Origin of the sequence: Novimethylophilus kurashikiensis, assembly GCF_003112435.1 — a bacterium.
In the GTDB taxonomy this organism is placed as follows: Bacteria; Pseudomonadota; Gammaproteobacteria; order Burkholderiales; family Methylophilaceae; genus Novimethylophilus; species Novimethylophilus kurashikiensis.
This window is the reverse complement of the sequence record NZ_BDOQ01000018.1, coordinates 1-54,001: the sequence shown is the minus strand read 5'-3', so window position 1 is coordinate 54,001 and position 54,001 is coordinate 1. Positions and strand designations below refer to the sequence as shown.

Genomic DNA, 54,001 nt, shown 5'->3' with positions numbered 1-54,001 from the left:
CCGTGCTCGTCGATCAACAAACCGATCAAGCGTAGTGCTTCCGGGGTCGCCGATACGCGTTCGATCATATTCCACCTCCAACAAAAAGGCCCCCGAAATTCGGGGGCCTTGATCAGCTCAAATTCAAACCTGGATTAGAAGAAGCCCAGCTTCTTGGGGCTGTAGCTCACCAAGAGGTTCTTGGTTTGCTGGTAGTGATCCAGCATCATCTGGTGCGTTTCGCGACCGATACCCGATTCCTTGTACCCGCCGAAGGCAGCGTGTGCAGGATAGGCATGGTAGCAGTTGGTCCAGACTCGGCCGGCCTTGATACCACGACCCATGCGGTAGGCACGGCTACCGTCACGGCTCCAAACACCAGCACCCAGACCGTATACCGTGTCGTTGGCGATGGCCAGCGCTTCAGCTTCATCCTTGAAAGTGGTCACGGCCAAGACCGGGCCGAAGATTTCTTCCTGGAAGATGCGCATCTTGTTGTGGCCCTTGAACAGCGTAGGCTGAATGTAATAGCCGCCGCCCAATTCACCGCCCAGTTGTGCACGGGAACCGCCAGCCAACAATTGCGCGCCTTCCTGCTTGCCGAGGTCGAGGTAGGAACAAATCTTCTCGACTTGAATATCGGAAGCCTGGGCACCGATCATGGTTTCGGTATCCAGCGGGTTACCTTGCTTGATGGCCTCAACACGCGGCAACACGCGCTCCATGAACTTGTCGTAAACGGATTCCTGGATGATGGCACGAGACGGGCAGGTGCAGACCTCGCCCTGGTTGAAGGCAAACAGCACCAGGCCTTCAACGGCCTTATCGAAGAAATCGTCATCGAAAGCGGCGATGTCCTCAAAGAAGACGTTAGGCGACTTGCCGCCCAGTTCCAGCGTTGCGGGAATCAGGCTGTTAGCTGCGGCTTGCGCGATGATGCGACCGGTCGCGGTGGAACCGGTGAAGGCAATCTTGGCAATGCGCGTGCTGGTCGCCAGCGGCATGCCGACTTCACGGCCGTAACCGTTGACGATGTTCAACACGCCCGGGGGCAGCAGGTCGGCGATGAGTTCAGCCAAGACCAGGATGCTGATCGGGGTCGATTCGGCGGGCTTCAACACGACACAGTTACCAGCACCGATGGCGGGTGCCAGCTTCCAGGCAGCCATCAGCAGCGGGAAGTTCCAGGGAATAATCTGGCCCACGACACCGAGCGGCTCGTGGAAGTGATAAGCAACGGTTTGTTCGTCGATCTCACTCAACGTGCCTTCCTGGGCACGCAAGCAACCTGCGAAGTAACGGAAATGGTCGATACTGAGCGGAACATCGGCGTTCAGCGTTTCGCGGATCGGCTTGCCGTTGTCCACGGTTTCGGCATAAGCCAGGAGCTCGAGATTTTCTTCAAGGCGATCTGCGATCTTGAGCAAAATATTTGCGCGTACGCCAACTGGGGTACGGCCCCACTGGTCGGCCGCAGCATGCGCTGCATCCAGCGCGAGTTCGACATCTTCTGCGCTCGAACGCGCAGCCTTGGTGTATACCTTGCCGGTGATCGGGGTGATGACATCGAAGTACTCACCCTTGGTAGGAGCTACCCATTTGCCGCCGATGAAATTGTCATACTTGGGTTTGTACTGAACCTTGGCTCCGGCTTCGCCCGGGAATGCATAAATCATTGATATCTCCTGTCAATCTTATCGGTCTTCAGCATGAGGCTGAGAATATTCCGCCCCGCCTCGACGCTCATGGCGATGATCGCCCTCTCTCCTTAGTTTTCTCCATCCTTTTCCCGTTATGCATGGCAAAAGTTATGGAGTATGATGCATTGCATCAACTGTGCCAGACAGCACAAACTCATGTAACCCGTTGAAACAGATAAGCTTGCGCCAATAAATCTTTATGTCGCACCGTCTCAATCTCAATCCACTGCAACACCATCGTCTCAAAATGAGACGATTCGCTTTCCACTAGCCGCACTTATGGCCCGTTCGCTCGCCTCTAATCGCATTGCCTCTGCCCGGCTCCAGTTGCTGGATGGGACCGTACCGACGGGCGTGCTGCCGGAGCCCATCGAACGCTCCTGGTCGCGCTGCATCAGTACAGGATTGCCGGCAGATATGGCGATGCGTATCGAGCCATTGCCGCATCAGGCGCTTTCGGAAATCTGCGAAAGTAATGCCCGTTTGCTGCATCAGGCGCAGCCGGAGATGGAGAACCTGCACGCACAGATCGCCGGCACGCAAAACATGGTGATCCTCACCGATGCGCAGGGCACCATCCTGCACGCCTTGGGCAATCCGACCTTTGTATCGAAAGCCGAACGCGTCGCATTGCAGCCCGGAGTTTCATGGTGCGAGGAAAACACGGGTACCAATGCCATCGGTACGGCTCTGGTCGAGCAAACGCCGGTCATGGTAATGGGTGAAGAGCATTACTTCGCGCGCAACGCATTCCTTAATTGTTCTGCCGCTCCCATTCTCGATCCCTATGGAAAAATCATCGGCGTACTAGACATCTCTGGAGACCACCGCCAGCCGCAGGCCCATACCCTGGCCCTGGTAAGAATGTCGGCGCAGATGATCGAGAATCGCCTGTTTACAGCGGAATTCCCGCGCGACATCACCTTGCATTTTCACACCCGCCCGGAATTTGTCGGCACCTTGTGGGAAGGCATCGCTGTTTTTTCGCCCGTCGGCAAGCTGCTCGCCATCAATAAGAATGCACAACGGCTGCTCGGACTGAACCTGCATGAACCTCTGACCGGCACCGAATTCGGTAAGCTTTTCGATAGCACTCTGGAAGCCCTGCTCGACCTCCAATACCGCACAGGCTCGCGCTACCAAACCTTGCGAACCAGCCAGGGCAACCCGCTCTATGCCAAGATCGAGGCTGATGTGCCGCCCTCAACGCGCAAGCCGACAGGCAACAACAGCGCAAAAAACAAATTGGCTGAATCCGCGGTATTAGAGGCTCCCCTAGATACGCTGAATACGGGCGATCCGCAATTGACGCGCGCCATTTCCGCCCTCAAGAAAATCGCGGGGCGCGACATCGCTATCCTGATCGAGGGCGAAACTGGCACCGGCAAGGAGCTTCTCGCTAAAGCCATCCATGCTTCCGGCCCGCGCCATAAAGGGCCGTTTGTCGCAATTAACTGCGCATCGATTCCCGAAGGGCTGATCGAGGCGGAACTGTTCGGCTATGAAGATGGCGCCTTTACCGGAGCCAAACGTAGTGGAGCGCGCGGCAAAATCATGCAGGCGCATGGTGGCACACTGTTTCTGGACGAAATCGGCGATATGCCGATGGCCTTGCAGGCCCGTTTGCTGCGGGTGTTGCAGGAACGGGAATTGACCCCCCTGGGTAGCCCCAAGAGCCTGCCAGTAGATATTGCGGTCATCTCCGCCACCAATCACCAATTGAAGTCTTTGGTTGAATCCTCGCGTTTCCGCGAAGATCTGTATTACCGCCTCAACGGTTTGCGCATCGTTTTGCCGCCGCTGCGCGACCGCGATGATCTCTCCGCACTTGCCGAGCAAATCCTGGATGAAGAGAGCCGTACTTCCGTCAAACTGGATCGGGAAACGCTGGCGCTGTTCAAGCGTCACCCTTGGCCCGGCAATATCCGGCAACTGCGCAATGTGTTGAGGACCGCACTCGCGTTCATCGATGACGATGCCGTCGTGTATCCGCACCATTTGCCCGAAGATTTCCTTGATGAACTGCGCACAGCTTCTACATCCGATTTTCCAGATTTGCCCCAACCCAGCCTGCCGACAGCTGAAGGCCAACTCATCCGGCGGGCCATCGCCGAACATCACGGCAACATCACCATTGCCGCCAAGCACTTAGGCATTAGTCGGGCCACGCTTTACCGCAAGGTAAAGCGACTCGGCATCGGTTAAGCTTCTTTATACCCATAATTTAATTATTCCAAGTTGACGCCCCTTAACCGCATGGCTATATTTATTCTGTTGTAGGGGTGGCCTCGCCTTGTTTTCAGGGCATGCAGTATTCGCTGATATCTCTCGATCGAGCATCTTTCCGAATACCCGACCATCAGTCCGAGACTTTATAAAAAATTTGGGATCGACATGACTCAGCAGGACCTAAACCGACAAGCGGTGCAGGACGCGATTTCGCGAATGAAGGACCAACCTGGCGCACTGTTGCCGATATTGCATGGAATACAAGACAGCATCGGCCACATCCCAGAGGATGCCGTCCCCGTGATCGCCGATGCGCTCAATCTCTCACGGGCAGAAGTTCACGGTGTCATCACCTTCTACCACTACTTCCGCCAAACCCCTCCCGGCCGCCATACAGTGCAGATTTGCCAAGCCGAATCCTGCCAGGCGATGGGGAGTGAAAAATTAACGGAACATGCCAAACAACATCTCGGCATCGATTTCCACGAAACAACGGGCGACCAAGAGTTTTCTCTGGAGCCCGTTTTTTGTTTGGGCAACTGTGCCTGCTCGCCGGCCGTCATGATCGACGATAACGTCTACGGCCGTGTCACGCCCGACCGGCTCGAGCAGTTGCTGAACAATGCAAGAAAGGCATCGCAATGAGCACCAAGGTTTATGTCCCGCGCGACTCCAGCGCTTTATCCTTGGGTGCCGACGAGGTGGCGATGGCCATCCTGGTCGAAGCTTCCAAGCGCGGCATCAGCGTCGATATCATCCGTAACGGCTCGCGCGGCTTGTTCTGGCTAGAACCTCTGGTCGAGGTTGAGACCGCGCAAGGCCGCATCGCCTACGGCCCCGTACAACCTCAAGATGTGCCTGGCCTGTTCGATCAAAACTTTTTGACCGGTGGCGAACATGCGCTGCGCCTGGGCCTGATGGAAGAAATCGCCTACCTGAAAAACCAGGAACGCCTGACCTTCGCTCGCGTCGGCATCACCGATCCTGTTTCACTCGACGACTATCTTGCCCATGACGGCTATCGTGGCCTCAGGCGTGCTCTCCAGATGAGCGGCGCCGAAGTCGTCAAGGAAGTCACGGACTCCGGACTGCGCGGTCGCGGCGGCGCAGCGTTCCCCACCGGCATCAAGTGGAATACGGTGCTGAACACCGCTGCTGACCAGAAATACATCGTCTGCAACGCCGACGAAGGCGACTCAGGCACCTATTCCGACCGCATGATCATGGAAGGCGACCCCTTCGTGCTGATCGAAGGCATGACCATTGCCGGCATCGCCGTGGGAGCAACGCAGGGCTATATCTACCTGCGCTCCGAATATCCCCATGCATTGCAAGTACTGAACGAAGCCATTGCTGTTGCACTCACCAAGGGCTATCTCGGCGAAAACATTCTGGGCAGCGGCAAGACCTTCCACCTGGAAGTCCGTCGCGGCGCCGGCGCTTATGTGTGCGGCGAAGAAACGTCCTTGCTAGAAAGCCTGGAAGGCAAGCGCGGTATCGTGCGTTTCAAGCCGCCGCTCCCCGCCATAGAAGGTCTGTTCGGCAAGCCGACGATCATCAACAACGTGATTTCGCTCGCTTCGGTCCCCATCATTCTGGACAAAGGCGGCGCCTTCTATCGCGATTACGGCATGGGCCGTTCCCGCGGTACGCTACCGATCCAGCTCGCAGGAAACTTAAAGCACTGCGGACTGGTCGAAAAAGCATTCGGTGTCACTTTACGGGAGTTGCTATACGACTACGGGGGTGGTTCGGCTTCAGGCCGGCCGATTCGTGCCGTTCAGGTGGGCGGCCCCTTGGGCGCCTATCTTCCGGAATCACAATTCGATACGCCGTTGGACTATGAAGCATTCGCCAATCTCTGGGCAGTGCTCGGCCACGGCGGCATCGTAGCCTTTGACGACACTGTCGACATGGCCCACATGGCCCGTTACGCCATGGAATTCTGCGCCATCGAATCCTGCGGCAAATGTACACCTTGCCGCATCGGCTCCACCCGCGGGGTCGAAGTCGTCGACAAAATCATCGCCGGAACAGACCATGCCGCCAACGTCCAGTTGTTGCGCGATCTTTCCGACACCATGCTCAACGGCTCACTTTGCGCCTTGGGCGGTATGACACCTTATCCGGTGCTGTCGGCACTCAACCACTTCCCGGAAGATTTCGGCCTGAAGAAGAATCAGCAGGCTGCGTAAAGAGGAACAGAATCATGGCATGCAATTGCGGTAGCGGTGGATGTAACTCGATGGATTATGGCACCCCGGCACGGGTGTCTGAAAAGCTGGTCACACTCGACATCGACGGAATCGAAGTCTCCGTCCCGGAAGGCACCTCGCTCTTGCGGGCAGCCGCCGAAGCCGGTGTCGAGATTCCCAAGCTTTGTGCGACCGATAGCCTGGAACCGTTCGGCTCCTGTCGGTTGTGCCTGGTGGAAGTAGAGGGGCGCCGTGGCTACCCGGCCTCCTGCACCACCTTGGCCGACAACGGCATGAAGGTTAAAACCCAGACGCCAAAACTCGCGGATATCCGCCGTGGTGTTATGGAGCTTTACATCTCCGACCACCCGCTGGATTGCCTTACCTGTGCCGCCAACGGCGATTGCGAACTGCAAGACATGGCCGGGGCAGTAGGCTTGCGCGAAGTGCGTTACGGCTACGATGGCGAAAACCATCTCAAGAGCGTCAAGGATGAATCCAATCCTTACTTCACCTACGATCCCTCCAAGTGCATCGTCTGCAACCGTTGCGTCCGCGCCTGCGAGGAAACGCAAGGCACGTTTGCGCTCACTATCGATGGCCGCGGCTTTGAGTCTAGAGTTTCTGCGGGAATGATGGAAGACTTCCTCGATTCGGAATGCGTCTCCTGCGGCGCCTGCGTGCAGGCCTGTCCGACCGCCACCCTAATGGAAAAGTCCATCATCCAGCACGGCCAACCCGAGCATTCCGTCATTACCACCTGCGCTTACTGCGGCGTCGGCTGCTCGTTCAAGGCCGAGATGAAGGGCAACCAAGTCGTGAATATGACGCCCAACAAGGATGGTCATGCCAACCACGGCCACAGCTGCGTGAAGGGCCGCTTCGCCTGGGGTTATGCTACGCACAAGGATCGCATCACCACCCCGATGATCCGCGACAACATCAGCGATCCTTGGAAGGAAGTCAGTTGGGAAGAAGCCGTCGCCTATGCCGCCAAGCGCTTCAAGGAAATCCAGGCCAAGTACGGCAAGGATTCGGTGGGCGGCATTACGTCATCCCGCTGCACTAATGAAGAAACCTATCTGGTGCAAAAACTGGTGCGTGCCGCCTTCGGCAACAACAACGTCGACACCTGTGCTCGCGTCTGCCACTCGCCCACCGGTTACGGCCTGAAGCAAACGCTGGGCGAATCCGCCGGCACGCAGACCTTCGATTCGGTCATGGAAGCCGACGTGATCATGGTGATCGGCGCCAACCCGACCGACGGCCATCCTGTGTTCGGCTCACAGATGAAGCGTCGGCTGCGCGAGGGTGCCAAGCTGATCGTCGTCGATCCGCGCCGCATCGACCTGGTCAAGTCGCCGCACATTAAGGCCGATTACCACCTCAAGCTGCGTCCCGGCACCAACGTGGCTGTCGCCAATGCCTTGGCCCACGTCATCGTAACCGAGGGCCTGGTGAACGAAGCATTCGTGGCCGAGCGTTGCGAACCCAAGGAATTCGAAGCCTGGCGTGAATTCGTTGCCCGCGCCGAAAACTCGCCGGAAGAATTGGAGGCCGCGAGCGGCGTACCAGCCAAGCAGTTGCGTGAAGCCGCGCGTCTCTACGCCACAGGCGGCAATGCCGCCATCTATTACGGCTTGGGCGTGACTGAGCACAGCCAGGGTTCCACCATGGTGCTGGCTATTGCCAACCTTGCCATGGCCACCGGCAACATCGGTCGTCAAGGTGTGGGCGTCAATCCGCTGCGCGGGCAGAACAACGTGCAGGGCTCTTGCGACATGGGCTCCTTCCCGCACGAGTTGCCGGGTTATCGCCACGTGTCAGACAACACCGCACGCACGCTGTTCGAATCGGCCTGGGGTGTATCGTTGAGCAACGAACCCGGCCTGCGCATCCCCAACATGTTCGAAGCGGCGCTGGACGGTACCTATAAGGGTCTCTACGTCGAAGGCGAAGACATCGCGCAATCCGACCCCAACACCCAGCACGTGACCTCCGCGCTCGAAGCCATGGAATGCGTGGTGGTGCAGGACCTGTTCCTCAACGAAACCGCCAAGTTCGCCCACGTATTCTTCCCTGGCTCTTCGTTCCTGGAGAAGAACGGCACGTTCACCAACGCCGAACGCCGTATCTCGCCGGTGCGCAAGGTCATGCCACCGTTGGCCGGCAAGGAAGACTGGGAAGTCACCCAGATGCTGTCGAACGCATTGGGTTACCCGATGAACTACAGCCATCCGTCCGAGATCATGGACGAAATCGCTCGCCTGACCCCGACTTTCCACGGCGTGAGCTACGACAAGATCGATGCGATGGGCAGTGTGCAGTGGCCTTGCAATGAAGATGCGCCGGACGGCACCCCCATCATGCACATAGAGCAGTTCGTGCGCGGCAAGGGCAAGTTCTTCGTCACCCGTTACATTCCGACGGACGAAAAGGTCACGCCGAAATTCCCGCTCATCCTCACCACCGGCCGTATCCTGTCGCACTACAACGTGGGCGCACAAACTCGCCGGACCAACAACTCGGCCTGGCATCCTGAGGACGTGCTGGAGATTCATCCGCACGACGCCGAGGATCGCGGCATTTCGGATGGAGATTGGGTCGGCATCCAGAGCCGCGCAGGCGAAACGGTGCTGCATGCCAAGATCACCGATCGCATGCAGCCGGGCGTGGTGTATACCACATTCCACCATCCGTTCTCTGGCGCTAACGTCATTACCACGGATAACTCCGACTGGGCGACCAATTGCCCGGAATACAAGGTGACCGCGGTTCAGGTGATGAAGGTGACTCAGCCTTCGGAATGGCAGCAGCGCTATCGTGCGTTCAGTGACCAGCAGGAAGACCTGCTCAAGCAACGCGCGACTGCCAAGGCCCAGTAATCGGATGGAAGCTGCGCGGATCATCGCCGCCCCTGAAGATACGCAATTCCCCGTCCAGCGCGCCCGCATGGTGTCGCGCTGGCAAGGCGGGGAAATGCTTCAAGCGATCGATCAAGTCATCGAAGAAGTGCCGGTAGCCATGGTCTACAACGGCATCTCCCACGCCGTGATGCTTGCCAGCCCCACCAGCCTCAAGCCCTTCGGGCTCGGCTTCAGCCTATCCGAAGGTATCGTGCGCAACCGTACCGAATTGTACGACCTGGAAGTCGTCCCCGATTGCCATGGTATTGCCTTGCAAATGACCATCTCCGCCGAACGCTTCGCCGGCCTCAAGGAACGTCGACGCAGCCTCGCTGGCCGCACAGGTTGCGGCTTGTGCGGCACCGAAAGCCTGGATCAAGTGCAGCGCCATCCCAAGGTGACGACGCAGAAGCTGAAAATCAGCCGAGCTGTCTTGCAAAAAGCCCTCGACGCCCTGCCCGGCTTGCAACGACTGCAAGCCGCTACGGGAGCCGTGCATGCGGCCGCGTGGGCCAATCAAGACGGCGAACTGATGTGGGTAGAGGAAGATATCGGGCGACACAATGCGTTGGACAAACTCGTTGGCAAGCTGGCACTCGAAGGTGTTTCGCCCCAGGAAGGCTTCGCACTCATCACCAGCCGTGCAAGCTACGAAATGGCACAGAAAGCCGCAACGGCAGGCATCGAACTGCTCGCAGCTGTCTCCGCCCCAACAGGGTTAGCGATCGACCTTGCCGAGGAATCCGGACTCACGCTGATCGGATTTGCGCGTCATCGCAGCCACGTTGTTTACACCCATCCGCATCGTTTGGATTGAATCGTACGAATTGAATTGTTAAGACTAAAAACCAAGGAATTTCATGGATATCGAAAACCTCGTCAAAATGGCGAACCAGATCGGCCAATTCTTCGAAGCCGAGCCAGACCGCAAGCAAGCCGAGCAAGACATTGCTAGCCACATCAAGCGTTTTTGGGACCCACGCATGCGCAAGGCCATCGTGGCCTACTCGGAAGAAAGCGGCACTGAACTGAATGAAATCGTCAACGCGGCTATTAAAGAACATCGCGGCTTGCTGGTCTAGGATTCCGCTTCTTGCCTAAGCCCCAGTTTGCTACAAGCAAAACACTTAACCATTCCGCGGTGGCATCAAATTCCCCATGGACGGAATGAACTTTCGGCCGGATGACCTGAGTCTAATAATTGAGTAAAATACTCAGCTAATTAAGCTTCTGCCGTTGCGTTGTTTCGTTTGGAAGAAGCTCCTAGAATGACCCGACCTTCATATTGACCGCTGCTTATCGCGCCCATGTCCTCGACACCCGCCCTTATCGACCGCTTCGGCAGGAAAGTCACCTATGTTCGACTTTCTATTACCGACCGCTGCGATTTTCGCTGCGTGTATTGCATGGGCGAAGACATGGAATTTTTGCCACGCGAGGAAATCCTCTCGCTAGAAGAATGCGGCCGCATCGTGCGTGCATTCGTCGACCTCGGTGTTTCCAAGGTGCGCATCACTGGCGGTGAGCCGATGGTGCGCAAGGATGCTCTCAAACTGTTCCAGGATATCGGCCATCTCGAAGGCCTGCACGAACTCACACTTACCACCAATGGTTCCCAGCTGGCCCGCTACGCCAAGGATTTGCGCGAAGCCGGCGTCAAGCGCGTCAACATCAGCCTGGATAGCCTGGATGATCAGACGTTCAAGCGAATCACGCGAGTAGGCGAGTTAGACAAAGTCATGGCGGGCATTCAGGCCGCGAAAGAAGCCGGATTCGACAACATCAAGCTCAACACCGTGATGATGCGCGGCATCAACGACCATGAACTCACCGACCTGGTCGATTTCGCTATCGGCGGCGAGCTGGATATTTCCTTCATCGAAGAAATGCCGCTCGGCGAAGTCGACCACAGCCGCGCCAACAGCTGGTTCAGCAACGACGAAACGCTACGTCTGCTTAAAGAGCAATATGACTTGTTGCCCAGTGCGGAAACCACGGGCGGGCCGGCAAAATACTGGCGTGTCGCCGGCACCCGCACCAAAATCGGCTTCATCTCGCCGCATAGCCATAATTTTTGCGAAGACTGCAACCGCGTGCGTGTCACCTGCAAAGGCGAGCTCTACCTGTGCCTGGGGCAGGAAGACAAGGTTGACCTGATGCACATCCTGCGCAGCGGCCAGGACGACGACGCCTTGCGCCAAGCCATTATCGACGCTATGCAGATCAAGCCCAAGGGCCACGATTTCGATATCCGTCGCGCCCAGCCTTCTGTTGTGCGCTTCATGTCGATGACGGGCGGCTGATGTTGGCTGCACTGTCAATACTGCCTGTCGGCAACCCAATCCTCGCACGCCCCCCCACACGATGAATGTCAGCGGCATCCTCCTCGCCGGCGGCCTGGGACGACGCATGGGCGGCACGGACAAAGGCTTGATTGCGTTAAAAGGTCAGCCGTTGGCAGCCCATGTCGCCGCACGGTTCGCTCCGCAGGTCGATGAGTTGTTCATCAACGCTAACCAAAACATCGAGATGTACGCCAAGCTTGGTTATCCCGTCATTCAGGATGCAACATCGAGGTTTGCCGGACCACTAGCGGGTTTGCAAGCAGGGCTAATACATGCACGACATCCGCTAATCGCCACGGCCCCCTGCGATTCGCCCTTTCTTCCGTCCGACCTTGTTGCTCGGCTTTCCGCGGCGTTAAAAAAAGATAATGCCCAGCTTGCTGCCGCCAAGACTGAAGGGCAATTGCATCCGGTGTTTTGCCTATGCCGACAAGACCTGCTGCCCTCGTTGACCGCGTTTCTGGACGCCGGCGGGCGTAAAATGAGCGATTGGCTTGCGACCTTAAAGTTGGTCGAAGTCAATTTTGACGACGAGGCAGAAGCATTCATGAATATCAATACTCCGCAGGAACTGGACGCCGTGAAATGAATTTCGGCAAACCCGTGCTCGGCTTTTGCGCCTGGGGCAGCGGCATCGGCAAGACAACGCTGCTCACCAGCCTTATCCCGCTGCTTGTTACCCGCGGCGTGCGGTTATCGGTGGTCAAGCATGCGCATCACACTTTCGACATCGACCAGCCGGGTAAGGACAGCTATCGCTTGCGCGAAGCCGGTGCGGTACAAATGCTGTTGGGCTCCAACAAGCGTTGGGCACTCATGACAGAACGGTCACGCACCGAGAACGACGAGGAAGAAGTGACCCTTGGTGAGCTGCTGCCCCACCTCGATGCAGACCAGGTGGACTTGGTGCTTGTGGAAGGCTTCAAGTCGGCCGCCATCCCCAAGATCGAAGTTTTTCGCCCCGTACTCGGCAATCCATTGCAAGCTGCAAGTGACGCGCACATTATCGCAGTAGCCGCGGACGGTCCTGTCGAGATAGCCTTGCCCGTGCTTGACCTCAACACCCCTGCGGCCATCGCTGATTTCGTACTCGATTGGCTGCACCAGCAGCAGCCGATGCCATTCAAGAAAGCAACACCATGACCTCCCCCGATTTCATCCAGGCCAGCTGCGCCGACGACTACGATCCCAATTCGATGCCAGTCGACAAGGCACGCCGCTTCATTCGCGACTACCTCAATCCGGTTCAAGCCACGGAAACCGTTGACCTCAAGGCGGCGTTAGGTCGCGTGCTGGCTGAGGCTATCCAATCGCCCTGCAACGTCCCTAACCATGACAATTCGGCCATGGACGGCTTTGCGGTCAACAGCAGCGACCTACCCTCGGAAGGCACGGTGACGCTTAAAGTGATCGGCACCGCTTTTGCCGGCAAGCCATACGAAGGCCCGGTAGAGTCTGGCCAAGCCGTGCGTATCATGACAGGCGCCGTCATGCCGCAAAACACCGATACGGTCATCATGCAGGAACATGCCAAGGCAGAAAACGGACAAGTGACCTTCGGCGCAGGCACTAAGCCGGGACAAAACCGTCGTTTTGCCGGCGAAGACCTGAAGCTCGGGCAAGTCGTGTTGCCTGTGGGGCACTTGATGCGCCCGGCCGATATCGGCCTCATTGCCTCCCTCGGCATCGGCGAGATCAAGGTTTATCGCCGTTTGCGCGTAGCTTTCTTCTCCACCGGGGACGAATTGGCGGGTATCGGCCAGTCGCTTGAAACCGGGCAGGTCTACGACAGCAACCGCTACACGATTTACAGCATGTTGACACGGCTGGGTGTAGAGGTCATCGATATGGGCGTGGTGCGGGACGACCCAGCGCTGCTGGAACGAGCACTGCTGGAGGCCTCGCAATCAGCGGACGCAGTGCTGAGTAGCGGCGGCGTCTCGGTGGGCGAAGCCGATTACATGAAAACATTGCTCAATCAGTTGGGCCAGGTGGTGTTCTGGAAAATCGCCATGAAACCGGGACGTCCGCTGGCTTACGGAAAAATCGGCAACGCCCATTATTTCGGCCTGCCGGGGAATCCAGTCTCGGTCATGGTGACGTTCTACCAATTCGTGCGTGACGCGCTGCTCTTCCTGATGGGGCAAACTGATGCCCGTCCAGCACCGTTGCTGCAAGCGCGTTGTACAACGCCCATTCGCAAGGCACCCGGGCGCACTGAATTCCAACGAGGAATATTAAGCCTGAGCGAAGAAGGCGAATGGACTGTCGCCGTGACTGGTAATCAAGGCTCAGGCATTCTGCGGTCGATGAGCGAAGCCAACTGCTTTATCGTCTTGCCAGAATCCTGCGGTAATGTCGAGGCAGGCAGCACGGTCCAGGTGCAGCAGCTCGAAGGCATTGTGTAAAAACCATTGTTCTAATTCATGATTTTATTGATGGTGTAATACCGCACAGACCGCCATAATTACAGGACTTTATTATCTTAATTTAAAGGTCCTGATGATGGCTCATCGCACAATCGTTCTTGCCCTGGCTGCAAGCATGGCTTCCACTGCAATGGCAGACTCCCCTGCCCCGGAAGCAACGCCGGAAGGTAATGACCTTGCAAATCGCAACGTTGTGATAGCGCCAGTCGTCGTGACGGGCACCCGGCAGGAAACCAATAGTTTCGACCTCCCCATGTCCATTGACGCCGTCAGCGGGGAAACACTACGCGACGGCCAAGCGCAGATCAATTTGTCGGAAACGGCCGCCCGCATACCCGGCGTCAATATTGGCAATCGTAACAATTACGCCCAGGACCTTGCCATCTCGACGCGCGGCTTTGGCGCACGCTCAGCATTTGGAGTACGCGGCGTTCGGCTGTATGCCGACGGCATTCCCATGTCCATGCCGGACGGGCAAGGCCAGACCGGGACCTTCAACCTAGATTCTGCGAGCCGTGTCGAATTCCTGCGAGGCCCTTTTTCTGCGCTCTATGGCAACTCGTCCGGCGGTGTGGTGCAGATTTTTACGAAGGACGGCCCGCCGGACTTGACGATCGGAGGAGGTGTTGAATTCGGCAGCTACAATACGCAGCGCGATAGTCTTAGTTTAGGCGGACAGGGTGGCCCACTCAATTACACCTTCAACGCCAACCACTTAAGCACGGACGGCTATCGACAGCACAGCGACGCAACACGCGACACCGGTCATGCTAAGGTTCGTTACGACTTTGGCGGCAATTCCAGCCTGACCTTGATCGCAGACTCGCTTAACCAACCCGATACCAAGGATCCGCTTGGCCTCGACAAGACCCAGTTCAAGCAAGATCCAAAGCAAGCCGGCACAGATGCCGAAAAATTCAACACGCGCGTCAATCGGCGACACCAACAAGCTGGGCTTGATTGGGAATACGGCATCGACGACCACAACCAAGTGCATGTGCTGGGGTATTACGGTACGCGGTACAACCTGCAATTCCAATCGATCAGCCCGACACTGCAAGCGTCACCCAAACACGGCGGCGGAGTTGCCGAGATCGACCGCGATTTCGGCGGCACTGACCTGCGCTGGACGCACAAGAACACCCTGGCCGGGCAACCGGTATCGCTCTCTGTCGGGATCAACTACGACACCATGACCGATGATCGCAAAGGCTATGAGAATTTCATCGGCAGCCTGTTGGGTGTCAAAGGTGCACTACGCCGGGACGAGACGGATACGGTTTCCAATTTCGACCAATATGCCCAAGCCAGTTGGGACCCCAACAAGAATTGGTCGCTGACTGCAGGCGTTCGCCACACCCGAGTCCACTTCGATTCCAACGATCATTACATACGCACCGGCAATCTTGACGACAGCGGGACGGCCACCTATTCCGCGACAACGCCCGTCGCAGGGGTGCTGTATCGACTGACGGAGCAGACAAATGTGTACGTCAATGCAGGAAAAGGATTCGAAACACCGACCTTCGTTGAAATGGCTTATCGACCGGATTTAACTAAAGCCGGACTCAATTTCGATCTCAAGCCCAGCAAGAGCAGGAATTACGAGGTGGGTGTTAAAACGATGTTGGGTGATTCGGCACGCTTGAATGTAGCCTGGTTCAAGATCGATACGGATGACGAAATCGTGATTGCAACCAATCAAAGCGGTCGCGCTGCCTATCAAAATGCGGGCAGTTCCGAACGACACGGACTGGAGGCTTCGCTGGATGCGGCATTGGCCCATGGGTTCAACTTCTATTCGGCCTACACCTGGATCAGTGCCGAATATCGAGACACCTTCACAACCTGTTCTGAGACGCCCTGCAACCTTGGTAAAGGCCTAGGCGTAGCAACGGTCGATAGCGGCAACAAGATCCCGGGCGTGTATCGCTCCAGCGCTTATGCCGAGCTCTCCTGGAAATATGCGCCGCTCGGTTTCAGCACGGCCTTCGAGACGCGCTATAACAGCAAGGCTTATGTCAACGATCTCAATACAGAAACCGCTGCAAGTTATACCCTCGTCAATTGGCGCGGCGGTTTCACCCAGCAAGTACAACAATGGACACTGGCGGAATTCCTGCGCGTGGACAATATTTTCGACAAGAACTATGTCAGCTCCATCCGCGTGGGCGACCTCAACGGCCGATATTATGAGCCCGGTACGCCTCGCTCATGGTTATTGGGCTTGAATGCCAGCTATCGCTTCTAGCCAATCCCTATATACATGACCCGCCTCCCGGCGGGTTTTCTTTTTGGGTTCAGCGCTTTGCAGTAAAATCCCGACATGGCTGAGGATAGCGATCTCGAACGGACCGAATCGGCGTCGCCGCGGCGACTTGAAGACGCGCGTTCCAAAGGCAACATCCCGCGTTCGCGCGAACTCAATACCTTCGCCATCCTGATTGTCGGCGGCACCGGCTTGCTGATGCTCGGTCCGAAGTTCTCCGCCGGCCTGCTCGACCTTGCCCAACATTGGTTTACCTTCGACCGCAGCAGCCTGGAACATACCGATCAGTTGTGGAGCAGCTTCATGGACGCGGTGATTACCGTGCTCATGTTGTTCATCCCCTTGATGGTCGTCCTAATCATCGCGGTGCTGGCCGCCCCTATGTCCATCGGCGGATGGCTGTTCAGCGTCGAAGCGCTGGAACCCGATTTCGGCCGTCTGAATCCTCTCAAAGGCATTACCCGCATGTTTTCGGTCACTAGCTTGGTGGAGCTGGCTAAAGCCGTGCTGAAAGCCGTCTTGGTAGGCAGCGTGGGCTACTGGGTAGTGATGAGCAAACAAGATGAAATTCTCTCACTCGTCAAGGAACCGGTCACCGGCAGCATTCCGCACATGGCGCACATGCTGGCGTGGACCTTCATCCTGATTACCGGCGCGATGGCGTTCATCGTGGCGCTGGATGTTCCGTTTCAGCTTTGGGATTACTACCGCAAGCTGCGCATGACCAAGGAAGAGGTACGGAGAGAAGCCAAGGAAAGCGAAGGCGACCCCATGCTCAAGGGCCGCATCCGCGCCATGCAACGCGAAGCGGCTCGAAAGCGCATGATGTCCGAAGTACCCAAGGCCGACGTGATCGTCACCAACCCGACGCACTACGCTGTCGCCCTGGTTTACCGGCAGGGTGAAATGCGGGCACCGCGCGTGGTCGCCAAGGGTTCATACCTGCTGGCCCAGCGTATTCGCGAATTGGGCGAAGAAAACAACGTACCGATATTGGAAGCACCGCCGCTTGCCCGAGCCCTGTACAAGCATGCCGAGCTCGACCAGGAAATCCCCACGACCTTGTTCTCAGCAGTGGCCGAAGTGTTGGCTTATGTTTACCAGCTGCGCAGTTATAATAAGGAAGGCGGCCCCATGCCGCAGTTGCCCACGGATCTTCCCGTTCCGCCCGGCATGGACTTTGAGGACGACACCGCATAATGGCAGTTCTGGCTGCACCCCGGCTGAATATTCGCGAATTCGCAGCGCCCCTGCTCATCATCATGATCCTGATGATGATGGTGCTGCCGTTGCCGCCGTTCCTGCTCGACCTCTTGTTCACCTTCAACATCGCGCTTTCCATCATCGTCATCATGGTGAGCGTCTATACCCTTAAACCGCTCGATTTCGCCGCCTTTCCTACCGTCCTGTTGCTGACCACCCTGCTGCGGCTTTCGCTCAACGTAGCGTCCGCCCGCGTCGTGCTGATGGAAGGCCATACCGGTCCCGATGCCGCCGGCAAGGTGATCGAGGCCTTCGGGCATATCCTGGTCGGGGGTAATTACACGGTCGGCATCATCGTCTTCATCATCCTGGTGATCATCAATTTCGTGGTGATTACCAAGGGTGCCGGCCGTATCGCAGAGGTGAGCGCACGCTTTACCCTTGATGCTATGCCTGGCAAGCAGATGGCTATCGACGCCGACCTCAATGCCGGCCTCATCGGCGAAGAAGTTGCGCGCAAGCGTCGCTCCGAAATCGCGCAAGAAGCCGAATTCTACGGCTCCATGGACGGTGCCAGTAAATTCGTTCGCGGCGATGCGGTTGCCGGCATCATGATTACGCTGATCAATATCATCGGCGGCCTCATCGTCGGCATGGTGCAGCACGGGCTCGACTTCGGAACCGCGCTCAACAACTACACCTTGCTCACCATCGGCGACGGCCTAGTCGCACAAATTCCGGCACTCATCATCTCGACGGCGGCAGGTATCGTCGTGACTCGCGTCGGTGCCGACAGCAACGAGGACATCGGCTCGCAGCTGTTGGGCCAGATGATGAGCAATTCCAAGGTGCTGTACCTGACAGGCGGCATGTTGATGGCGCTAGGCATCCTGCCCGGTATGCCCCATTTCGCGTTCATGGCCCTGGGGGGACTCACTGCAGGTGCTGGTTATCTCATGGACAAACGAGCGCGCGAAGCCGAAGTCACGGCGCGTGAAGAAGCAGCTACCGCGCCACCGCCCCCCGCTGAAATGCCGGAAGTCGGTTGGGACGATGTCGTGCCTGTCGATATCCTGGGCCTGGAGGTCGGCTATCGCTTGATTCCTCTGGTGGATCGCGGGCAGGACGGTGAGCTGCTACGGCGCATTCGGGGCATTCGCAAGAAATTCGCCCAGGACATGGGCTTTTTGGTCCCAGCCGTCCATATTCGCGACAACCTGGAACTCAAACCCAACGCCTATCGCGTCACCTTGAAAGGCGTCGAGGTCGGGCAAGGCGAGGCCTATACCGGGCAATATCTCGCCATCAACCCAGGTCGCGTGATGGGCGAACTGACGGGCACCAAGACCACCGACCCCACGTTCGGCCTTCCCGCCACCTGGGTCACTGAAGAGAATAGGGAACAGGCGCAAGCCTTCGGCTATACCGTGGTTGATGCTTCTACCGTGGTCGCCACGCATCTCTCCAACGTCATCCAGAGCCATGCCCCAGAACTGCTCGGCCGTGAAGAAACCCAGCAACTGCTGGATCGTGTGGGCAAGGAATCGCCCAAACTGGTGGAAGACCTTATCCCCAAGGTGTTGCCGCTGGGGACACTGCAAAAAGTGCTGCAGAATCTGTTGTCGGAAGGTGTCCATATCCGCGACATGCGCACTATCATCGAGGCACTCTCCGATCATGCCTCGCGCACTCAGGATGGCGATCAACTCACGGCCGCTGTTCGGGTATCTCTCGGACGGGCGATCACCCAGCAGCTCTTCCCCGGCAACAGCGAGATCCAGGTCATCGCTATGGCGCCGCGGCTGGAGGGCATTCTCATGCAAGCCACTCAAACCACGGGGGCTGAGGGTCCAGGACTGGAGCCGGGTTTGGCAGAGCAGCTCTTGCAAGGCATTAATCAGGCTGCAGAACAACAGGAACAGATGGGGATTCCCGCCGTATTGCTGGTTCCAAGCCCGCTGCGCATGCTGCTGGCGCGCTTTCTGCGGCGCTCGATTCCGCACCTCAACGTATTGGCTCACGGCGAAATTCCCGACGGTCGCATGATCCGTGTCATGCACACAGTCGGCGGCTAGACCATAGCTGTTAAACAAAGGAACTAGGCAGCAGAATCACGGTCTACAATATGCATTTTTACTAATATTAATTGGATCAGAGGGGATACGCGATGGGGTTGAAGCATCAAGCAGCGTTGGGCTTAGCTGGCATAGTGGCGGCGTTGTACAGCGCTGCAGCCGCAGCAGAAGCATCGACGGCATTGTGGCCAGCGTTGCAGGAAACGTTCTTTGCCGGCAAAACCATAGAGAAGGCGGATTTCATCAAACTGGAAGGCCCGGCACGTGCCGAAAGCGGCGCACAGGTGCCGATCACGCTAACTGTTGATAAACCCTTGGATGCAGCAGATGCCATTCGCAAGGTCTATATCATCGTCGACGCCAATCCGATCCCACTCGCGGCCACTTACCAGTTCACCCCGCTCAACGGCAAGGCGCAGATTTCCACCCGTGTACGCATGGAAACCGATTCCTTCATCCATGCCGTGGGCGAGACGGCGGACGGCAAGTTCTACATGACTGCGCTTCCCATCCGTGCTGCAGGTGGCTGCGGCGGCCCCGTGGACGGCGACGAGAAAGCCATTCGTGCTGCATCAGGCAAGATCAAGGTCAACGTCGACAAGCCGGTCAAGTTCGGCGAAGCGAATCCCGCTACGCTGATGATCAAGCATCCCATGTTCACCGGGCTGCAGCGCGATCTGGTTTCTGGTGGCTATCGCCCTGCCTTCTATATGCAGAAGCTGGACTTGAGCTACAACGGTAAACCCGTGATGCACATCGACTTCGGCGTCGGCACTTCCGAAGACCCCTACGTACGCTTCTTCTACCAGCCTGAAGGCCCCGGCACCTTAGACGTTAAAGCCATCGACAACGAAGGCAAGGAGTTCGAGCAGCACACCGAAGTTGCAGGTTAAGCACCAAAACAAAACGGGGCGCATGGAGCGCCCCGTTTTGTTTAGTTGACAACCTTCTGTATTACCGGAAAGTCATACGCTGCATGATCTGGTCTTTATCCACGAACTTGTGCTTGAGCGCTGCCGCAATGTGTAAGGCGACGCCTGCCATGAGAGCCCAAGCCAGGAACTCATGGGCTTCGACGAACAGATGGCGCATGTCAGGATTATCCACGCCGCTGAAAACATGCACGCCGAACCAGTTCAAGCCATATTTGCTGAGGTAGGTATTGCCCAGGCCGGCGACCAACACACCGAGCATGAGAGCGTAGAGCAGCTTGTGGGTATGCTCGGCCATCTTGATGTCGCGCACGGTCATGTTGGATGGGAAAGCCGGAACGCCGTTCTTTAGGCGCACCACAATGCGTAGCACCAGCAGGATGACGACCGTGAAACCCAGCGATTTGTGAAGGTTGAAGTAAAACGTGCGCGGAGAAATCGCTTCGTTGAACTGCATGGTGTGAATGCCCAAATTGAACAGATCCAGCGTCGTCGATTTCGGAGCGTCTTTGGGAAGATCTCCCATGAACAGGCCAAGCGCGAACAGCGCGAAAATCAGCAGCGCGATCAGCCAATGAAGAAGAATTGCAGGTTTGCTGTATTTTTGGATTGCTTCGCTCATAAGTTCAGCCTAGCTCCTCGATGAATTAAGTTGGTTATTGTGGTTTCAGTGGCACGAATATACACGTTTTTGATACTGTAGACACCGCTCGGCACAAACCGTTTTAAGGAGTCCAAACGTTATGCAGAAGTACCCCAAGCTCGCCACTTGTTGTCTTGGCCTGATCTGCCTCATCGCATTCGCTTCCGCCCGTGCTGAGGCCCTCGCCATGGAGAAAGTAGCCGACGGCGTCTACGTCCATCACGGCGTGCACGAAGAACTGGACGAGGGCTATCACGGGGATATCTGCAATATCGGCTTCATCGTTGGCAAAAAGGGCGTGGCGGTGGTCGATAGCGGAGGTTCCTACCGCGTCGGCATGCAACTGAGAGAAGCCATCCGCAAGGTCACCGACCTGCCCATTCTGTATGTGATCAATACCCATGTGCATCCCGACCACATTTTCGGCAATGCGGCGTTCAAGGCTGACCAGCCAATATTCGTAGGGCACGCGAAACTCGCTGATGCGATGGAGCTCCGCAAGGAAACCTATTTGCGCAACAATCAAGCTTGGCTGGGCGAGGCATTTGCCGGGAGCGAGATGATCAAGCCTGCGCTTGCAGTGGCATCCAAGCAGGAACTCGACTTGGGTGAGCGCACGCTATCGTTACAAGCCTGGCCGCCAGCTCATACCTCGGCCGATCTGACCGTTCTGGATCAAAAAACCGGCACGCTCTGGACAGGGGATTTGCTGTTCGTGGAGAGAACGCCTTCAATGGACGGCGACACGCTGAGCTGGCTCAAGATCATTCCCGACTTGGAAAAGTTACCCGCCCAACTCGCTATCCCCGGCCATGGGGCTGTAACCAAAGAATGGCAGGCGGCGATGGAGAAGGAAAAGCATTATTTCGAGATATTGCTGGCCGACATTCGTAGCAATATCAAACAAGGCATTTCCATGGAGAAAACCATGGAGACTGCTGCTGCCGGCGAGCGGACACAATGGGTGCTGTTTGACTCGGTCAACCGCCGTAACGTCAATATCCTGTATCCCAAGCTGGAATGGGAATAAGGTTTGTCTTAAAAATCATCCAATTAGCGCAAAGAGACGGATTTTTATTAGCTGCTATAATCCGGTTCTTTTGTCTTATTCCGACATTCACCCATGGCCGCGCCTCAGGAAACATCATCGCATCGAAACAGCCACGCTCATCTGGTTGCCACGCTGCTGATTTCCGTCGCACTGCATGCCATGCTGTTCGGGGTGTTGCCTCGAATCGGAGAAGAAAAGCCTTTGCAACAGCCGGTACTCAGTGTCGAGCTGCTTAAGCCTCAGCCCAAGCCGCTGCCCCCACCGCCCGAGCCTCCAAAACCCGAGCCGGTAAAGGAAAAGCCCAAGACCGAAAAGAAACCGCTGCCACCCCCGCCTAAGATCCAGCAGACGCCAGCGCCCAAGGCCGAACCGCAAGTGTTACCGCCGGTCACCAACCCTGTGACTGAACCGGTCAAACCTTCTCCCCCTCCCGTCATGACGGCACCACCGACCACGGAACCGCCTAAGGAAGCCACGCCCGTAGTGCCTGTTCCAGAGCCCGTTCGCCCCAGGGGTCCGTCAGAACAGGACATTGAAAACGCTCGCGGCAACTACGGCAGCTTGCTTTCGCGAGAATTTGCCAAATACAAACAGTATCCGCGACTGGCGCAAATGCGAGGGTGGCAGGGTACGGTGAAAGTCGAGCTGCATATTGATGCGGCAGGCAACATTCGATCGAGCAGCGTGATCGAATCCAGCAATTACGAAGTGCTGGACAAACAAGCCCTGGAAATGGTGCGCAAAGCCACGCCCCTCCCCCAACCGCCTGAAGCCTTGCGCGGCCGGGAATTCACCATCATCGTGCCAATCAATTTCCGGCTGGAATAACAGGGGTTTGCAGGGGCCACCGTCCGATGATGTCGTAGCGCATACGACCGGCATCTGGAACCGACTGTACCAATACAAATTCTTCGGCCCGCCAAGGCATGGCGACCAATTGCTGAACATCGGAGATACACCCCGCATTGCGCAGTAGCGTGACGTGGGGTTTGAACGCTTTTGCGTCGAAATGAAACCCCGCCGCTTCGATGTGCTCTCGCAAATCGGCCACCAGTCCGGCAAGCTGATCCGGCAACTTCGATGGCGCTGCATAGACAATAGCGTTATGGCGCCAGCCACGCACCTCATCCAAATGCATTTCGAATGCATCACCGTGCACCTGTTGTGCTGCCGTCATCAGGTCATCCAGCCGCTCTGCTTGGGTATCTCCAAGAAACAGCAAAGTCATATGCACCGTATCGACGCGCATCATTCGTCCTCCGCATTCCTGACGAAGCCTGTCGGCAAGTCGGTGACAATCCTGGGCCAACGCCCTGCTCGGCCATAAGGCGAAAAATAGCCTGAGTGGACGGTGCGGCGCGCTGCTCTTGCCTTGCTCGCGGTTTTTCACAACAATGGGAGCATTCATAGTAATCATTGGTGAGTCATGCTAAACCAGTCAGTCCCGGATTTCGAGCTCGCCTCTACCGGGGGTACTTCGTTCCAACTTTCGCAGCACCTCGGCAAGCCACTCGTTATTTACTTCTACCCCAAGGACTCCACCCCCGGCTGCACGACCGAAGGCCAGCATTTCCGCGACCTTTATCCTCAGTTTGCAGCCGCTAGCGCCACGGTATTAGGAGTTTCGCGCGATAGCCTCAAATCGCATGAAAACTTCAAGGCCAAGCTCAATCTGCCTTTCGAGCTACTCAGCGACCCTGAAGAAGTCGTATGCAACCTCTTCGGCGTGATGAAAATGAAGAACATGTACGGAAAGCAGGTCCGTGGCGTGGAACGCAGCACCTTTGTCATCGGTGCCGACGGCACGTTGAAGCAGGAGTGGCGCGGGGTCAAGGTGGACGGCCACGCGCAGCAAGTGCTGGATTTCATCAAATCGTTGTAAAACTACCGCGGGAACGCGGTAGAGTGGGGATGTTCTTAACGTTGTTGAACCTGTGAAAAGAAAAGGATCGCCTCGCATGGCCAAAAAACGCGGCAACCAGACCAAGCTTTTCGTGCTCGATACCAACGTCCTGATGCACGACCCATCAAGCTTGTTCCGTTTCGAAGAGCATGACATCTACCTCCCGATGGTCACGCTCGAAGAACTCGACAACAACAAGAAGGGCATGACAGAAGTCGCCCGTAACGCACGCCAGGCTAGTCGATTCATCGAGGAAATCATCGGCTCGACCATGGAAACATTGGAGGAAGGTTGCCCGCTTTCCAAGAACGGCAACAATTTCAGCAGCGGCCGATTGTTCCTTCAAACCCGCGCCATCATCACTGACGAACTCCCCATGCTGGCGGGCAGCAAGGCTGATAACCAGATTCTGAGCGTCGTCGCCCACCAGCAGAAGAAATTCCCGGAACGGCAGGTCATCCTCGTCAGCAAGGACATCAACATCCGCATCAAGGCGCGAGCGATGGGCATTGCTGCGCAAGACTATTTCAACGACAAGGTACTTGAAGACACCGAGCTGCTGTATACGGGCGTCAAGGAACTGCCTGCGGACTTCTGGGACAAGCACAGCAAGCACATGGAATCGTGGCAAGAGGCCGGCCGCATGTTCTATCGCATCTCCGGCCCGCTCTGCCCATCCTTCCTGGTCAACGAATTCATTTTCTACGAGCACGAATCACCTTTCCATGCCATCGTACGCAAGCAGGAGGGCAAGACGGCGGTGCTGGAAGTGCTCAAAGACTACACCCAGCAAAAGCACAACGTATGGGGCATCACAGCGCGCAACCGCGAACAGAATTTCGCCCTCAACCTACTGATGGACCCGGAGATCGATTTCATCACGCTCTTGGGCCAGGCGGGAACGGGCAAGACGTTGCTAACACTAGCTTCCGCCCTCACCCAGACGCTGGATAAAAAAATCTACAGCGAAATCATCATGACGCGTGTGACGGTGCCAGTAGGCGAGGATATAGGTTTCTTGCCGGGGACCGAGGAAGAAAAGATGACGCCATGGATGGGCGCGCTGGAAGATAACCTGGACGTATTGAACAAGAGCGACGACGATGCCGGCGATTGGGGGCGTGCCGCCACCCAGGATTTGATTCGCACACGCATCAAGGTGAAATCGATGAACTTCATGCGGGGACGTACTTTCCTGCATAAGTTCCTGATCATCGACGAGGCGCAGAACCTGACGCCCAAGCAGATGAAAACCTTGATTACACGCGCAGGCCCTGGAACAAAGGTGGTCTGCCTGGGCAATATCGCCCAGATCGATACGCCTTACTTGACCGAGGGTAGCTCGGGCTTAACGTATGTCGTTGACCGTTTCAAGGGCTGGCCGCATAGCGGTCATATCACGCTGATGCGAGGTGAACGTTCTCGTTTGGCGGATTTTGCTGCCGAGACCCTGTAAACTGCCAGTCATATAAAACGAAAAAGCCGCGGCAAGTTAGCTGTTCTGCCGCGGCGCGCATTCATGAATCCTGGTTTCTACATCATCCTCATTGCGCAGTTTCTATCTGCACTTGCCGACAATGCCCTGTTGTTCGCCGCGATAGCGCTGCTTAAAGAAGTCTCCGCGCCCGATTGGCACACGCCCCTGCTGCAGGAGTTTTTTGTCATCTCGTATATCGTGCTCGCACCCTTCGTCGGTCCTTTCGCTGACGCACTGCCTAAGGGCCGGGTGATGTTTATTTCCAACGCTATCAAGCTGGGTGGATGTGCAGCAATGTGGGCTGGCCTACCGCCACTCTACGCTTACGGCGTAGTGGGTATCGGTGCTGCAGCCTATTCCCCTGCCAAGTACGGCATCCTGACCGAATACTTGCCGCACCACCAGCTCGTCAAAGCTAACAGCTGGATGGAGGGCACCACTGTCGCTGCCATCATTCTCGGCGCCATTTTGGGCGGAATGATGGCGTCCAGAGACTCTCATCTGGCACTTGAAGTTATTGCAGGACTTTACTTGCTGGCAGCGCTTTTCAACCTGCGCATTCCGCATGTCCCCATCGATCACCGCATGCCCAAGCGCAACCCGCTCTATGCCTTACATGATTTCTGGCACTCTTTTGCGGCGCTATGGCGAGACCCCCTCGGTCGTGTGTCGCTGGCAGTCACAACTTTGTTTTGGGGGGCGGGTGCAACGATGCGCCTCGTCGTCATTGCTTGGGCCGCACTCGCACTTAATATGGGACTGGACAAGGCAACCCAACTCACGGCGATGGTCGCCCTTGGCATCGCATTCGGTTCTGTCTATGCTGCGCGGGCGGTCAAGCTGCAAGAGTCGGTCAAGGTGCTCCCAGCTGGCATCGCTATGGGGTTTCTCGTTGCGGCTATGACTCTGGTTCACGATTGGCGTATCGCGGCTTTCTTGCTGTTCGTGATCGGTGTGCTCTCTGGTTATTTCGTCGTACCGCTCAACGCCTTGCTACAGCATAGAGGCCATATTCTCATCGGCGCGGGCCACTCCATCGCCGTGCAGAATTTCAACGAGAACCTCGGTATCCTTCTCATGATAGGCATCTACGCCATGATGGTAAAAGCCGAGCTTTCCATTCATTGGATCGTCATTTTGTTCGGCGCTTTCGTAAGCCTAGTCATGAGCGCAATCTACAAATCCTACCGTCCATCGCCAAAGCATCCTGTTTAGGCAATAAAAAAGCCGCCCTTACGGGCGGCTTTGTCTGAAACACCTCGCGATTAGTGCAATTTCACGTGCGGTTCTGTTCTGCGCGTGATCATCCTGGCGATAGTGTCCAATACGACCTTGCTCAATCCGTGCAACGCATACAGGTGCATCTTGTATAGCGAGCGGTACATGATGCCTGCAAACGTCCCCTGAATGAACAAACTGCCGCCGGTTATACCTCCCATGAGATTACCGACCGTCGTGTACTTTCCGAGATTCACCAGAGAACCGAAATCTCGGTATTTGTACTCAGGGAGCGCTTTACCTTTCATGCGGTTATTGATCGACTTGATCAACATGGACGCTTGTTGGTGAGCCGCTTGGGCACGTGGCGGGACAAGCCCGGTTTGGCCTTCGCCTAAGGGACAGGCCGCGCAGTCGCCCATGGCGAAAATGTTGTCGTCACGCGTAGTCTGCAACGTGGAGCGCACAACCAGCTGATTGGCATTATTGGTCTCGAGGCCGTCGATGTTCTTGAGGAAATCAGGGGCCTTGATCCCTGCTGCCCATACCACAAGTTCTGCTGGTACCAAGCGGCCACTTTGCGTGTAGACGCCCTTGTCATCGACTTTGGTGACACGCTCCCCCAGTTCAAGAGAGATGTTCAGCTTCGTCAACTGGCGCTGCACCTCTAACGAAAGCCCCTCAGGCAGTGCCGGTAGCACACGTGGCGCTGCCTCGATAATGCTTAGCTTGACGTCGCGATCAGGCTCAATGCGGTCTAGGCCATAAGCAGCAAGTTCACGGGTAGTGTTATGTAGCTCTGCCGCGAGCTCAACGCCGGTCGCTCCGGCTCCGATAATGGCGACGTTGAGCTGCCCCTGGCGCAAGTTGGTCTCTTGCACTTGGGCACGTATACAGGCATTGATAAGCCGGCGGTGAAAAGTGGCCGCCTCTGCCTGTGTGTCGAGCGATATGCAATGCTCAGCAACGCCAGGCACGCCAAAATCATTGGACACACTACCCAGCGCCATAACCAAAGTATCGTAGCGCATGGTGCGGCGAGGGATCAGCAATTCGCCGTCATCGTCATATGACGGCGCAAGGTAGATTTCCCGCATGGCGCGGTTTAACCCTTCCATTGCGCCCAAACGGAATCTGAAGTGATGCCAGCGGGCTTGGGCCATATATTCGAGCTCGTGCTCGTCCAGGTCCATACTGCCCGCTGCCACCTCATGCAGGAGCGGTTTCCAGAGATGCGTAGGCGATTTATCAACCAAGGTGACGATGGCCTTGTTATGCTTGCCCAGCGTATCTCCCAAGCGTGTTGCCAGTTCCAATCCGCCAGCCCCACCACCGACAATAACGATGTGATGGGAAGGCCCGGTATTCCGGTTCTTTAATGCCATTACCGCTCCGTTCTTTGCTGTTTACTCGTTACCCGTGGTCTTGCCGTGGCTACGCACCCAAGCCTGGATCTTAAGCACTTCATCCGGGGTCAATCCGTTTGTAGGATCGGTCGGGTCCATGAGGCCCTTACCCTTAGCACCCATACCGCCGTTCGTTCCATGCCAGATAGTTTCGAACATGCCCTTGTTGGTAGCATCCTTGGCATAGCGGAAATCCGGCCCATGCAAGCTGGGACCTGTTTGCCCCTGAGCGTCGCCGCCATGGCACTGCGTACAAGAGTACATCTGGAACAATTTCTTGCCGCGCTCCATCGCCTCCTGGTTGCCGATGTAGGGGTTTTTGCCTGTCGATGCAAATTCTTTAGCGGCCGGGGTATCAAACAACTCGGGCTTGATCTCCATCGGGCTGCCATCCTGAGTGGTGACGAATTGAATCATCTTTCCGTCGGTCGCAGCTGCGCTACCGCCTGCCGCACCATTACTACTACCGCCTTTGCCACATGCCACAATCCCGACCGCAGCAAGGACCGCCAAAGCAACGTGTAATCTCCTCATGCTTATTCTCCTGATGTTGTTGAATCGTATTTTAACTGAAGCACTATTTATGCAAAAAACAACGGCCGTCAATTTTGCAATTGACGGCCGTTATCATAAACGATAGATCAAATTTTACTGAACTGGTTTCTCATCCAGCCAAGGCTTATCGCCACCGCCCTTGTACATCGAACGCAGCCAACCCATGATCTGCAGAATGTCGTCGGTGCTCAACAACTCTGGATTTTCAGACGGTTGTTGATGCCAAGTCGGCATACCAGCATCGGAACCACCAGCGATGGTCTCGAACATGCCCTTGTCGGTCACATGCTTAGCATATTGCCAACGGTCGTCGGTGATGCTCGGGCCGGTTTGGCCGCCGGCGTTACCACCATGGCACTGCGTGCAAGAGTAGTAACCGAACTTCTTCTTACCAGCCTTGGCAGCTTCAGGATCGTTGGCGAAACGCTTGGTGTACGGGTTAACGCAGGTTTCCAGGAATTGCTTGGCTTCTGGAGTGTCCTTGTCGGTCGGCTTGATGATGAGCGGCTGTGTACCATCGCCCTTGGTGGACACAAACTTACATTCAGCAGCAACGTTACCGCTCACAACCATTGCGCCCCCTAAGGCCAGCACCGCCAAAATAGAACGGGCCTTGCCCAACTTCTTGCTAACCATGACATCTCCTCGTTTTAAGATATTGCTACAAAACTTAAAAAATACTGCTTGCATTTCCATTAACGCTAGCGACCTGAATCAGTTGACGCAAGTTCTTATTCGAACTTAGGAATAGCATCACCCTGCTCCTTGGATGGCTTGGAGGGCTGCTCAAGTTTTTTCTCAACAATTACGGGCAGATGAGGGATGCCGTATTCGTCAAGGATCTTCTCGATATCCGCTTTACGCCGATCCAAAACCTCTTCGATCATGGCAAGACGTTCTTTCTCTTTTTTGCGAACGCCTACTGAAATATTCCAATACTCCTTGCCATGAACATTTTCTTGTTCATACTCCGGCGCTGGCACGACGACCAGATCATCCGATAGTTTTTTAGCATAGTAACCGCCAATGGGTCCCCATACGACAGCCACGTCAATTTTTCCCGCAATCAGATCATCGATCAGGAAGCTCGGGGGCAAATTCAAATCCCGCATGATGCGGTATGGCCGTGAGTTTTCCAGCAGACCTTTGTCTGACAGGGGCCTCGTAGGTGGCGTTTGACCTACTACGCCAATTTTTGCCTTGTGAAGATCCTGAGAGTCCCAATCAGTAATCTTCAGACCACTGCTTTTCTTATAGACGAATACATAGCCGGAACGGTAATACGGCTTGGATGTCAGCACCATGTCATTACCTGCCACTGTGCCCATCACCACATCGCATCGTCTCGCATTCAGGGTGTTACGGATGAACCCAATGCGATCATACCAAAACTGATATTTAACCTGTTTTCCTAGGTCTTTGGCAATCAGTTCTGCAATTTTATTCTCAAAACCTTCCATTCGATCATTCGAGTACGGAAGATTATCTTTATCTGCACACACACGGAATTCATTTGCATTTTCGGTCCGTACCGGTTCACCGCCTCGACCGATTTCAGCATCGAAATCAAGTTCCTGCTTCACGGCTTCATCTGCCAGTACGTTCATTGCGCAGCCAAACAACACGATGGCAGCAAACACTTTCAGTTGTGCAAACATTGTTCCAAATTCCTTCTACGCCAATTAACTTTAAGTGCCTAATTTTAGATAAAAAACACCCCGCCGAAGCGGGGTGTTTTTCTGACACACTAACTGACGGTTAGTTCTGTAATCGAAATTACAGGCTGAACACGTTCAGTGCACCGCCGCCAGGAGCAGCGTTGTACTTGGTCAGTTCCTTGTAGCCGCCAGCAGCACCGAGTGCGTCGGTGTCGTTGGTCATACCAAGGTTCATAGCAACGCCAGCCCAGCCGCCGATACCGGACAGCACGCCAACGTATTGCTTACCCTTGTGGCCGTAGGTGAAGGCATTGCCGATCACGCCGGAACCAACTTGGAACTTCCACAGTTCCTTACCGTTCTTCGCGTCAACGGCCTTGAACCAACGGTCCAGAGTGCCGTAGAACACGATGTCGGAAGCGGTAACCAGAGAGCCACCCCAAGAAGAGAACTTCTCCTTGTTGTACCAAACTGCCTTACCCTTGGAACCATCCCAGCCCATGAAGCCGCCCATCACGCCGTCCGGACCTGCGAACATGGTGAGGGTAGCGCCAACCCAAGGCTGACCAGCAACGTACTTGGATTCAACCGGTTCGTAGGTCATGCAAACGTGGTTGAGCGGTACGTAGAACAGACCGGTCTTCGGAGAGTAGGAAGCAGGCTGTTGGTCCTTGGTACCCAATGCTGCCGGGCAGATACCCTTGGCATTGTAGTCTTGGTGGGTGGAGTACTTGCCGTCCTTTTCAGGAACGCCAGACTTCATGTCAACCTTGGTTGCCCAGTTAACGAACGGGTGAACCTTTTCTGCAACCAGCAGCGTTCCGTTGGAAGCGTCGAAGGTGTAGCCGAAACCGTTACGGTCGAAGTGGGTAGCCAGCTTCTTGCCGCCCTTGTCCCACAGGATCACTTCGTTAATACCGTCGTAGTCCCACTCGTCGTGCGGGGTCATTTGATAGCCCCACTTAGCGATACCGGTGTCCACGTCACGAGCGAAAATGGTCATGGACCACTTGTTGTCGCCAGGACGAACGTCCGGGTTCCAAACGGAGGGGTTACCCGTACCGTAGTAAACCAGGTTGGACTTAGGATCATACGGCCACCAGCCCCAGACGGAGCCACCACCGTGTTGCCAGCCGTCCTTCACTGCTTGCGGCTTGAGCCAGGTCTTCACACCCAGATCCTTTTCAGGGAACTTGAGTTGATCCTTGGACAGAGCCTTGAAGGAACCGCCTTGCTTGTTGCCACCGTTAACGTCTTCGTACACGCTCAGAGCGTTGTAGTGCGGGTTAGCGGAGTTGAAGTCAGCACCGAGCATCACTTCGCTGTCAGGACCAGTGGAGTATGCCTTCCATGCCAGGGAGCCGTCCTTCAGGTTGTAAGCAGCGATGAAGCAGCGAACACCGAATTCAGCACCGGAGCAACCGGTCAGGACCTTGTCCTTGATGACGTGAGGAGCGTTGGTGTTGGTTGCGCCAACCTTCGGATCATTAACCTTAACGTCCCAAACCTTAGCACCGGTCTTAGCATCCAGAGCGACCAGCGTGCCGTCGTTCTGTTGCAAGAAGATCTTGCCATCGCCATAGCCCAGACCACGGCTCACGTTGTCGCAGCACAGAACTGCTTGAACGGACGGATCTTGCTTCGGGAAGTAAGCCCAAGCGATCTTCTGGTTGTCATTCAGGTCCAACGCGTAAACGTTGTTCGGGAATGCGGTGTGAACGTACATCATGTTACCGATAACCAGCGGGGAACCTTCGTGACCGCGGTTAACACCGGTAGCGAACGTCCAAGCAGCCTTCAGGTTCTTGACGTTACCCTTGTTGATTTGGGTCAAGCCGCTGAAGCCTTGGTTGGAATGGTCGTGACGGGGGTGTGCCCAGTTGTTTTGATCCGCCATTGCAGCTTCTTGGTCGGCAGCAGCCATGGCAGCCATCGGCATTGCGACGGACATACCAAGTGCAACACCAAGAGCGACCTTGATTTTGCTCATCTCCATGTTAAATCTCCATAGTGATTACTAAGGGTTTTAGAGTTAGCACAGCCCAAAATTCTTAACTTCGCGACAAATTTCGGTGCTAGCTTCGCAGCACTTTAGAGTGCAGCTGTGATGCATGGTAGAACAGTCCTAATTGAATTGCAACAACCTTGTTACAAATTCACCGAACTTGTTAAATTTCTGCCAATGCAGCGGTGCTATCATACACAAAAAAATCGCGGACTCAATAGGCAGCACCTCATGCCCAACCCTTCCGAATCCATTGTATTTCCAGCGTTGGAACCCCATAACACTGCTTGGCTGCATGTTTCAGCTTTGCATCAGATTTGTTACGAAGAATGCGGCAATCCCGTGGGATTACCGATCATTGTCCTTCACGGCGGGCCAGGCAGTGGATGCTCTCCAAACCAACGCCGATTTTTCGATCCCCGCTTCTACCGAATCATATTATTTGATCAGCGCGGTTGCGGTCGCAGCCAACCCGCCGGTTGCACTGAAGACAACACCACCCAAACGCTGATAGAAGATATCGAACGCCTGCGTTCACATCTTGGCATCGAGCGCTGGATCGTATTTGGAGGATCATGGGGCAGCACATTGGCTTTGGCTTATGCTGCTAAGTACGCTGATAAGATTGCAGGTCTCATTCTTCGTGGAATCTTTCTCGCTCGCCCCGAAGAACTCGACTGGTTCTTGAATGATGTCCGACGCTTCTTTCCTGAAGCATGGAATCGCCTGGTTGATCCGCTTCAGCCAGAGGAACGCCTGGATATTCTTGAAGCATTTCACCGCCGTATTTTCAATGCACCGGAAGCCGACGCCGTAGCCGCCGCGAAACATTGGAACAGCTATGAAGCTTCTATCATGACATTGCTTCCGCCCGAGCCGGCTTCAAACCAGCCGACCGACAACGTGATGCTCGCCCGGGCGCGCGTGCAGCTTCATTACCTGATGAACGGATGCTTTCTCTCCGAAACCCCATTACTTAATGTTATCGATTCAATTCGTCATATCCCCGCCGTCATCATCCAGGGCCGATACGATATGGTTTGCCCGCCGGTTACGGCTCTTGAACTACACGATATTTGGCCTGAAGCCGAATTACAGATCATTCCCGATGCCGGGCATGCTGCCTTCGAACCCGGCATTGCTACAGCACTCATCGAAGCCACAGAACGCTTTAAATCGCTGGTAGCGCCCAAGGGGCGCCCTCCCCAGCAATGACCTTCATGCGGGCACTTTGGCGTCACCCCCTCCAGGGATACCGCACCGTCAAGACCTTTTTCCGGCGCCATCACTATAGCCCGCCCCTCTTCGTCCTCCGCGAGGCGCTAACCGGATTCCATCGCCACAACGGATTCGGGCTGTCTGCATCGCTCTCGTTTTACGCGCTGTTTGCACTGATACCGATGGTGCTGCTGATCTTCTTCCTGCTAAGTCATTTTGCGGTGTCATCCAGTTACGCCATCGTCAAGCTCGCCATTTTGGTCAGCAAACTGATGCCCAAGTACAGCAATCGCATCATGATTGAGGTCTATAACATCGCGAAACACAAGGCAGTATGGGGCGTATTCGGGATGATCGCCCTGCTGTGGGCAGCCACGCCCTTGGCTGGGGCATTGAGAAGTGCATTTTTCACCATCGCCAAAGTGCCGCAGCCGCCTTCTTATCTCAAGCGCAAGCTCGAGGATGTGCTAGGCGTGATCGGTATCCTGACGCTATTTTTCCTCTTCACCTTCAGCGGGTTGATGCTTGAAAAAATGCTGGCAGCGTTCAGCCGCCTGCCCTGGTTTGCCGGATTACTGAATTGGCTCGCCTCATTGACCATCAGCGCTTTGTCCATCGCGCTTTTCTACAAGACCTTTTCCCCCTCGGCCGCCAAATGGCGACATATTTTTGTAGGTGCCTTATTCACCGCACTGTTATGGAGCGCCATGCGACCGGCGTTCGGGCTTTTCCTGATCGCAAACCATTCTTACGGCACCATTTTCGGCGGAATGAAAAATCTATTCTTGTCGATCGCTTGGCTTTACTACGGTTTTGTCGTGTTTCTCATCGGCACCGAGGTGACTGTTGCACTCAACAAAAAGGATGTGTTGCTGCTCCGGGGCTTATTTCTTGAGGCCCCGGCCAATCTTGAGCTATACCATCAGCGTCTAATGGAGCTTTACGGCTACGTCTATCGGCGGAACGACGCCGTTTTTTGTGAAGGAGACGAAGACGCCAACCTCTATTATCTTTTGCAAGGCACCGTAGATTTACAGAAGAACGGCATCCCTCTGCGCCGTCTTGTGCCTGGGGATTATTTCGGGGAGCTTGGATTCTTGACCGAGGCCGAGCGTACGGCCGATGCCGTTGCGACTTCGCGGGAAGCGCATGTCATTGTCATTCGACCGGAAAATCTCGAAACCTTGTTGCTGGAAGAGCCGAAGATTACCCTCAGCCTGCTCAAAAGCCTGGCATCCCGTTACAAACGAGCCACTGGTCTTCCTCAAGAAGACTAAAGCATTCCGCGCTCGGCAAACGAAAGTGCGGCATTGCCGGCTATCACAAAATGATCCAACACTCGCACATCGACAAGCGCCAGCGCCTGCTTTAGCGCTGCCGTTAACATCTCATCCGCACGACTGGGCTCCGCAATTCCGGAAGGATGATTATGAGCCAGCACAACGGAGGCTGCGTTATGTTGCAGCGCACGTGTCACGACCTCTCTTGGATAAATCCTTGTTTGCGTCAGCGTACCCGCAAACATTTCTTCTGCCGCAATCAATCGGTTTTGTGCGTCGAGGAACAGCACCATGAACACTTCTCGCCGCAAATGCTGTAGCTGCAACCGCAGATATTGCCGAACCTGATCCGGCGATGACATCATGTCCCGCTCCCGAAAGGACTCGTTCAACGCCCGCTTTACTAACTCATACACCGCTTGCAGTTGAACATATTTGCTAAGCCCCATCCCATGAACCATCGAGATTGCTTCTGGCGTCGAAGCAAAAATGCCACTCAAATTGCCGAACTGATTCAGCAGATCTCGTCCCAGATCGACGGCGCTTCGACCCTTGACTCCCACACGAAGAAAAATTGCCAGAAGCTCTGCATCCGAGAGCGCCGCGGGGCCTCGTGTCAAAAGTTTTTCTCTGGGCCGCTCATCAGCCGGCCAATCGGTAATTGCCATTTGTTATTCCCTTCCTTTTAGGCTTTGACTTTAGGTCACGACTACTTCATCCAATGGATCTCCATTGCGCTAACCGGCCCAATCAGGGTTTGCTGTAGATCGACTGGAATTTCAGCGCTAGTTGCCGAGATCGGTACCCGCCCCGCCATCAACTCCGCAGTATCTTGCGGGTAACGCGGTATTTTGTCAGGAGCTGCAAACCCTGTTGGGTACGAGGGCTGATTGGTAGCCAAGTCATATTTATCTCTGGCACCCAAGGTATGCAGTAGCTCGTGGGCGATCAAAACCTGATTGGTTTTTCCGTATCCTTCTCCTGCAAAGACATTTACCAGGCCAACCCGTCCTTTGCTAAGCGCTGTCGAATGCGCAAGAACCGGCGTTTTTTGCGGGTCGTGATACATCAAGTACAAACGGATATCCGTAGGCAGTTGTACCGGCGGACTATGCCGCCACGCCCACCATCGAAATTTAAGGCTCCACAGGACAGCTTCCAATGCGGATGATTGTTTAGGTGGGGTTGGCGGCAATTCATTCAGGGAAGTCCCTTGCAAGAATCGAAGAGGACTTTTGATGGACAGCCGATAGGTCTCGGCCTGCTCGGCGAAATAGGCCTCCAAAGACGCCCACTCTTCTTGACGTAGATTACGAATGCACTGATCGCTTGCCGGACTTCCGTCGGCATTGATGGGATATAGCGCAACATTCAGATTATTGCGCCACTTCAGTACCCTGCTCTGTAGCCAGGCCTCTTGAGCCACGGTTAGCAGGATAATGACCAACACGCCGATTCTGATTTTCCGCCACACGTTTACAATCCTGTTTTTATTGAATATGCGCCATCGCCACGCGCGCTTCATTTCGGATAAAATCGATCAATCAATAACTTCCAGCCCATTATGGCCCAAACTCCATTCAAGCGCTTGCTGCTAGGTGTTACCGGAGGCATTGCCGCTTACAAAACCGCAGAGCTTGTTCGCCTGCTCGTGAAACAAGGTGTGGAGGTGCAGGTGGTCATGACCGAGGCCGCCACGCAATTCATTACTCCGGTGACCCTGCAAGCACTCTCTGGCCGCCCAGTTTTTACGGATCTTTGGGATAACCGCATCGACAACGGCATGGCGCATATTGAATTTACGCGCGATGCCGATGCAATCCTGATCGCCCCCGCAAGCGCCGACTTTCTTGCCAAGCTTGTTCATGGCGAAGCCGACGATTTGCTATCCACCCTCTGCCTTGCACGCGCTTGCCCGATGTACGTAGCTCCTGCGATGAATGTGCAGATGTGGCAAAACCCAGCCACTCAACGCAACATTGCAACCCTGAAAAGCGATGGCATCCACGTTTTAGGCCCGGATAGTGGCGTACAAGCGTGCGGAGAAGAAGGCTTGGGCCGTATGCTGGAGCCAGACATTTTGCTCGATCAACTCGAGGCAAGCCAGCAACTTAAACTGCTTACCGGCAAACGTGTACTCATCACCGCCGGCCCCACTTTCGAAGCCATTGACGCCGCTCGCGGCATCACCAATCTAAGCTCCGGCAAGATGGGTTATGCCATCGCCAAAGCGGCATTAGAAATGGGTGCCGATGTCACACTAGTCAGCGGCCAAACACCCTTACTCCCGCCATATGGCGCCGAAGTGATCAAGGTAACGAGCGCGCAGCAAATGCTCAATGCCGTGATGGCAAACCTTACCCAAAAAGATATTTTCATCGCCGTTGCGGCAGTCGCCGATTATTACGTGCTTAACCCCAGCGAGCAGAAAATCAAGAAGGACGCACACATCCTGACGCTGGAACTCGCGCCCAACCCTGACATCCTCGCCAATGTCATGAACTTGCCCGAGCCCCCCTTTTGTGTCGGCTTCGCAGCAGAAAGCGAGAATCTCCTCGAATATGCAGAACACAAGCGACGCAAGAAAAACCTTCCCCTGCTTGCTGCAAATTTGATTCAGGACGGGTTCGGCGGCGACGAGAACGAACTTGTTCTTCTAGACGACAAGGGTACGCATCCGTTACCGCGCGCAAGTAAACTGACCCTTGCTCGCCAGCTACTGCGTCATGTCGCCAATATGTTGCCCAAATCATCGACCAAGGAATAATTCATGCAAATCGACGTTAAGGTGCTGGACCAGCGTTTGCGTAATCACCTACCCGCTTATGCCACGCCTGGTTCAGCAGGATTGGACCTACGGGCTTGCATCGAGCATGTACTAACCCTGCATCCGGGAGAAACCGAGCTAATCCCTACCGGCATGGCGATCCACATTGCTGACCCAGGCTATGCTGCATTGATACTTCCCAGGTCAGGTCTCGGCCATAAGCATGGCATCGTACTGGGCAATTTGGTAGGTCTGATTGACTCGGACTACCAAGGCCAATTGTTCGTTTCATGCTGGAACCGGGGACGTGAAGTCTTTATGTTGAATCCAATGGAACGTATTGCCCAACTGGTCATCGTGCCGGTCCAGCAAGCCACCTTTAACGTCGTAGACGATTTTGCCCAAAGCCATCGGGGCGAAGGCGGTTTCGGTAGCACAGGAAAGCACTGACGCTCTCTATTAAGCGACTGTTATCCATCACTAATGACTTGAGTCAAAACTCGCTTTTGTGGTATAAAAGCGGTTTTTCCAAATTCGGAGACAACCATGGCACGCGTATGTCAGGTGACCGGCAAGAAGCCGATGAGCGGGAACAACATTTCCCACGCAAACAACAAGACCAAGCGCCGTTTTCTTCCCAATCTTCAGAACCGCAAGTTCTGGGTTGAAAGCGAAAACCGTTGGGTGAGCCTGCGCATCACCAACGCTGCCCTGCGCACGATTGACAAGAACGGCATCGAATCCGTTTTGACCGACCTGCGCGCACGCGGCGAAAAGATCTAAGGAACCGACATGGCTACCAAGATTCGTGAAAAGATCAAGCTGGAATCCTCCGCAGGGACCGGCCACTTCTACACCACCACCAAGAACAAGCGCACGATGCCTGAGAAGATGGAGATCATGAAGTTTGATCCCGTTGCTCGTAAGCACGTCGCTTACAAGGAAACCAAGCTGAAGTAATTCTCAGCTCTTTCCCGTAAAAAAGCCCGCATATGCGGGCTTTTTTATTTATTCTGGCACGGTATCACATCATCCTGACTTCACGCTGGGGGTAAGGAATCGTTACTCCTGCCGCTTTAAATTCAGCCAATATTTTCATATATATCGCCGACTTCAAGCTTCCAAATCCCTCTTCTGGATCATCCACCCATACGGATAACTGGAGATCGATGCCATTCTCGCCCAGCCCCTGCACCAGCACATCCGGCTCCGGTGTCTTTAACACCCTTACATGATCAAATGCAGCACTCTTTATGATGAGCATAGCCTTATCCAGCGGGCTATCGTAGCTAATTTGCACTGGAATTTGCACACGGGCATTTCGATCCGAAAACGAATGATTGATGACGGTGGAAGTGATGAGCGTGTCATTGGGAATCACAACCTCAGTTCCATCCAGCTTGCGCAATACCAGGTAACGCCCACGCAACTGATGTACCACTCCATAGTGCCCGTCTACTGTCAGCACATCTCCCATATGTAACGAATGGTCTAGAAGGATAATAAAACCGCTCAGATAGTTGCTGGCTATCTTTTGCAGTCCAAAGCCCAGGCCCACGCCAAGTGCACCACCAAATACAGACAACAGCGTGATATCGAAGCCGATCGCGGAGAGTGCTGCAAGTACGCCAACGACGATAAGTAATATGCGAATGAGCTTGGCAAATACTACGCGCAGATTGAGCTCAATCTGCTCAGCCCGCATGACCTTATTTTCGAGGAGTCGACCAATCCACAAGGTTGCAACCAACGTCACGGCGCCTGTTATGACAGCCTGAAGGATCAGCAATACGGATATTTGACGCTTTCCAACTGAAAATCCTGTTTGTTCAAGCAGAGCAACCGTGTCCGGAAGAAGCCCAGTCAAGTGCAGTGCGACCACCGCCCATACAATAGCAACGATAAAATTCTCGGTCGTCCGCAGCCAACCACTAGGAGCAAAGATATACCTGAGCAGATACACAGCCAGGCGAATTGCTGCCATGGCCACTAATAGCGTTGCCGCCAGTTTCAGCGCCCCGGTATGTTGGGTCTGACTTAACAGCACTCTAAAAACTGTAACGCACGCCAATGCAGTTAATGGAAACAGGACTCGCTTGACCCCGCCTATTCCCAGCTGCCAATTTTCCTGGCTGCTTTTCATGATATGCTGCCCAAGTAGCCGATTAGCAAACCAAGCGGCAATCAAACTAACAGCGATAACTGTCAGTTGTATCAGCAAGCTCTGCGAATTTAAATCTCCCCAGATCTCTTTAATTTCATGCATTTCGTTTTTTCTCATTCGTTACTATTGCGAACAAAACCATAACCTACTTTTGTTTTTAATTGGACATCGATTTGACTCACCTACTCACGCTCTACGGAACTGATTCTTGCCATCTTTGTGAGGAGGCATTATCGATCATTGAATCCTGCAAGGAATGCGCTGACTTGGAGATTGTCAGTATTGATATTGCTGCAGATGACTCACTGGAAATGATCTATGGTCTGCGCATTCCTGTCCTCAAACTAGAAGATAAGGAACTGAATTGGCCCTTCGATCGCCAGCAATGCCTGGACTTTTTGGAGCACTTAAAAAACTAAAGCCGCACATACTTGCATATGTGCGGCTTTAAGAAGCATGCTGATCAGCGTTTAAACTGCTACAGCTTCGGTATCTACTTCAGGGCGATCAACCAATTCAACCAACGCCATAGGAGCGTTGTCGCCAACGCGGAAGCCACACTTCAAGATGCGAAGGTAGCCACCGTTACGGTTAGCATAACGCGGCCCGAGTTCATTGAACAACTTGACGACAATTTCACGATCACGGGTACGGTCAAAAGCCAAACGGCGATTTGACAAAGAGCCATTCTTGCTCAAGGTAATCAGAGGCTCTGCGATCTTGCGCAGTTCCTTTGCCTTCGGCAGCGTGGTCTTGATCACTTCGTGACGCAACAAGGAATTAGCCATGTTGCGGAACATTGCCATGCGATGGCTGGTGGTACGATTAAGTTTGCGATTGCTGACGCGATGACGCATGATTTTCCCCTTAAACCCTTTCCAGGTTGGCAGGCGGCCAGTTTTCCAGCTTCATACCGAGCGTTAGGCCGCGTGAAGCCAACACATCCTTGATTTCATTCAAAGATTTGCGGCCCAAGTTGGGAGCCTTCAACAATTCGGACTCTTGGCGCTGGATCAGATCGCCAATGTAATAAATGTTTTCTGCCTTCAAGCAGTTTGCCGAACGAACGGTCAATTCCAAATCGTCCACCGGACGCAGCAGAATCGGATCGATCTGAGGTGCTGCACGGCCGCTGGAAATGGTTTCGGCAGGAGCGCCTTCAAGATCGGCAAATACCGACAACTGGCCCACCAGGATGCGTGCTGCATCGCGGATAGCTTGTTCAGGCTCGATTGCGCCGTTGGTTTCGACATCCATCACCAACTTATCCAGGTCCGTACGCTGCTCCACACGTGCGCTATCAACGTGATAGCTCACCTTGCGAATCGGGCTGAATGAAGCGTCAACCAGAATGAAACCCAAAGCGCGATCTTCATCGGCGCTCTTCTGACGCATCGGGACAGGTTGATAACCACGCCCCATCTCCACCTTGACTTCGATAGCCAGCTTACCGCCCTTGGTGAGGTGCGCAATCACATGACCAGGATTGATGATCTCAACATCATGACCCGCTTCGAAATCACCGGCAGTGACTACACCCTCGGAAGACTTGCTGAGCGTGAGCACAGCTTCGGTATGATTGTGCAGCTTGAGCGCAACGCCCTTCAGGTTCAGCAGAATGTCAACGACATCTTCCTGCACACCTTCAAGAGTCGAATACTCATGCACCACACCGTCGATCTTCACTTCAGTGATGGCAAAGCCCGGGATGGAGGAGAGCAAGACGCGACGCAGGGCATTGCCCAGCGTATAGCCAAATCCACGCTCCATCGGCTCGAGCGTAACGCGAGCACGAGAAGGAGACAATGCCTCCACCTCAACAACTCGCGGCTTCAAATATTCATTTGGACTGCTTTGCATCGCTGTTCCTTCAGTAAATGAGGCAGGTTACTTGGAGTACAGTTCCACAACGAGAGACTCGTTGATGGTTGCCGGCAATTCGTCACGTTGCGGACGAGCCTTGTAGGTACCCTTCAGCGCCTTCACATCCACTTCGAGCCACTCAGGGAAACCGCGCTGCTCTGCAGCTTCAACGGCACCCTTGATACGCAGCTGCTGCTTGGACTTTTCAGCGACTTCAACCACATCACCCGGACGAACCTGGTAAGACGGAATATTGACGCGCTTGCCATTCACCAGAATGCTGTTGTGGCGAACGATCTGTCGTGCTTCACGACGGGAACCGCCGATACCCATGCGGTAGGCAACGTTGTCGAGACGGCTTTCCAGCAATTGCAGCAGGTTTTCACCGGTGATGCCCTTGCTGCCATCAGCCTTGGCGTAGTACCCACGGAACTGATGTTCCAGAACACCGTAAATACGACGCAGCTTTTGCTTTTCACGCAACTGAACGCCGTAATCGGAAAGGCGAGGAGTACGCTTTTGACCATGCTGGCCTGGAGGGAAGTTGCGCTTTTCAATCGCGCACTTGTCCGTAAAGCACTTCTCAGCCTTCAGAAATAGTTTTTCACCCTCGCGACGGCACTGACGGCACTTCGGGTCAAGATTTCTTGCCACGTTGATTCTCCTTTAAATGCGACGCTTCTTGGGCGGACGGCAACCGTTGTGTGGCACCGGCGTCACATCAGAAATACTGGTAATCTTGAAGCCAACGGCATTCAGAGCACGAACAGAGGACTCGCGACCAGGACCAGGCCCTTTGATGCGAACTTCGAGGTTCTTAACGCCGCATTCTTGAGCAGCCTTACCAGCCGCCTCAGCAGCAACCTGGGCTGCAAACGGGGTACTCTTACGAGAACCCTTAAAGCCGGCACCACCAGATGTTGCCCAAGACAAAGCGTTGCCTTGACGGTCGGTGATAGTGATGATGGTGTTATTGAAGGAAGCGTGAACGTGCGCGATACCTTCGGCAATGTTCTTCTTGACCTTCTTGCGAACTCTTACATTCGTTGCTTTAGCCATTATGCTTTATCCTTACTTGGAAGCCTTGATCGCCTTGACCGGGCCCTTACGAGTACGGGCGTTGGTCTTGGTGCGCTGACCGCGAACAGGCAGACCGCGACGATGGCGGATGCCGCGATAGCAGCCCAGGTCCATCAATCGCTTGATATTCATGGAGACTTCACGGCGAAGATCGCCCTCCACCTTGAACTTGGCGACTTCATCGCGCAGCTTTTCAACTTCGCTATCGCTAAGATCCTTGACCTTGGTAGACGCCAAAATACCAGCGGCCACACAGATTTTCTGCGCCGTGGTGCGACCAATGCCATAAATCGAGGTCAACGCGATTTCGGCATGCTTGTGGTTGGGGATATTTACCCCTGCGATCCGGGCCATACAGTTACTCCATTAATGGCAAATTCAAAAAAGCCTGAAATTCTATCAGCTTGCGCTCGTTAGATCAACCTTGACGCTGCTTATGGCGCGGATCGGAACAAATGACGCGCACCACGCCATGACGGCGGATCAGCTTGCAGTTGCGGCACAAAGCTTTAACGGACGGACGAACTTTCATTTCATACCTCTTCTTTTAAAACTAACGCTTATTTAGCGCGGAAGATGATCCGTGCACGCGTCAAATCGTAGGGCGTCAGCTCCACGGTTACTTTATCCCCGGGAAGGATGCGGATGTAGTGCATACGCATTTTTCCGGAAATGTATCCCAAAACAACATGGCCGTTTTCCAGTTTTACGCGGAATGTGGCGTTAGGCAGGTTCTCAAGAACCTCGCCTTGCATTTCAATCGTATCTTCTTTTGCCATGCTCTATTTACGGTTTGATTATTAACGAGGCAGTGCAGTATTGCCGCCCTTGAAGTTAGCCTTCTTGAGCAAGCTTTCATACTGATGCGACATCAAATAAGCCTGGACCTGCGCCATGAAATCCATGGTCACGACTACAATGATCAACAGACTGGTGCCGCCAAAATAGAACGGCACATTAAACTTTACGATCAAGAACTCAGGCAGCAGACAAACGGCGGTAATGTATCCGGCGCCAACCAGGGTCAATCGCCCCATAATCCGATCGATATATTTTGCCGTTTGTTCGCCAGGACGAATTCCAGGAACAAAAGCACCGCTTTTCTTGAGGTTCTCAGCTGTTTCCTTCGGATTAAATACCAACGCGGTATAAAAGAAACAGAAGAAAACAATCGCCATGGCATATAAGGTCACATACAGCGGTTGACCAGGGGACAAGGTAGAACCGATGTCCTTCAGCCAATGCATTCTGTCGCTGCTACCGAACCATCCCGCTAATGTCGCGGGAAACAGAATGATGCTCGATGCAAAAATCGGAGGAATAACCCCTGCCATATTGAGCTTGAGCGGCAAGTGTGAGGTTTGTCCGCCAAACACTTTTCGACCTACCTGGCGCTTAGCGTAATTAACCGTGATCTTGCGTTGCCCACGTTCAACGAAAACAACAAAAGCAGTTACCAAAATCGCAGCAACAAACAAGAACAGCACCAACGGAATAGAGAACGCGCCTGTACGAGCCATCTCTAGGGTGCCACCAACTGCACGCGGCAAACCAGCAACAATCCCGGAAAAGATAATGATAGAAATACCATTACCAATTCCTCGCTCGGTGATCTGCTCGCCAAGCCACATCAGGAACATCGTGCCAGTGACCAGTGTGATGACCGTCACAAGACGGAACATTAAGCCCGGATCCAGCACAAGACCGGGTTGTCCCTCTAAAGCAATCGCGATACCTAATGCCTGGAACGTTGCCAAGACAACGGTGCCGTAGCGAGTGTATTGCGTAATCTTGCGGCGGCCGGCTTCGCCTTCCTTCTTGAGCTGCTCCATTTGCGGAGAAACCACCGTCAGCAATTGCATGATGATGGAAGCCGAAATGTAAGGCATGATACCGAGGGCAAACACTGTGAACCGTGACAGCGCGCCACCCGAGAACATGTTTAACATGCCTAGAATGCCGCCGCCCTGCTGTTCAAACATCTTTGCAAGCACATCCGGATCGATACCTGGAACCGGAATGTGCGCGCCAAGACGATAAACGAACAAAGCGCCCAGAACGAAGAGCAGGCGCCCTTTGAGCTCCTGCATCTTGCCTACTGAACCAAGAAAGCTGTTTTCGTTTGCCAATTGCTTACTCGACGATATTGCCGCCAGCCGCTTCAATCGCAGCGCGAGCACCCTTGGTCAACAACAAGCCTTGAACGGTAACCTTAGCCTTGACTTCACCAGCCAGGATCACCTTTGCACTCTTGGCCTCAGCCGGAATCAGCTTGGCTTGCTTGAGTGCCAACAGGTCGACAGTCTGACCTTCCAGACGGATCAAGTCGCCGCTACGTACTTCAGCGGTATCACCTTTGGTTAGGGACACGAAACCGCGCTTCGGAAGACGGCGCTGCAAAGGCATCTGACCGCCTTCAAAGCCCACCTTGTGGAAGCCGCCTGCACGAGACTTCTGACCCTTGTGGCCGCGACCTGCAGTCTTGCCGAGGCCGGAACCAATACCACGGCCTACACGGCGCTTAGAGTGCTTAGCACCTTCTGCAGGTTTGATTGTATTCAGCTTCATTTAGCCCTCCACCTTCAGCAGATAGCTGACCTTGTTGATCATGCCGCGAATCGCAGGAGTATCCTGGAGCTCAACGGTCTGGTGCATGCGACGCAGGCCCAAGCCGCGAATGCAGGCACGATGGGATTCGATACGACCAATCACGCTCTTGATCTGCGTAACCTTGACAGTACCGGCTGCCTTCTTAGCCTTTGCCATGATTAACCCCTGATTTCTTCAATCGTCTTGCCACGCTTGGCAGCCACTTCAGCCGGCGTATTCATGGATTGCAATCCATTCAGCGTAGCGCGAACAACGTTATAAGGATTGGTGGAACCGATGCACTTAGCGAGCACGTTGGTCACACCCATCACTTCGAAAATAGCGCGCATAGCGCCGCCAGCGATAATCCCGGTACCTTCAGAAGCCGGCTGGATGAATACCTTGGCAGCACCGAATTCACCGATCACTGCATGGTGCAGCGTGCCATTGTTAAGGCTCACCTTGACCATGCTGCGACGAGCTTCGTCCATTGCCTTTTGCACGGCAGCGGGAACTTCACGTGCCTTGCCTTTACCCATACCGACAGCACCATCGCCATCACCCACAACGCTCAGGGCAGCAAAGCTCATAATGCGGCCACCCTTGACGACCTTGGTCACGCGATTGACCGTAATCATCTTCTCGCGCATGCCGTCGGTCTGTTGCTGCTCAATCTCTTGTCTTGCCATCATCAACCTCGTCTATTAGAAGGTCAGACCGCTTTCGCGGGCCGCATCAGCCAATGCCTTGACGCGACCGTGATATCTGAAACCAGAACGGTCGAATGCCACGGTGGTAATCCCAGCCGCCTTGGCCTTCTCGGCAATACGCTTGCCGATCAGAGCCGCTGCGGCGACATTGCCGCCATTCTTGATCTGATCGCGGACTTCCTTTTCCAAGGATGAAGCGCTGGCCAGAACCTTGTCACCCGTCTCGGCAATGATTTGCGCATAGATATGGGTGTTGGTGCGGTGAACGCTCAAGCGAACAGCCTTCAGTTCGGCGATCTTTGCGCGGGTTTTGCGTGCGCGACGCTGACGTGCATCTACATTATTCATAGCTCAACCCTTACTTCTTCTTGGTTTCCTTGATGATCACCACTTCATCGGCATAACGAACACCCTTGCCCTTGTAAGGCTCAGGCTTGCGATATGCACGGATCTGGGCGGCAACTTGACCAACAGACTGCCTGTCAGCGCCCTTGATGATGATCTCGGTCTGGCTAGGCGTTTCAACAGTTACGCCAGCCGGCATCTTGTGATTCACAGGATGAGAGAAGCCAAGATCCAGATTCAGGACTGCGCCCTGAGCCTGAGCCTTGTAGCCCACACCGACCAGCGTCAGCTTTTTGCTGAAGCCTTCGGAAACACCGCGAACCATATTGGCAACCAGGGCACGCACCGTACCGGACATGGCGCGGGAATGCTGGTTGTCGTTAGCAGCCGCAAAGGTCAGAACATCGCCTTCGCGAACAATATTTACACTACCGCACAGCGGCTGGCTCAACTTGCCGAGAGGACCACTTACAGTGATCAAATCCGCAGCAATTGCCACATCGACTTTGGCTGGCAGGTTAACCGGGTTTTTAGCAACGCGTGACATGGTTCACCTCATCAAGCCACAACGCACAGCACTTCGCCGCCGATACCAGCTGCGCGTGCCTTGCGGTCGGTCATTACACCCTGAGACGTGGACACAATCGCCACACCCAGACCATTCATCACCTTCGGAATCGCATCGGCGCTGCGATAAATGCGCAGACCAGGACGACTCACGCGATCGATGCTTTCGATCACAGGACGACCGGCGTAATACTTCAGGCCGATCTCAAGCTGAGGCTTACCGTTGTTCTCTTGAACAGCGAAATCCTCGATATAACCTTCGTCCTTCAGCACCTTGGCAATAGCACTCTTCACCTTGGAGGCGGGAACGCTAACGCTGGGCTTGTTAACCATTTGTGCATTGCGGATGCGGGTCAGCATATCGGCAATCGGATCATGCATACTCATAGTAGTTCCTCCGTTTACCAGCTAGCCTTGACGACACCCGGAACTTCACCGCGCATCATCAGATCGCGCAGCTTGTTACGAGCAATGCCAAATTTGCTGAACACACCGCGGGGACGACCCGTCAGCGCACAACGATTGCGAAGACGAACCGGGCTGGAGTTACGCGGCAGGCTTTGCAGCTTGGCACGGGCAGCACGGCGATCTTCAGCTGCAGCGTTCACATCATTAATAACGGCGAACAACTCAGCACGCTTAGCAGCATACTTCTTAACGCTTTCGCGACGCTTCTCGTCGCGCTCAATCAAGCTCAACTTAGCCATCGATTAGCTCCTGAACGGAAAACTGAATGCAGCGAGCAGCGCACGCGCTTCGTCATCAGTCTTCGCGGTGGTGGTGATCGTAATATTCATCCCGCGCAGCGCATCGACCTTGTCGTAATCGATTTCCGGGAAAATGATCTGCTCTTTAACGCCCATGTTGTAGTTACCACGGCCGTCGAAGGACTTTCCGGAAATGCCACGGAAGTCGCGAATACGCGGAATTGCAATGTTCACCAGACGATCCAGGAATTCGTACATACGATCCTGACGCAGGGTCACCTTGCAGCCAACGGGATAGTTATCACGAATCTTGAAGCCTGCAATTGACTTGCGGGACAACGTAACAACCGGCTTCTGACCAGCGATCTTCTGCATGTCGCCAACGGCATGCTCCATGATCTTCTTGTCAGCAACTGCCTCACCCACACCCATGTTCAGCGTGATCTTCTCGATACGGGGCACTTCCATAACGGACTTGTACCCGAACTGCTCGACCAAGCTCTTAACCACGGTGTCTTTGTAAAAATCTTTAAGTCTCGCCATGATTCAATCCTTAAGCATCAACCACTTCGCCATTGGACTTGAACACGCGAACCTTGCGACCGTCCTCCAGCGTTTTGAAGCCGACGCGATCAGCCTTCTGCGTTGCAGCATTGAACAGCGCAACGTTAGAGGCATGAATCGACATTTCCTTTTCCAGGATACCGCCGGCAACACCCTTCATAGGATTCGGACGAGTATGGCGCTTGACGACGTTCACACCCTCCACCACCACGCGACCAGTAGGAAGCACAGCCAGAACTGCGCCGCGCTTGCCATTATCCTTGCCGGTGATCACGACGACTTGGTCGCCCTTACGAATCTTGCTCATCAACCTTCTCCTTACAGCACTTCTGGAGCAAGAGAAACGATCTTCATGAAGCGCTCGCCACGCAATTCACGCGTGACAGGCCCGAAGATACGAGTCCCGATCGGCTCCATCTTGTTATTGAGCAACACCGCAGCATTACCGTCGAAACGAACCAAAGAACCATCGGCACGACGAACTCCCTTGCGGGTGCGAACAACGACAGCGCTGTAGACATCGCCCTTCTTTACACGGCTACGCGGAGCAGCGTCTTTAACGCTAACCTTGATGATGTCGCCAATGCCGGCATAACGGCGCTTGGAACCACCGAGAACCTTGATGCACATAACTTCACGCGCACCAGTGTTGTCAGCAACCTCCAAACGGGATTGCATTTGAATCATGGAAATATCTCCAACTTAATCCGTTAAGTCTGAATGCGCGGAATCCGCACACTCAACGCGGTCAGTATTGGGGCGCCAGCTATAGGGGCGCCGAAAAACTGTGAATTCTAGCTTGACCGGAGAGCCCGGTCAAGCGAAATCATACAACCTGCGCCTTCTCAACAATCTTGGACACGTACCAGCTCTTGGTGCGAGACATGGGACGGCCCTCTTCGATGACAACAACATCGCCTTCGCGGCATTCGTTGTTCTCATCATGTGCGTGAAACTTATTGGAACGACGCACGATCTTGCCGTAGAGCGGATGCTTGACGCTACGCTCGACCAACACGGTCACAGTCTTGTCCATCTTGTCGCTAACCACGCGACCGGTCAGACTACGCACGACCTTTTCAGTTTGATTTGCTTCAGCCATATTGTTCCCCATTACGCTTGCTTAGCCTTTTCGGCCAGAACGGTACGAACACGGGCGATATCGCGACGCACCTTACCGATCTGGTCGACCTTGGCCAATTGCTGGGTTGACACTTGCATGCGCAAGGAGAATTGCGCACGCAGCAACTCGGTCAATTCACCCTTGAGGTCATCCACAGACTTGCTTCTCAATTCAGCAGCCTTCATTGCTTAGCTCCCAATGTGACGTGTTGCGAACACGGTCGGCACAGGCAGCTTGGCAGCAGCCAGGCGGAAAGCCTCGCGAGCCAATTCTTCGCTTACACCGTCCATCTCGTACAACATCTTGCCGGGCTGAATCTCAGCCACGAAATACTCCGGACTACCCTTACCGTTACCCATACGGACTTCGGCAGGCTTGCTCGAGATCGGCTTATCCGGGAAGATGCGGATCCACACACGACCGCCACGCTTGATGTGACGGGTCATAACGCGACGCGCAGCTTCGATCTGACGTGCCGTAATACGGCCGCGACCGATAGCCTTCAGGCCAAACTCACCGAAGCTGACCTTGTTACCCGTGGTAGCAACGCCCTTGTTACGGCCCTTTTGCTGTTTACGGAATTTCTGTCTAGCTGGCTGCAGCATTTTTCACTCCCGGCTTTCTAGTCTTTCTCTCAGGCTCAGCCGCGGGGGCAGCAGCCTGCTCGCCCTTACCCAGCACCTCACCCTTGAATACCCAAACCTTCAGGCCGATAACGCCGTAGGTGGTCTTAGCTTCGGCAACACCGTAATCGATATCGGCGCGGAGGGTATGAAGAGGCACTCGGCCTTCGCGATACCATTCGGTACGGGCAATTTCGATACCGTTCAAACGGCCAGAGCTCATGATCTTGATGCCTTGGGCGCCAAGGCGCATTGCATTTTGCATTGCACGCTTCATGGCACGGCGGAACATCACGCGCTTTTCCAACTGCTGAGCAATGTTCTCTGCAATCAGGGTGGCGTCGATTTCTGGCTTGCGCACTTCTTCGATGTTGAGGTGCACCGGCACGCCCATCAGCTTCTGCAGGCTGGAGCGCAAGGATTCGATATCCTCGCCCTTTTTGCCGATTACGATGCCTGGGCGTGCGCTGTAGACGGTGATCTTAGCGTTCTTGGCAGGACGCTCGATTACGATACGGCTTACAGCGGCATGCGCCAGCTTCTTCTTCAAGAACTCACGCACCTTGATGTCGCTTTGCAACATGGACGGGAAGTTCTTGCTATTGGCATACCAGCGGGAGCTCCAGTTTTTCTGGACGCTCAGACGGAAGCCAATCGGATGGATTTTCTGTCCCATAGCGGTTCCTTTAGTTCCCCACCGTCACAGTGATGTGGCAGGTCGGCTTGATGATGCGGCCGGCACGACCCTTGGCGCGGGCACGGATACGCTTGTAAACGATCCCCTTGTCCACGTAGATGGTCGAAACCTTGAGCTCGTCGATGTCAGCACCTTCGTTATGCTCGGCATTAGCGATCGCGGACTCAAGCACCTTCTTGATAATGTCGGCACCCTTCTTCGGACAGAAGGCGAGAATGTTAAGAGCCTGATCAACCTTCTTGCCGCGAACCAGGTCCGCCACCAGGCGAGCCTTTTGCGGAGAAAGGCGAACGCCCTTCAGCACTGCGGATACAGTCATTGTCATGCTCCTACTTCTTGGCCTTCTTGTCGGCCGCGTGACCCTTGAAGGTACGCGTCAGCGCGAATTCGCCCAACTTGTGGCCGACCATGTTTTCAGAAATCAGCACCGGCACATGCTGCCTGCCGTTGTGAACCGCAATCGTCAGACCCACGAAATCCGGCAGCACCGTAGAACGGCGAGACCAGGTCTTGATGGGGCGACGATCCCTGGATGCGCTCGCAGCTTCCACCTTCTTGATCAGGTGGGCATCTACGAACGGACCTTTTTTAACTGAACGTGCCATATCTGTTACCTCTTACCAGAAGGACGGCGGCTGACGCGCATATTGTCCGTCCGCTTGTTGTTGCGGGTACGATAACCCTTGGTCGGAGTACCCCAGGGGCTGACAGGATTCATACCTGCAGCGGTACGGCCTTCACCACCACCGTGCGGGTGGTCGACCGGGTTCATCACCACGCCGCGAACGGTCGGACGAACACCGCGCCAACGCATCGCGCCGGCCTTACCGATGGAACGCAGGGAATGCTCTTCATTACCCACTTCACCGATGGTTGCCTTGCAATCCACATGCACCTTGCGAACTTCGCCAGAGCGCAGACGCAACTGAGCATAACTACCTTCGCGAGCAAGCACTTGAATCGAAGTACCTGCGGAACGAGCCAATTGCGCACCCTTGCCAGGCAGCAGCTCAACACAGTGAACCGTGCTACCGACCGGGATGTTACGCAACGGAAGTGCATTACCGACTTTGATCGGGGAATCCGAACCAGAAATCAGTTGCGCACCGACCGCCACACCGCGCGGGGCGATGATGTAACGGCGCTCGCCATCGGCGTAGCACAGCAGAGCCAAATGGGCGCTACGGTTAGGATCGTACTCAAGACGCTCGACCTTGGCAGGAATACCATCCTTGTTACGACGGAAGTCGACGAGACGATAGTGCTGCTTGTGGCCACCACCTTGGTGACGAATGGTAATGCGGCCGTTATTGTTACGACCAGCATTCTTGCTCTTCTTTTCCAGCAGTGGCGCGAAGGGCTTGCCCTTATGCAGATCAGGATTTACAACCTTGATCACCGCGCGACGACCGGGGGAAGTCGGCTTGACTTTAATCAGTGCCATCTTTCTCTCCTTACTCGCCAGCCGCGAAGTTGATTTCCTGGCCCGGCTTCAGGCTAACGTAAGCCTTCTTCCAGTCCTGGCGGCGACCCAGCGTACGACCCGCACGCTTGACCTTACCCTTGACATTAACAACGCTCACAGCATCAACCTCAACCTTGAACAGCAGCTCAACAGCCGCCTTCACTTCAGGCTTGGTTGCATCCGTGCGCACCTTGAATGCGATCTGCTGATGCTTATCAGCTACGCGGGTCGCCTTTTCGGTGATCTGCGGAGCAAGAATCACCTGGTACAGACGATCCTGATTTACGGTATTTGCGCTCATGCCAGCAACTCCTCAAGCTTCTTAACCGCATTCTTGGTAGCGATCACGCGCGGGAAGCGAACCAGGCTAACCGGGTCTGCATGCTGCGCCTCGACCACCAGTACGTGCGGCAGGTTACGCGAGGACAAATAGAGGTTTTCGTCCAGGTTGTCGGTCAATACCAAAGCGCCCTGATCAACACCCAGGCTCTTGATTTTGTCAGCCAACAACTTGGTCTTAGGAGCCTCGACGGAGAAATCCTCGACGACCGTCAAACGATCCTGACGAATCAGCTCGGACAGAATGGACTGCATGCCAGCGCGGTACATCTTCTTGTTGACCTTGTGGCTGAAGTTTTCGTCCGGAGTATTCGGGAACGTACGACCACCCCCACGCCACAATGGACTGGATGTCATACCTGCACGAGCACGGCCGGTACCCTTCTGATTAAAAGGCTTCTTGGTGCTGTGGCGAACCTCTTCACGATCCTTTTGCTTACGGGTAGCCGTACGCGCATTCGCCAGGTATGCAGTAACCACCTGATGAATCAAGGCTTCGTTATATTCGCGACCAAAGGTCACTTCCGAAACCTCGAGACCGGACTTGGCGGCCTTACCATTCGTATCAATGACTTTCAGTTCCATCATGCACCCACCTTCACGCTCGGGCGAACAACCACATCGCCGCCCTTGGAGCCAGGAACAGCACCCTTGATCAGCAGCAGATTGCGCTCGCTGTCAACGCGAACAATTTCCAGGTTTTGAACGGTACGCTTCACCGCACCCAGGTGACCGGTCATGCGCTTACCGGGGAAAACTCGACCCGGATCCTGCGCCATACCGATAGAACCAGGCACGTTGTGAGACTTGGAGTTACCGTGCGTGGCACGGCCGGAACCGAAATGGTGGCGCTTGATGGTACCAGCATAACCCTTACCTTGAGAGGTACCGGTCACATCTACCAACTGGCCAGCCTGGAAGATTTCGACAGTGACTTCGCCGCCAGCCGTGTAATTTGCAAGCACGTCAGCAGCAACTGGGAACTCGCTCACACCGCGACCGGCAGTTACGCCAGCCTTGGCAAAGTGACCAGCTGCAGCCTTGGTAACGCGGCTCGCGCGGCGCTCACCAAAGGTCACCTGGATCGCTGAGTAGCCATCGCTGTCTTGAGATTTGATCTGGGTCACACGGTTAGGCGTGATTTCGAGCACCGTCACCGGAACGGAAGTACCGTCATCGGTGAAAATGCGCGTCATGCCAACCTTGCGACCTACAAGCCCTAAGCTCATGGTCGTATCCTTATTAAAATCAAAGGGCCGGTTTCGATTGACCGGCCTGTTTGGGAAAGCGCGAGATTATATCTCACACTCGTTTCAAATACAAACAACTATTTACAGCTTGATCTCGACATCCACACCGGCGGGAAGATCCAGCTTCATCAGCGCATCAACCGTCTTGTCGGTCGGGTCGATGATGTCCATCAAACGCAGGTGGGTACGAATTTCGAATTGGTCGCGAGAGGTTTTGTTGACGTGCGGAGAACGCAGCAGGTCAAAACGTTCGATACGGGTAGGCAAGGGAACCGGACCCTTCACAACTGCGCCGGTACGCTTTGCAGTTTCAACGATTTCCTGAGCAGATTGATCGATCAGACGATAATCGAAAGCTTTCAGGCGGATACGAATCTTTTGACTTTGCATGGTTTTTTTCCAAAGAGCAAAGCGGCGAGCTCGCTGTCTCGCCGCTTATGGGTTTAAAAACGATTACTCGACGATCTTGGCA

67 protein-coding genes (1 of these 67 cut by a window edge) are annotated in these 54,001 nt (G+C 54.8%); 26 read left to right on the top strand and 41 right to left on the bottom strand.

Features of this window, described 5'->3' with window-relative positions; all coding sequences use genetic code 11:
- Both NMK_RS14505 and adh read right to left on the bottom strand, forming a co-directional pair.
- Positions 1 to 68 carry the 5' portion of a DUF779 domain-containing protein gene (locus tag NMK_RS14505; protein WP_109016484.1) on the bottom strand. It extends 298 nt beyond the left edge of the window, so the window shows 68 of its 366 coding nt (coding positions 1-68); the start codon lies at positions 66 to 68; its stop codon lies beyond the left edge, outside the window.
- A 66-nt stretch (positions 69 to 134) separates the two neighbouring features.
- Complete coding sequence (adh, locus tag NMK_RS14500) at positions 135 to 1,655, bottom strand: aldehyde dehydrogenase (RefSeq protein WP_109016483.1); 1,521 nt, start codon at positions 1,653 to 1,655, stop codon at positions 135 to 137.
- Between the two features lie 303 nt (positions 1,656 to 1,958).
- Between adh and NMK_RS14495 the strand changes: the two genes are divergently transcribed.
- The 14 genes from NMK_RS14495 to NMK_RS14430 all read left to right on the top strand — a co-directional run bounded on the left by NMK_RS14495 (position 1,959) and on the right by NMK_RS14430 (position 20,223).
- Complete coding sequence (locus tag NMK_RS14495; RefSeq protein ID WP_109016482.1) at positions 1,959 to 3,884, top strand: sigma-54-dependent Fis family transcriptional regulator; 1,926 nt, start codon at positions 1,959 to 1,961, stop codon at positions 3,882 to 3,884.
- 189 nt (positions 3,885 to 4,073) lie between these two features.
- On the top strand, positions 4,074 to 4,553 hold the full coding sequence (locus NMK_RS14490; RefSeq protein WP_109016481.1) for a formate dehydrogenase subunit gamma: 480 nt from the start codon (positions 4,074 to 4,076) through the stop codon (positions 4,551 to 4,553).
- The gene (locus tag NMK_RS14485) at positions 4,550 to 6,103 is read left to right on the top strand and encodes a formate dehydrogenase beta subunit (protein ID WP_109016480.1); all 1,554 of its coding nucleotides are present in this window, start codon (positions 4,550 to 4,552) and stop codon (positions 6,101 to 6,103) included. Before NMK_RS14490 ends, NMK_RS14485 begins: the two co-directional genes overlap by 4 nt.
- Before the next feature lie 14 nt (positions 6,104 to 6,117).
- Positions 6,118 to 8,988: a formate dehydrogenase subunit alpha gene (gene fdhF, locus NMK_RS14480; RefSeq protein WP_109016479.1), complete on the top strand. Its 2,871-nt coding sequence runs from the start codon at positions 6,118 to 6,120 to the stop codon at positions 8,986 to 8,988.
- A gap of 4 nt (positions 8,989 to 8,992) precedes the next feature.
- Positions 8,993 to 9,826, top strand: coding sequence for a formate dehydrogenase accessory sulfurtransferase FdhD (fdhD, locus tag NMK_RS14475; protein ID WP_227871518.1), 834 nt, complete (start codon positions 8,993 to 8,995; stop codon positions 9,824 to 9,826).
- A 43-nt stretch (positions 9,827 to 9,869) separates the two neighbouring features.
- A complete protein-coding gene (locus tag NMK_RS14470) occupies positions 9,870 to 10,091 on the top strand; it encodes a formate dehydrogenase subunit delta (protein ID WP_109016478.1) in 222 nt (73 codons plus the stop codon).
- Between the two features lie 225 nt (positions 10,092 to 10,316).
- Entirely contained in the window at positions 10,317 to 11,312 is a 996-nt protein-coding gene (gene moaA, locus NMK_RS14465; protein WP_109016477.1) for a GTP 3',8-cyclase MoaA, read from the top strand.
- Positions 11,313 to 11,373: 61 nt separating this feature from the next.
- A complete protein-coding gene (gene mobA, locus NMK_RS14460; RefSeq protein ID WP_109016476.1) occupies positions 11,374 to 11,943 on the top strand; it encodes a molybdenum cofactor guanylyltransferase MobA in 570 nt (189 codons plus the stop codon).
- Positions 11,940 to 12,497: a molybdopterin-guanine dinucleotide biosynthesis protein B gene (mobB, locus tag NMK_RS14455; RefSeq protein ID WP_109016475.1), complete on the top strand. Its 558-nt coding sequence runs from the start codon at positions 11,940 to 11,942 to the stop codon at positions 12,495 to 12,497. Before mobA ends, mobB begins: the two co-directional genes overlap by 4 nt.
- Entirely contained in the window at positions 12,494 to 13,762 is a 1,269-nt protein-coding gene (gene moeA, locus NMK_RS14450) for a molybdopterin molybdotransferase MoeA (RefSeq protein ID WP_109016474.1), read from the top strand. Before mobB ends, moeA begins: the two co-directional genes overlap by 4 nt.
- Before the next feature lie 136 nt (positions 13,763 to 13,898).
- Positions 13,899 to 16,034, top strand: a complete 2,136-nt coding sequence (locus NMK_RS14445; protein ID WP_181376299.1) for a TonB-dependent receptor family protein — start codon at positions 13,899 to 13,901, stop codon at positions 16,032 to 16,034.
- A gap of 75 nt (positions 16,035 to 16,109) precedes the next feature.
- Positions 16,110 to 17,252, top strand: coding sequence for a flagellar biosynthesis protein FlhB (flhB, locus tag NMK_RS14440; RefSeq protein WP_109016472.1), 1,143 nt, complete (start codon positions 16,110 to 16,112; stop codon positions 17,250 to 17,252).
- Complete coding sequence (flhA, locus tag NMK_RS14435; protein ID WP_109016471.1) at positions 17,252 to 19,330, top strand: flagellar biosynthesis protein FlhA; 2,079 nt, start codon at positions 17,252 to 17,254, stop codon at positions 19,328 to 19,330. Before flhB ends, flhA begins: the two co-directional genes overlap by 1 nt.
- A 92-nt stretch (positions 19,331 to 19,422) precedes the next feature.
- Positions 19,423 to 20,223 (top strand): quinoprotein dehydrogenase-associated SoxYZ-like carrier, encoded by an 801-nt coding sequence (locus NMK_RS14430; RefSeq protein ID WP_109016470.1) that lies wholly within the window; start codon positions 19,423 to 19,425, stop codon positions 20,221 to 20,223.
- Between the two features lie 61 nt (positions 20,224 to 20,284).
- Here the strand turns inward: NMK_RS14430 and NMK_RS14425 are convergent, their stop codons facing one another.
- Positions 20,285 to 20,884, bottom strand: coding sequence for a cytochrome b (locus NMK_RS14425; RefSeq protein WP_109016469.1), 600 nt, complete (start codon positions 20,882 to 20,884; stop codon positions 20,285 to 20,287).
- Between the two features lie 121 nt (positions 20,885 to 21,005).
- Between NMK_RS14425 and NMK_RS14420 the strand changes: the two genes are divergently transcribed.
- Positions 21,006 to 21,935 (top strand): quinoprotein relay system zinc metallohydrolase 2, encoded by a 930-nt coding sequence (locus NMK_RS14420; RefSeq protein ID WP_109016468.1) that lies wholly within the window; start codon positions 21,006 to 21,008, stop codon positions 21,933 to 21,935.
- A 93-nt stretch (positions 21,936 to 22,028) separates the two neighbouring features.
- Complete coding sequence (locus NMK_RS14415; protein WP_109016467.1) at positions 22,029 to 22,784, top strand: energy transducer TonB; 756 nt, start codon at positions 22,029 to 22,031, stop codon at positions 22,782 to 22,784.
- Here NMK_RS14415 and thpR read toward each other — a convergent pair.
- Entirely contained in the window at positions 22,765 to 23,364 is a 600-nt protein-coding gene (thpR, locus tag NMK_RS14410; RefSeq protein WP_227871526.1) for an RNA 2',3'-cyclic phosphodiesterase, read from the bottom strand. The two genes, NMK_RS14415 and thpR, sit on opposite strands and share 20 nt — an antisense overlap.
- Positions 23,365 to 23,382: 18 nt before the next feature.
- Here thpR and NMK_RS14405 point away from each other — a divergent pair, with 18 nt between their 5' ends.
- The 3 genes from NMK_RS14405 to lplT all read left to right on the top strand — a co-directional run bounded on the left by NMK_RS14405 (position 23,383) and on the right by lplT (position 26,551).
- Positions 23,383 to 23,838 (top strand): peroxiredoxin, encoded by a 456-nt coding sequence (locus NMK_RS14405; protein ID WP_109016465.1) that lies wholly within the window; start codon positions 23,383 to 23,385, stop codon positions 23,836 to 23,838.
- 76 nt (positions 23,839 to 23,914) lie between these two features.
- On the top strand, positions 23,915 to 25,315 hold the full coding sequence (locus NMK_RS14400) for a PhoH family protein (RefSeq protein WP_109016464.1): 1,401 nt from the start codon (positions 23,915 to 23,917) through the stop codon (positions 25,313 to 25,315).
- Between the two features lie 63 nt (positions 25,316 to 25,378).
- A complete protein-coding gene (lplT, locus tag NMK_RS14395; protein WP_109016463.1) occupies positions 25,379 to 26,551 on the top strand; it encodes a lysophospholipid transporter LplT in 1,173 nt (390 codons plus the stop codon).
- Between the two features lie 50 nt (positions 26,552 to 26,601).
- Here lplT and NMK_RS14390 read toward each other — a convergent pair whose 3' ends face one another.
- The 5 genes from NMK_RS14390 to NMK_RS14370 form a co-directional block, all read right to left on the bottom strand.
- The gene (locus NMK_RS14390; protein WP_109016462.1) at positions 26,602 to 27,939 is read right to left on the bottom strand and encodes an NAD(P)/FAD-dependent oxidoreductase; all 1,338 of its coding nucleotides are present in this window, start codon (positions 27,937 to 27,939) and stop codon (positions 26,602 to 26,604) included.
- Positions 27,940 to 27,960: 21 nt separating this feature from the next.
- A complete protein-coding gene (locus tag NMK_RS14385; RefSeq protein ID WP_109016461.1) occupies positions 27,961 to 28,494 on the bottom strand; it encodes a c-type cytochrome in 534 nt (177 codons plus the stop codon).
- A 114-nt stretch (positions 28,495 to 28,608) separates the two neighbouring features.
- Entirely contained in the window at positions 28,609 to 29,151 is a 543-nt protein-coding gene (locus NMK_RS14380; protein ID WP_109016460.1) for a c-type cytochrome, read from the bottom strand.
- Between the two features lie 95 nt (positions 29,152 to 29,246).
- Positions 29,247 to 30,173, bottom strand: a complete 927-nt coding sequence (locus tag NMK_RS14375; RefSeq protein WP_181376298.1) for a substrate-binding domain-containing protein — start codon at positions 30,171 to 30,173, stop codon at positions 29,247 to 29,249.
- A 118-nt stretch (positions 30,174 to 30,291) separates the two neighbouring features.
- A complete protein-coding gene (locus tag NMK_RS14370) occupies positions 30,292 to 32,169 on the bottom strand; it encodes a methanol/ethanol family PQQ-dependent dehydrogenase (RefSeq protein WP_109016459.1) in 1,878 nt (625 codons plus the stop codon).
- Positions 32,170 to 32,409: 240 nt separating this feature from the next.
- Here NMK_RS14370 and pip point away from each other — a divergent pair, with 240 nt between their 5' ends.
- On the top strand, positions 32,410 to 33,393 hold the full coding sequence (gene pip, locus NMK_RS14365; RefSeq protein WP_109016458.1) for a prolyl aminopeptidase: 984 nt from the start codon (positions 32,410 to 32,412) through the stop codon (positions 33,391 to 33,393).
- 5 nt (positions 33,394 to 33,398) lie between these two features.
- Entirely contained in the window at positions 33,399 to 34,673 is a 1,275-nt protein-coding gene (locus NMK_RS14360) for a YhjD/YihY/BrkB family envelope integrity protein (RefSeq protein ID WP_181376297.1), read from the top strand.
- Here NMK_RS14360 and radC read toward each other — a convergent pair.
- Both radC and NMK_RS14350 read right to left on the bottom strand, forming a co-directional pair.
- Complete coding sequence (gene radC, locus NMK_RS14355) at positions 34,670 to 35,344, bottom strand: RadC family protein (RefSeq protein WP_109016456.1); 675 nt, start codon at positions 35,342 to 35,344, stop codon at positions 34,670 to 34,672. The genes NMK_RS14360 and radC overlap by 4 nt on opposite strands.
- Before the next feature lie 41 nt (positions 35,345 to 35,385).
- On the bottom strand, positions 35,386 to 36,150 hold the full coding sequence (locus tag NMK_RS14350) for a hypothetical protein (protein WP_109016601.1): 765 nt from the start codon (positions 36,148 to 36,150) through the stop codon (positions 35,386 to 35,388).
- 90 nt (positions 36,151 to 36,240) lie between these two features.
- Between NMK_RS14350 and coaBC the strand changes: the two genes are divergently transcribed.
- The 4 genes from coaBC to rpmG all read left to right on the top strand — a co-directional run bounded on the left by coaBC (position 36,241) and on the right by rpmG (position 38,403).
- Entirely contained in the window at positions 36,241 to 37,443 is a 1,203-nt protein-coding gene (coaBC, locus tag NMK_RS14345) for a bifunctional phosphopantothenoylcysteine decarboxylase/phosphopantothenate--cysteine ligase CoaBC (protein ID WP_109016455.1), read from the top strand.
- A gap of 3 nt (positions 37,444 to 37,446) precedes the next feature.
- Positions 37,447 to 37,893: a dUTP diphosphatase gene (gene dut / locus NMK_RS14340; protein ID WP_109016454.1), complete on the top strand. Its 447-nt coding sequence runs from the start codon at positions 37,447 to 37,449 to the stop codon at positions 37,891 to 37,893.
- A gap of 96 nt (positions 37,894 to 37,989) precedes the next feature.
- Entirely contained in the window at positions 37,990 to 38,226 is a 237-nt protein-coding gene (gene rpmB / locus NMK_RS14335) for a 50S ribosomal protein L28 (protein ID WP_109016453.1), read from the top strand.
- A gap of 9 nt (positions 38,227 to 38,235) precedes the next feature.
- Positions 38,236 to 38,403, top strand: coding sequence for a 50S ribosomal protein L33 (gene rpmG, locus NMK_RS14330; RefSeq protein ID WP_109016452.1), 168 nt, complete (start codon positions 38,236 to 38,238; stop codon positions 38,401 to 38,403).
- Positions 38,404 to 38,467: 64 nt separating this feature from the next.
- On the opposite strand, the gene NMK_RS14325 is transcribed toward rpmG, so the two are convergent.
- The gene (locus NMK_RS14325; RefSeq protein WP_227871517.1) at positions 38,468 to 39,709 is read right to left on the bottom strand and encodes a mechanosensitive ion channel family protein; all 1,242 of its coding nucleotides are present in this window, start codon (positions 39,707 to 39,709) and stop codon (positions 38,468 to 38,470) included.
- A 71-nt stretch (positions 39,710 to 39,780) separates the two neighbouring features.
- Between NMK_RS14325 and NMK_RS14320 the strand changes: the two genes are divergently transcribed.
- Positions 39,781 to 40,026 (top strand): glutaredoxin family protein, encoded by a 246-nt coding sequence (locus NMK_RS14320; RefSeq protein WP_109016600.1) that lies wholly within the window; start codon positions 39,781 to 39,783, stop codon positions 40,024 to 40,026.
- A 51-nt stretch (positions 40,027 to 40,077) separates the two neighbouring features.
- On the opposite strand, the gene rplQ is transcribed toward NMK_RS14320, so the two are convergent.
- From rplQ to rpsJ, 29 genes are all read right to left on the bottom strand, one after another.
- The gene (rplQ, locus tag NMK_RS14315) at positions 40,078 to 40,464 is read right to left on the bottom strand and encodes a 50S ribosomal protein L17 (RefSeq protein WP_109016450.1); all 387 of its coding nucleotides are present in this window, start codon (positions 40,462 to 40,464) and stop codon (positions 40,078 to 40,080) included.
- 10 nt (positions 40,465 to 40,474) lie between these two features.
- Positions 40,475 to 41,467: a DNA-directed RNA polymerase subunit alpha gene (locus NMK_RS14310; protein ID WP_109016449.1), complete on the bottom strand. Its 993-nt coding sequence runs from the start codon at positions 41,465 to 41,467 to the stop codon at positions 40,475 to 40,477.
- 27 nt (positions 41,468 to 41,494) lie between these two features.
- Positions 41,495 to 42,124 (bottom strand): 30S ribosomal protein S4, encoded by a 630-nt coding sequence (gene rpsD, locus NMK_RS14305; RefSeq protein ID WP_109016448.1) that lies wholly within the window; start codon positions 42,122 to 42,124, stop codon positions 41,495 to 41,497.
- A 12-nt stretch (positions 42,125 to 42,136) separates the two neighbouring features.
- Positions 42,137 to 42,529: a 30S ribosomal protein S11 gene (gene rpsK / locus NMK_RS14300; protein ID WP_109016447.1), complete on the bottom strand. Its 393-nt coding sequence runs from the start codon at positions 42,527 to 42,529 to the stop codon at positions 42,137 to 42,139.
- Positions 42,530 to 42,541: 12 nt separating this feature from the next.
- Positions 42,542 to 42,904, bottom strand: a complete 363-nt coding sequence (rpsM, locus tag NMK_RS14295) for a 30S ribosomal protein S13 (RefSeq protein ID WP_109016446.1) — start codon at positions 42,902 to 42,904, stop codon at positions 42,542 to 42,544.
- 64 nt (positions 42,905 to 42,968) lie between these two features.
- Positions 42,969 to 43,082: a 50S ribosomal protein L36 gene (gene rpmJ, locus NMK_RS14290; protein WP_109016445.1), complete on the bottom strand. Its 114-nt coding sequence runs from the start codon at positions 43,080 to 43,082 to the stop codon at positions 42,969 to 42,971.
- 28 nt (positions 43,083 to 43,110) lie between these two features.
- On the bottom strand, positions 43,111 to 43,329 hold the full coding sequence (gene infA, locus NMK_RS14285; protein ID WP_109016444.1) for a translation initiation factor IF-1: 219 nt from the start codon (positions 43,327 to 43,329) through the stop codon (positions 43,111 to 43,113).
- 21 nt (positions 43,330 to 43,350) lie between these two features.
- The gene (gene secY, locus NMK_RS14280) at positions 43,351 to 44,640 is read right to left on the bottom strand and encodes a preprotein translocase subunit SecY (protein WP_227871524.1); all 1,290 of its coding nucleotides are present in this window, start codon (positions 44,638 to 44,640) and stop codon (positions 43,351 to 43,353) included.
- A 43-nt stretch (positions 44,641 to 44,683) separates the two neighbouring features.
- Positions 44,684 to 45,118, bottom strand: coding sequence for a 50S ribosomal protein L15 (gene rplO, locus NMK_RS14275; RefSeq protein ID WP_109016442.1), 435 nt, complete (start codon positions 45,116 to 45,118; stop codon positions 44,684 to 44,686).
- Complete coding sequence (gene rpmD / locus NMK_RS14270; protein WP_109016441.1) at positions 45,119 to 45,316, bottom strand: 50S ribosomal protein L30; 198 nt, start codon at positions 45,314 to 45,316, stop codon at positions 45,119 to 45,121.
- A gap of 2 nt (positions 45,317 to 45,318) precedes the next feature.
- Positions 45,319 to 45,828 carry a 30S ribosomal protein S5 gene (gene rpsE, locus NMK_RS14265; RefSeq protein ID WP_109016599.1) on the bottom strand — a complete coding sequence of 170 codons (510 nt, stop codon included), beginning with the start codon at positions 45,826 to 45,828 and terminating at the stop codon, positions 45,319 to 45,321.
- A 15-nt stretch (positions 45,829 to 45,843) separates the two neighbouring features.
- On the bottom strand, positions 45,844 to 46,197 hold the full coding sequence (gene rplR / locus NMK_RS14260) for a 50S ribosomal protein L18 (protein WP_109016440.1): 354 nt from the start codon (positions 46,195 to 46,197) through the stop codon (positions 45,844 to 45,846).
- Between the two features lie 10 nt (positions 46,198 to 46,207).
- Positions 46,208 to 46,741: a 50S ribosomal protein L6 gene (gene rplF, locus NMK_RS14255; RefSeq protein ID WP_109016439.1), complete on the bottom strand. Its 534-nt coding sequence runs from the start codon at positions 46,739 to 46,741 to the stop codon at positions 46,208 to 46,210.
- Between the two features lie 11 nt (positions 46,742 to 46,752).
- Positions 46,753 to 47,148, bottom strand: coding sequence for a 30S ribosomal protein S8 (gene rpsH, locus NMK_RS14250; RefSeq protein ID WP_109016438.1), 396 nt, complete (start codon positions 47,146 to 47,148; stop codon positions 46,753 to 46,755).
- Between the two features lie 14 nt (positions 47,149 to 47,162).
- Positions 47,163 to 47,468 (bottom strand): 30S ribosomal protein S14, encoded by a 306-nt coding sequence (gene rpsN / locus NMK_RS14245; RefSeq protein ID WP_109016437.1) that lies wholly within the window; start codon positions 47,466 to 47,468, stop codon positions 47,163 to 47,165.
- 3 nt (positions 47,469 to 47,471) lie between these two features.
- Entirely contained in the window at positions 47,472 to 48,011 is a 540-nt protein-coding gene (rplE, locus tag NMK_RS14240; protein WP_109016436.1) for a 50S ribosomal protein L5, read from the bottom strand.
- A gap of 10 nt (positions 48,012 to 48,021) precedes the next feature.
- The gene (gene rplX / locus NMK_RS14235; protein ID WP_109016435.1) at positions 48,022 to 48,339 is read right to left on the bottom strand and encodes a 50S ribosomal protein L24; all 318 of its coding nucleotides are present in this window, start codon (positions 48,337 to 48,339) and stop codon (positions 48,022 to 48,024) included.
- Positions 48,340 to 48,350: 11 nt separating this feature from the next.
- Positions 48,351 to 48,719: a 50S ribosomal protein L14 gene (gene rplN / locus NMK_RS14230; protein WP_109016434.1), complete on the bottom strand. Its 369-nt coding sequence runs from the start codon at positions 48,717 to 48,719 to the stop codon at positions 48,351 to 48,353.
- Between the two features lie 139 nt (positions 48,720 to 48,858).
- Positions 48,859 to 49,134, bottom strand: coding sequence for a 30S ribosomal protein S17 (gene rpsQ, locus NMK_RS14225; RefSeq protein WP_109016598.1), 276 nt, complete (start codon positions 49,132 to 49,134; stop codon positions 48,859 to 48,861).
- A gap of 11 nt (positions 49,135 to 49,145) precedes the next feature.
- Complete coding sequence (rpmC, locus tag NMK_RS14220; RefSeq protein ID WP_109016433.1) at positions 49,146 to 49,340, bottom strand: 50S ribosomal protein L29; 195 nt, start codon at positions 49,338 to 49,340, stop codon at positions 49,146 to 49,148.
- A gap of 3 nt (positions 49,341 to 49,343) precedes the next feature.
- Complete coding sequence (gene rplP, locus NMK_RS14215) at positions 49,344 to 49,760, bottom strand: 50S ribosomal protein L16 (protein ID WP_109016432.1); 417 nt, start codon at positions 49,758 to 49,760, stop codon at positions 49,344 to 49,346.
- Positions 49,744 to 50,454 carry a 30S ribosomal protein S3 gene (gene rpsC / locus NMK_RS14210; protein ID WP_109016431.1) on the bottom strand — a complete coding sequence of 237 codons (711 nt, stop codon included), beginning with the start codon at positions 50,452 to 50,454 and terminating at the stop codon, positions 49,744 to 49,746. Before rpsC ends, rplP begins: the two co-directional genes overlap by 17 nt.
- Positions 50,455 to 50,464: 10 nt before the next feature.
- On the bottom strand, positions 50,465 to 50,794 hold the full coding sequence (rplV, locus tag NMK_RS14205; RefSeq protein WP_109016430.1) for a 50S ribosomal protein L22: 330 nt from the start codon (positions 50,792 to 50,794) through the stop codon (positions 50,465 to 50,467).
- 10 nt (positions 50,795 to 50,804) lie between these two features.
- Positions 50,805 to 51,080, bottom strand: a complete 276-nt coding sequence (gene rpsS / locus NMK_RS14200; RefSeq protein WP_109016429.1) for a 30S ribosomal protein S19 — start codon at positions 51,078 to 51,080, stop codon at positions 50,805 to 50,807.
- 5 nt (positions 51,081 to 51,085) lie between these two features.
- Positions 51,086 to 51,919, bottom strand: coding sequence for a 50S ribosomal protein L2 (gene rplB, locus NMK_RS14195; RefSeq protein WP_109016428.1), 834 nt, complete (start codon positions 51,917 to 51,919; stop codon positions 51,086 to 51,088).
- 10 nt (positions 51,920 to 51,929) lie between these two features.
- Positions 51,930 to 52,241: a 50S ribosomal protein L23 gene (rplW, locus tag NMK_RS14190; RefSeq protein WP_109016427.1), complete on the bottom strand. Its 312-nt coding sequence runs from the start codon at positions 52,239 to 52,241 to the stop codon at positions 51,930 to 51,932.
- Positions 52,238 to 52,864: a 50S ribosomal protein L4 gene (rplD, locus tag NMK_RS14185; RefSeq protein WP_109016597.1), complete on the bottom strand. Its 627-nt coding sequence runs from the start codon at positions 52,862 to 52,864 to the stop codon at positions 52,238 to 52,240. The genes rplW and rplD overlap by 4 nt, the downstream gene beginning before the upstream one ends.
- Positions 52,864 to 53,508 carry a 50S ribosomal protein L3 gene (gene rplC / locus NMK_RS14180; protein ID WP_109016426.1) on the bottom strand — a complete coding sequence of 215 codons (645 nt, stop codon included), beginning with the start codon at positions 53,506 to 53,508 and terminating at the stop codon, positions 52,864 to 52,866. The genes rplD and rplC overlap by 1 nt, the downstream gene beginning before the upstream one ends.
- Positions 53,509 to 53,610: 102 nt before the next feature.
- On the bottom strand, positions 53,611 to 53,919 hold the full coding sequence (gene rpsJ, locus NMK_RS14175; protein ID WP_109016425.1) for a 30S ribosomal protein S10: 309 nt from the start codon (positions 53,917 to 53,919) through the stop codon (positions 53,611 to 53,613).
- Positions 53,920 to 54,001: the final 82 nt, after the last annotated feature.

What these genes read in the sequence shown, in the direction of transcription:
- NMK_RS14485 (WP_109016480.1), top strand. Translation starts at nt 4,550, where the DNA reads ATGAGCACCAAGGTTTATGTCCCGCGCGACTCCAGCGCTTTATCCTTG.
- fdhF (WP_109016479.1), top strand. Translation starts at nt 6,118, where the DNA reads ATGGCATGCAATTGCGGTAGCGGTGGATGTAACTCGATGGATTATGGC.
- moeA (WP_109016474.1), top strand. Translation starts at nt 12,494, where the DNA reads ATGACCTCCCCCGATTTCATCCAGGCCAGCTGCGCCGACGACTACGAT.
- NMK_RS14425 (WP_109016469.1), bottom strand. Translation starts at nt 20,884, where the DNA reads ATGAGCGAAGCAATCCAAAAATACAGCAAACCTGCAATTCTTCTTCAT.
- rplF (WP_109016439.1), bottom strand. Translation starts at nt 46,741, where the DNA reads ATGTCACGCGTTGCTAAAAACCCGGTTAACCTGCCAGCCAAAGTCGAT.
- NMK_RS14430 (WP_109016470.1), top strand. Translation starts at nt 19,423, where the DNA reads ATGGGGTTGAAGCATCAAGCAGCGTTGGGCTTAGCTGGCATAGTGGCG.
- NMK_RS14360 (WP_181376297.1), top strand. Translation starts at nt 33,399, where the DNA reads ATGCGGGCACTTTGGCGTCACCCCCTCCAGGGATACCGCACCGTCAAG.
- rpsH (WP_109016438.1), bottom strand. Translation starts at nt 47,148, where the DNA reads ATGAGTATGCATGATCCGATTGCCGATATGCTGACCCGCATCCGCAAT.
- rplP (WP_109016432.1), bottom strand. Translation starts at nt 49,760, where the DNA reads ATGCTGCAGCCAGCTAGACAGAAATTCCGTAAACAGCAAAAGGGCCGT.
- rpsK (WP_109016447.1), bottom strand. Translation starts at nt 42,529, where the DNA reads ATGGCTAAAGCAACGAATGTAAGAGTTCGCAAGAAGGTCAAGAAGAAC.
- mobA (WP_109016476.1), top strand. Translation starts at nt 11,374, where the DNA reads ATGAATGTCAGCGGCATCCTCCTCGCCGGCGGCCTGGGACGACGCATG.
- mobB (WP_109016475.1), top strand. Translation starts at nt 11,940, where the DNA reads ATGAATTTCGGCAAACCCGTGCTCGGCTTTTGCGCCTGGGGCAGCGGC.
- rpmC (WP_109016433.1), bottom strand. Translation starts at nt 49,340, where the DNA reads ATGAAGGCTGCTGAATTGAGAAGCAAGTCTGTGGATGACCTCAAGGGT.
- NMK_RS14385 (WP_109016461.1), bottom strand. Translation starts at nt 28,494, where the DNA reads ATGAGGAGATTACACGTTGCTTTGGCGGTCCTTGCTGCGGTCGGGATT.
- radC (WP_109016456.1), bottom strand. Translation starts at nt 35,344, where the DNA reads ATGGCAATTACCGATTGGCCGGCTGATGAGCGGCCCAGAGAAAAACTT.
- flhB (WP_109016472.1), top strand. Translation starts at nt 16,110, where the DNA reads ATGGCTGAGGATAGCGATCTCGAACGGACCGAATCGGCGTCGCCGCGG.
- pip (WP_109016458.1), top strand. Translation starts at nt 32,410, where the DNA reads ATGCCCAACCCTTCCGAATCCATTGTATTTCCAGCGTTGGAACCCCAT.
- dut (WP_109016454.1), top strand. Translation starts at nt 37,447, where the DNA reads ATGCAAATCGACGTTAAGGTGCTGGACCAGCGTTTGCGTAATCACCTA.
- fdhD (WP_227871518.1), top strand. Translation starts at nt 8,993, where the DNA reads ATGGAAGCTGCGCGGATCATCGCCGCCCCTGAAGATACGCAATTCCCC.
- NMK_RS14495 (WP_109016482.1), top strand. Translation starts at nt 1,959, where the DNA reads ATGGCCCGTTCGCTCGCCTCTAATCGCATTGCCTCTGCCCGGCTCCAG.
- NMK_RS14370 (WP_109016459.1), bottom strand. Translation starts at nt 32,169, where the DNA reads ATGGAGATGAGCAAAATCAAGGTCGCTCTTGGTGTTGCACTTGGTATG.
- rplX (WP_109016435.1), bottom strand. Translation starts at nt 48,339, where the DNA reads ATGAGCAAGATTCGTAAGGGCGACCAAGTCGTCGTGATCACCGGCAAG.
- rpmB (WP_109016453.1), top strand. Translation starts at nt 37,990, where the DNA reads ATGGCACGCGTATGTCAGGTGACCGGCAAGAAGCCGATGAGCGGGAAC.
- rplW (WP_109016427.1), bottom strand. Translation starts at nt 52,241, where the DNA reads ATGAGCGCAAATACCGTAAATCAGGATCGTCTGTACCAGGTGATTCTT.
- NMK_RS14445 (WP_181376299.1), top strand. Translation starts at nt 13,899, where the DNA reads ATGGCTTCCACTGCAATGGCAGACTCCCCTGCCCCGGAAGCAACGCCG.
- infA (WP_109016444.1), bottom strand. Translation starts at nt 43,329, where the DNA reads ATGGCAAAAGAAGATACGATTGAAATGCAAGGCGAGGTTCTTGAGAAC.
- rplN (WP_109016434.1), bottom strand. Translation starts at nt 48,719, where the DNA reads ATGATTCAAATGCAATCCCGTTTGGAGGTTGCTGACAACACTGGTGCG.
- lplT (WP_109016463.1), top strand. Translation starts at nt 25,379, where the DNA reads ATGAATCCTGGTTTCTACATCATCCTCATTGCGCAGTTTCTATCTGCA.
- NMK_RS14470 (WP_109016478.1), top strand. Translation starts at nt 9,870, where the DNA reads ATGGATATCGAAAACCTCGTCAAAATGGCGAACCAGATCGGCCAATTC.
- rpmD (WP_109016441.1), bottom strand. Translation starts at nt 45,316, where the DNA reads ATGGCAAAGGCTAAGAAGGCAGCCGGTACTGTCAAGGTTACGCAGATC.
- rpsC (WP_109016431.1), bottom strand. Translation starts at nt 50,454, where the DNA reads ATGGGACAGAAAATCCATCCGATTGGCTTCCGTCTGAGCGTCCAGAAA.
- adh (WP_109016483.1), bottom strand. Translation starts at nt 1,655, where the DNA reads ATGATTTATGCATTCCCGGGCGAAGCCGGAGCCAAGGTTCAGTACAAA.
- NMK_RS14405 (WP_109016465.1), top strand. Translation starts at nt 23,383, where the DNA reads ATGCTAAACCAGTCAGTCCCGGATTTCGAGCTCGCCTCTACCGGGGGT.
- rpmG (WP_109016452.1), top strand. Translation starts at nt 38,236, where the DNA reads ATGGCTACCAAGATTCGTGAAAAGATCAAGCTGGAATCCTCCGCAGGG.
- rplC (WP_109016426.1), bottom strand. Translation starts at nt 53,508, where the DNA reads ATGAGCTTAGGGCTTGTAGGTCGCAAGGTTGGCATGACGCGCATTTTC.
- coaBC (WP_109016455.1), top strand. Translation starts at nt 36,241, where the DNA reads ATGGCCCAAACTCCATTCAAGCGCTTGCTGCTAGGTGTTACCGGAGGC.
- rpsN (WP_109016437.1), bottom strand. Translation starts at nt 47,468, where the DNA reads ATGGCTAAGTTGAGCTTGATTGAGCGCGACGAGAAGCGTCGCGAAAGC.
- rplV (WP_109016430.1), bottom strand. Translation starts at nt 50,794, where the DNA reads ATGACTGTATCCGCAGTGCTGAAGGGCGTTCGCCTTTCTCCGCAAAAG.
- thpR (WP_227871526.1), bottom strand. Translation starts at nt 23,364, where the DNA reads ATGAATGCTCCCATTGTTGTGAAAAACCGCGAGCAAGGCAAGAGCAGC.
- rplQ (WP_109016450.1), bottom strand. Translation starts at nt 40,464, where the DNA reads ATGCGTCATCGCGTCAGCAATCGCAAACTTAATCGTACCACCAGCCAT.
- rpsQ (WP_109016598.1), bottom strand. Translation starts at nt 49,134, where the DNA reads ATGGCTGAAGCAAATCAAACTGAAAAGGTCGTGCGTAGTCTGACCGGT.
- rplO (WP_109016442.1), bottom strand. Translation starts at nt 45,118, where the DNA reads ATGAAGCTGAATACAATCAAACCTGCAGAAGGTGCTAAGCACTCTAAG.
- rpsE (WP_109016599.1), bottom strand. Translation starts at nt 45,828, where the DNA reads ATGGCAAGACAAGAGATTGAGCAGCAACAGACCGACGGCATGCGCGAG.
- rplD (WP_109016597.1), bottom strand. Translation starts at nt 52,864, where the DNA reads ATGGAACTGAAAGTCATTGATACGAATGGTAAGGCCGCCAAGTCCGGT.
- rplB (WP_109016428.1), bottom strand. Translation starts at nt 51,919, where the DNA reads ATGGCACTGATTAAAGTCAAGCCGACTTCCCCCGGTCGTCGCGCGGTG.
- rpsS (WP_109016429.1), bottom strand. Translation starts at nt 51,080, where the DNA reads ATGGCACGTTCAGTTAAAAAAGGTCCGTTCGTAGATGCCCACCTGATC.
- moaA (WP_109016477.1), top strand. Translation starts at nt 10,317, where the DNA reads ATGTCCTCGACACCCGCCCTTATCGACCGCTTCGGCAGGAAAGTCACC.
- flhA (WP_109016471.1), top strand. Translation starts at nt 17,252, where the DNA reads ATGGCAGTTCTGGCTGCACCCCGGCTGAATATTCGCGAATTCGCAGCG.
- rplR (WP_109016440.1), bottom strand. Translation starts at nt 46,197, where the DNA reads ATGAATAATGTAGATGCACGTCAGCGTCGCGCACGCAAAACCCGCGCA.
- NMK_RS14490 (WP_109016481.1), top strand. Translation starts at nt 4,074, where the DNA reads ATGACTCAGCAGGACCTAAACCGACAAGCGGTGCAGGACGCGATTTCG.
- NMK_RS14415 (WP_109016467.1), top strand. Translation starts at nt 22,029, where the DNA reads ATGGCCGCGCCTCAGGAAACATCATCGCATCGAAACAGCCACGCTCAT.
- NMK_RS14375 (WP_181376298.1), bottom strand. Translation starts at nt 30,173, where the DNA reads ATGTTTGCACAACTGAAAGTGTTTGCTGCCATCGTGTTGTTTGGCTGC.
- NMK_RS14390 (WP_109016462.1), bottom strand. Translation starts at nt 27,939, where the DNA reads ATGGCATTAAAGAACCGGAATACCGGGCCTTCCCATCACATCGTTATT.
- rpsJ (WP_109016425.1), bottom strand. Translation starts at nt 53,919, where the DNA reads ATGCAAAGTCAAAAGATTCGTATCCGCCTGAAAGCTTTCGATTATCGT.
- rpmJ (WP_109016445.1), bottom strand. Translation starts at nt 43,082, where the DNA reads ATGAAAGTTCGTCCGTCCGTTAAAGCTTTGTGCCGCAACTGCAAGCTG.
- NMK_RS14400 (WP_109016464.1), top strand. Translation starts at nt 23,915, where the DNA reads ATGGCCAAAAAACGCGGCAACCAGACCAAGCTTTTCGTGCTCGATACC.
- NMK_RS14420 (WP_109016468.1), top strand. Translation starts at nt 21,006, where the DNA reads ATGCAGAAGTACCCCAAGCTCGCCACTTGTTGTCTTGGCCTGATCTGC.
- NMK_RS14325 (WP_227871517.1), bottom strand. Translation starts at nt 39,709, where the DNA reads ATGCATGAAATTAAAGAGATCTGGGGAGATTTAAATTCGCAGAGCTTG.
- rpsM (WP_109016446.1), bottom strand. Translation starts at nt 42,904, where the DNA reads ATGGCCCGGATCGCAGGGGTAAATATCCCCAACCACAAGCATGCCGAA.
- NMK_RS14310 (WP_109016449.1), bottom strand. Translation starts at nt 41,467, where the DNA reads ATGCAAAGCAGTCCAAATGAATATTTGAAGCCGCGAGTTGTTGAGGTG.
- NMK_RS14380 (WP_109016460.1), bottom strand. Translation starts at nt 29,151, where the DNA reads ATGGTTAGCAAGAAGTTGGGCAAGGCCCGTTCTATTTTGGCGGTGCTG.
- rplE (WP_109016436.1), bottom strand. Translation starts at nt 48,011, where the DNA reads ATGGCGAGACTTAAAGATTTTTACAAAGACACCGTGGTTAAGAGCTTG.
- secY (WP_227871524.1), bottom strand. Translation starts at nt 44,640, where the DNA reads ATGCAGGAGCTCAAAGGGCGCCTGCTCTTCGTTCTGGGCGCTTTGTTC.